We start from the raw sequence: 56926 nt of genomic DNA on the forward strand, positions 1-56926 counted from the left end.
ACGGATCGACGGCCGAGGCGGCGAGCAGCCCCAGGCGTTCCGGTACGTGGTTCGGTTGGGTGATCACGTGTCACTCTCGCGATTCATCTGTTCCAGACTACGGATGGCATAGGCGAGCGCCTTGGTGGCGTCGGCGCGGCGGACCGCCGCGTAGTGGATGCGCGTCTGGAGCTCCACCCATCCCGAGTCGCCGGTGCGCCGGCGATGGACCTGTCGAAGAGCCTCCTCGACATGAACGCCGGGAACGACGTCCGGGAGCATCTCGCGCAGCACCTCGCCCTGCCAGTCGGTCGGGAAGACCGGGCCGCCGCCGGGCTCCACCTCCAGATCACCGATGGCACCGTGGAACACCGCGGTCCAGACATCGGTGGCCATCTGAGCGACCAGAAGGTCACGCACCTTGCTCTCCACACCCGAGCCGTTGCTGTCCAACAGGCTGATGACACCCTCGACATCAGTGTTCACGAACACGGTGGGCACTCTGGCCGAGGCGTCCACGATCCATGGCGCGTCGGCGTAGGCCTGGAGCCATTCCCGGGAGCTCCTCTTGAACGACACTGTTTGGACGTCCAGTTGGAGTCCTCGGACCGGCTCGTCGGACACCGTGTCGATGATCCAGCTCCGGTCGGTCTCGGCGATCGACCGTCCGTGCACTCCGTCCACGCTCCCGACCGCGTACACAGCGAGGGAGGCCCGCCCCACATGGTCGTCGCGGAGCACTTCCACGGAGCCCGACCAGTCCCTGCCGTCCGCCGCGTCACGCGTCAGCTCGGCGGAGGTGTGGACATTGGTCTCGCCGTCCGTCAACACGGCAAGCACGTGCAGATCGGACCAGGCCGCGTCCGGGGCGTTCGCGCCGGGTGGCAGCGTCACGGAGACGCCGATCGTGGCGCTGACCCAGTCGGCGTGGCCCGCGATACCGAGGGCGACGGTCTGCTGCTGGGTCGAGTAGGCGGTGGTCTCCAGCTGGTCGCGGGTACCGTCGGAGAGCTTGAGGGAGACCGAGGTCACCCTGAGGGAAACCGGCCGGTTGAGTCTCTTGTAGGGGTAGAACTTCACGCGTCACTCCCCTTGCCGGCACGGAGTTCGACGACGAGGCGGGTGAGCATCGTCCTCACCGGGTGGCTGGTGACGTCGGTGGAACCTCGGAACTTCGCGCGCCGCGTGCCGGGCGGGAAGCGCAGGGTCCCGCCCTCCACCTCGCAGCCCTCGACGGCCACGAGCTCTGCCCAGTCCAGCTTCGGACGGCCTCCGGAACGCACGTCCAGTTGCGCGACCGGCACCATCGGGACGATCTCGTCGCCACGCGGAATGCTCACTTCGGCGGTGATCTGCCACTCTCCGTCGTCGCCGACTGTCGCATCCAACTTGTCCAGCACCGGAACCACGGGCCCGGCGGGCGCCTTGGCCTTTGGCCTCGTTCTCACGGTCAACGCCTTGCGCACAGCCTCACCGCCCTCGCCGCTGCTGCGCTTCGGCCGCGCCACGACTTCTCTGACCGCGCTGTTGACGTCGGCGGTCAGCGCATTGATCCGCCGGTACGCGGAAGGCGACCAGCGCAGGGTCAGCTCCTCCGTCTGCCCCCAGCGGTCGTGCTCGGGCGGTTCCGCCGCACGCAGGAATTCCTCGGCCTCTTTCGCGAAGGGGGCCGCTTCTCCGGCCGCCTCGCCCACCAGCAGAACGGCTTGGAAAGGGTTGGTGTTGAGCGGCAGCCTCGGGACCCCGGTCCTCTTCACGGTCATGCGGTTGCCGCGCAATGAGTGCACCTGGTTCTTCCCCCCGTCCCCGTCCTTGTCCCGCTCGGCCTCGGTGACGAGCAGAACCGCCTGATGCGTACCGAGCGTTCCATGGGCACCGCCGGAGAGCGGCAGCTTCAGCGGAACGCTCCGCGCCGCCACCTGCCCGGCCTCGGTGAGGCGATCCACCGTGGTGCCCTCGTAGTGCGCCCTCAGGGCACGAGTCCGGGCGGGCTGTTCGGCAGACGGGTCCACCTGCTTCTCCGGCACGACCTCCTTGCCGTTCTGCAAGGCACGGACAGAGACCTCCAGGAGGGGGAGCTTGCTGCCTCCGCCGGTCATCGCGGCCCAGAAGTCACGTCCCAGCGCCTCGACCAGACGGCCGTGCATCTTGCGGATGTCACGCGTGTCCTCGTCGTCGCTCTCCTCGATACCGACGAACTCGTCCTCGACGTCGGACTGCCCCTCAAGGCTGGCCACGTCGTGCGCACCGACGATGAGGAAGGAGGTACCGGGCTCGTCGCTCTCCCTGCTCAGCTGCAGGCGCGCCACAGTTTCCTCGTCCGCCCACCAGGAACGGGCGACCATGGCACCGGGCGAGTCGGGATCAGGGCGCCCGAACCATGCAGGGCCCGCGTACGGCTCACCGTCCACTTCACGCCAGGGCAGTTCCAGACGGCCGATGACCCGCCGCTCGGTACGTCCCTCGTGAGGCACGGACAGAGTGGAGTTGATGAGCACGAGTCCGAGCGCGCTGGTGGCCCACAGGGTCGCCTTGCCCAGGCCGTACGAACCACCCGCGCCGGGCCCGGACTTGAGACTCTCCAGTTGACGCCTGACCACGGCCGCGAACTTGCCGTCCGCGTAGTCGTCGCCGATGAGCCCGGAGGCGTTGTAATCGTCCACACGCAGCAGGACCAATCGGCCCTTCTCGTACATGTCGCGCACCCCGGCGTCCACGACCCGGCCGACCTTCTGGTTACCGGCGGTCTCCGAGACGGCGGAGTAGTGCGGGAAGAGATCGTTCCAGAGGATCACCTCACGAAAGGCGTCCAGGGCCTCTCCGGTGAGCTCATGGAGGGTGTAACGGACCCGGACCGGTCGACCGTTCTCCGCCAACCGCTCGTCGAGGCTGTTCTGGCAGGTCTCTCGGGCGAGGACCTGCACGTCGGCGTCGAACGCGAAGGCGGCGGCATTGCCCAGTTCACGGCCGCCGTCGGGGTAGCCGGGGCGGTGGTACCAGGTGACCGGGAGGCCGGCCTGGGTGTCTGTGGTACGAGTGTGCACCGTACCTACGTCCGTGCCGAGCGCCCTGGCGATGTCCGTCATGACGGTCGGGCGGGGAGTCGACCTGCCGGTGATCCAGGCGGACACAGCGGCCCTGGTCAGCTTGAGCTCGTCAGCCAGTTCAGCCTGCGTCTTGCCCGCGAGCTTGAGCTGTCGAGCCAACCAGGGCCCGAACTCCTCACCTGTCTCCACGCGTCGCCTACTCTTTCCTCGGTCCCATGCTGCTCGCATGTCGTGGACCACGAGGTTAATTTGACACGCATGGCGGCGTCAACCAACAGTTGATCGCGCTCGACCAACCAGTCGTTTCGACTCGGCGTCCAAGTTGTCTCGAATGATCAACTTTCACCCCCTATGCACCACTTCCTCAAACGGAGCGATCAACTCCCCTCGGACGAGCGGAAGTTGTGCTTGCGCATTCGGGGTGACGGTGGATACCGTTGTTGACGATGGGGATCCCATCTCGCTCACGAATCCCGAAACGGGAGGGCTGGGCGACAAGGGGAGAAGTGCGCCCAAAATTCAGCTACATCACCGCGGAAACCTTACGCCAAACCATCTTCCGAAAAGGACTGGCCATGCGGGACTCCACCCCCTAGCTTGATTCATCGGAAGGAAGTCACAATCAAAACTCCAACTTTATCCATTTCATTACACACGGGGGACGTGTGCCCGAATACACCCCTGTGCAACTGCAGGATGCGACTTTAGGGGTGGACCACTCGATGAATGAGCAGGACGACGACGAGTCGTTGGACTCGCAGCGGGACTCCAGTTCATTTTACTTGGACATGAAGATGGCAAGCAGCATGGCCGAGGTTCGGGGTATTCTTCACCGTTTCGACGTACCCGAAGAGGAATTCGCCAACCGGTTCCCGTCCTTGGCCAAGCTGGTTCAGGGAGTGCCGGACGAGACCGCTCCGCCGGCCTGATTCAGCACGTCACGGGCCTGAAGTATCAGTCTCGCAACAACCGACGCCTTCCCCGTGAGCCCACCGCTTCATGAAGGCACTGTGGAAATCACGCCCAGCGCCATGACGAACACGGGCCGGCCGACGACGCCGGCGGTCGGCCCGTCGTCCGATTATTCGCCCGGACCTTTGACACTCCAGGAGCGCAGTAGCAGTGCTGTCTTCGTCCTCACCGGTAATCCAAACCGTTCTCGAACAGTCCTCGCGTGTCCTGCAGACTTACGCCGTGGACCCCGGCCTCGTGGCCGAGCACGCCAATGGCGAGCGCCGTATCACCCAGGGCGGATACGGAGATCGCCAGCTTTTCGAGCTCGTTCAGAACGCGGCGGACGAGATGGCCGACGAGCAGGGTGGACGAGTTCATGTCGTCCTCACAGACACCCACTTGTACTGCGCGAACGAGGGAAATCCGGTGACCTCGGAAGGCGCCGAGACAATTCTTCGGATGAGTATGTCGAAGAAGCGTGGGGGCCAGATCGGGCGTTTCGGAGTGGGCGTCAAATCGGTTCTCGTGGTGACCGACGCACCGGAATTCTTCAGCAGCACCGGAAGTTTCGGATTCGATCGCGCCTGGTCGTACGAGCAGATCCAGGCCGTGCCCGGCGTAACGGCACGCTACGGCCCGGAGTTCGACGCCCCCGTGCTGCGGATGGCCCGACCCCTGGACGTAGAGACCGAGCGCGCCTCCGACCACGTCCTGAACGAGCTGCTGAGCTGGGCCACCACCGTCGTTCGTCTGCCCCTGCTCCTGAAGGCCGACGACCGGTTGGGCCGGGACATGCACGGCGGACGTGGCAAGGACCACGGCGAACCCCGCGAGGAGTTCCCGGCCGGCTTCCAACTCTTCTCGCCGCACGTCGCGAAGGTCGTGCTGGAGGACCGCCGGCCACGGCCCCTGGTCCGTCGGACACTGACCGCCCGACAGGCCGGCGACCTGCACACCGTGGTCGAGGAGCGGACCGGGAAGGCCGTCGCCACCGACCGGTGGCGCGTGTTCACCACCACCCACGAGCCCGGTCCCGTGGCCCGCGCCGACGCCGGAGAGCTGCACGACCGGCTCATGCTCGACCTCGCCTGGGGCGTCCCCTCGCTGGAGAAGGACCCGGAGAGCGGTCTGTACGTCAGGCCCTCGCAGTCGCGCGGACGCGGCAAGTTCTGGTCCTTCTTCCCGACCAAGTACGAGATGTCGCTGAGCGGCATCCTCAACGGCGCCTGGAAGACGAATGAGGACCGACAGAATCTCCTCGACTCCTCGCCCTTCAACCAGGAGATGATCCGCGCAGCGGCACAGCTGGTGGTCGAATCGCTCCCGGCCTTGGCAACCGTCGAGGACCCTGCCGCCTACCTTCCCCTGCTGCCCGGCCGTCTGAAGGAGGCGATCAGTTGGGCGGACGCGTTCCTGACCGAAGAGATCTGGATGCGTACCGCGGTGAACGCATCACTTCCTGACCAGGACGGCGTGCTGCGCGTGCCGACGGAGCTGCGTGTACATCCGCGCCCCAAGGACCCGCGGAAGGAATCGAAGTCTCTTCTGCGTTGGCTACGGTGGTGGCACGAGTGCCCGGACCGTCCGGCGAACTGGCTGCATCCGAGCGTCGAAGCGAATTCTCTGCGCTCCGGCAAAGTCGAGCACATCCTGGATGCAGCCAAACACCAACGATCGGACGTTCGCGACTGGTTGGAAGCCCTTGTCGAGAACGGCACCGCGCAGGCATCCGCAGCGGCAGTCCGCATCCTCGCCGACATGATCGAAGTGGGGTCGCCGTTCGTCGAGGAGGCCCGCAAAGCCCACATCGTCCTCACCGAGGAGCATGGTCTCGTCGCACCTGTGCACGGCAGGGTCTACCGCCGCACCGACCAGGACGGACTGCGCGAGTCCCTGGTGTACGTGGTCGACGAGCTCGCCCAGGACCCCTCGCTGGCGCACGCGCTTGACGTCCTGGGCATTCGGGAGGCCGACATCGAGGGTCGGTTCGACAGCGTTCTCGATCAGGGGTTTGATCACTACAGCCAGACGGACTGGGAGCGGTTCTGGGAGCTGTTCCGTCAGGCAGGCGTTCGTCGCCTGGCCCACAAGGTCCTGGAGCGAGTGCCCGCCGTGCGCTCGACGCTACGGGTGCGGACCGCCGACGGTCGGTTCCGACCGGTCGAGGACTGCATGCTGCCAGGTGTCGTGGTCGACGCGAAGCGGGACCCGAGCATCGCCGTCGACATGGCGTTCCACTCCGACGACACCCCCTTCTTCTCCCAGGTCGGTCTGCGGGAACGACCGTCCGGCGGTATCCGGCCCCAGGAGGGCGAGGCGTGGTACGACGAGTACCGCGAAGTCCTCCACACCTCCTACCTGCGCCGCCTGGACAGCAGCGCCCCGCGCCCCGCGCTGAACCGGATGAAGACCGACGGCGCCCCGATCGGCGGCCCGCTCCATCTCTTCCGCGCGCTCTCCGAGGAATCCCGCGCCGCCTTCCTGAAAGTGCTGCCCGACGACGCCGTGGTGGACAACTGGACGCGCCAGATCGGTACGCAGGCCAACACCCGGCAACCGGTCGCCTCACCGATCCGGTGGATGCTGTGGAAGTACGGGACGGCCCTCACCTCCCAGGGGATCAAGCCGCTGAAGGAAGCCGTCGGCCCTCAGCTCGCCGCCTACCGCGACGTATTGCCGGTGGCCGAGATCTCTCCGGAGAAGGCCCGTAAGTTGAGGCTCCCGACCACCGTCGACGAGGTCCCCACCGACCGCTGGAACGCACTCCTCGACGAGGTGACCCGCAGCGAGGACGACTCCTTCGTCGGCGCCACCTACGTGATGCTGACCCGGTTCGGCGCGGACTTCCCCGAGGACTCGCTGACCCGTTGCCGGACCGGTGACACTTGGGAAACGCGGCCTGACAGCGAGATCACCGTCGCCGTCGGGACCGCTCAGTACCAGGCGCTGCGCGCCGAACAGCTCCCGGCACTGCTCGTATCGACCGCCGACGACGCCGAGCTGATGATCGAGAAGTGGGGCATGCTCCGCTATGCCGACGTGATCAGCCTGGAGACCCGTGAAGTCACGGACGGCGACCCCGTTCCCCTGGTCGAGCTGTTCCCCGCCCTGCGGCAACGCCTGAACAGCGGGAACCGCAACAGCTTGGTGCAACGGTGCAGCGAACTGGAAGAGGTCACCCGCACACCCAACGGCACGCGCACCTCCCCTCTGGACGCCGTGCGCCAGGACAGCACCGTCAAGGTCCGTGTTCCTCTGGACCCCGAGCCGATGCTGCGCCTGATCGACCGCGAACTCGGCCTGGGCCTCGGTGCTGCCGGTTGCCGTGCAGTGCTGGAACAACAGGACCGTATGGCACGAGACAGCGAGCTCAAGGCGGCGCAGAAAGCGGTGCGTGAGGCCGAGGACGTCGTGGCCAAGATCGAGCTGCTGATCGGCGCGGACGCACTTCGGGCCGGCCTCCCCGAGGGGTTGATGGAGGCCGAGTTGCAGGCGACCGACGGAGTGGAGCCGTCCGGGCACCGGATCGCGCAGATGGCGTTCAACGCGCACGGTGACGGAGTGCTCCATCAGCATGCGCGGGACATCCAGGCACGGTTCCCCAACGCTCCCGTTGGCTACGGAGGTTCGTCGGCAGCCATCGCGTTCGTCTCGGAACTGAGGCTGCCTCTCGCGTTCGCCGGTTCGAGGACTCCCTCCCCGCCTCCGTTCGAGACCGTCGAAGGCCCCCGGGACTTCCCTGGACTTCACGAGTACCAGGAGGACCTGGTCCGGAACATCTCCACCATGCTCGACCGACTGGCCCCTCAGCGCGGCATGCTGTCGTTGCCCACGGGTGCCGGCAAGACCCGAGTCACCGCCGAGGCCGTGATCCGTTGGGTGAAACGGGTCGGAGACCTCAAGGGACCGCTGTTGTGGATCGCACAGACCGAAGAGTTGTGCGAACAAGCCTTCGAGAGTTGGAAGTTCGTCTGGAGCAAGGTCGGAGCGGAGCGTCCGCTCACCATCAGCCGTCTGTGGAACTCCTACGAGGTCGGAGAGGTCGACGACCATCCCCACCTGGTGATCGCCATTGATGCCAAGCTGGAGCGGTGTCTCGCCACCGATCAGTACGCCTGGCTGCGGCAGGCCGCGCTGGTGATCGTGGACGAGGCGCACACCGCGGCCTCCAAGCGATACACCCAGATCCTGGGCCAGTTGGGACTAACCCAGTACGAGACCGGCCGGCATCTGCTCGGCCTGACCGCCACCCCGTTCCGGAACCGCAACGAGGACGAGACCCGCCGTCTGGCCGGCCGCTTCGGCAATCGGCGACTCGACGAAGGAGTCTTCCCGTCGGGTGACCCGTATCGCGACCTCCAGGATTGGGGAATGCTCGCCCAGGTCGAGCACCGCACCCTTGAGGGCGGCCGTATCGAACTCACCAGGGACGAAAAGACACATGCCGATCGCATGGCCGTGCTCTCCCGTTCCGCCGAACAGCGGCTCGCCGACGACCACGCACGCAGTCTCCGCATCGTCGACTCTGTGGCCGAGCTGCCTGACGGCTGGCCGACGCTGCTCTTCGCCACGTCGGTCGACCATGCCAAGTACCTTGCGGCCATGCTCAACGACCGGGGCATCTCGTCCGCCGCCGTGGATTCGACGACCAGCACGCAGGATCGCCGCAATCGCATCGAGAACTTCCGAAACGGACGTCTCCAGGTCCTCACCAACTACGGTGTGCTCTCCCAGGGATTCGACGCTCCGGCCACTCGTGCCGTGGTCGTGGCCCGGCCGGTCTACAGCACCAACGTGTACCAGCAGATGATCGGTCGCGGACTGCGCGGGCCACGGAACGGCGGCAAGGACAGCTGCCTGATCCTCAACGTCAGCGACAACATCGCCAACTTCGACACCGACCTCGCCTTCACCGAGTTCGAGCACCTCTGGAGCCGGAAGTGACCGACGTCTACCAGGACAGTCCTCCACTCACCGACGAGCAACTGGCCGTGGTCGAACAACCGTGGGACGCTCGCGTCCTGGTCACCGCGGGCGCCGGTGCCGGAAAGACCCACACCCTGGTGCGCCGACTCGACGCGCTGTGCGGTCACGAGGACCCCGAACAGGTTCTGGAGGCGGCGGAGATCCTGGTGCTCACCTTTTCCCGCGCCGCCGCCCGGGAGTTGCGCGAGCGGATCTCACGGCACGGGGAACGAGCCCACCGGGTACGCGCCCGTACCTTCGACGCGTGGGCCTACGAGGTGCTCCTCCAGGCGCATCCGGACGGCGAATGGGGCGAGGCCGGCTTCGACGAGCGGATCGCCGCCGCGACCTGCGCTATCGAGAAGGGCGCGCTGGAGGTCGGCGACGCGGTCCCGCCTGCCCATGTCGTGATCGACGAGGTGCAGGACCTGCTAGGTGGGCGCCGCGAACTGGTGGAGACGCTTCTCGACCGGTACCAGGACAGCTGCGGCTTCACCGTCGTCGGCGACGCCGCCCAGTCCGTGTACGGCTTCCAGATCGAGGACTTGGCCGAACGCGTCGACGAGACCGGCCGGTTCTTCGACTGGCTGCGCTGCTCCTACCCCGACGACCTGGTGGAGCTGCACCTCACCCAGAACTTCCGGGCCACCACCACCGAGGCCAAGGTCGCCCTGGGCCTCGGCCCCCGGCTCCAACAGCTGAGCGATCCGGACGAGGCCGGAACGCTTTACGACGAACTGCGCGACCTCCTCCTGGATCCGGCGAACGGCATGAGCGGGCTGGACAACGAGTACACCCTGGACGGTCTGCGGTCTCTCTCCGACACATGTGCCGTCCTCACCCGCGACAACCAGCAGGCCCTCGTGGTCTCCGACCTGCTGCATGCCCACGGCATCGAGCACCGACTGCGCCGCCCCCTGGAGGAGCGCCCGGTGCCGTACTGGGTGGCCCAGTTGCTGCGCCGCACGGACGCGAACGCCCTCACCGAGGACCGGTTCCACACGCTCCTCGCGGACATCCCGCTTCCGTACGAACCCGACGCCACCGCCCTCTGGACGGTGTTGCTTCGGGCCGCGCGCGGAGCGGGACGCGGTGTGCTCGATCTGGACCGGCTGCGCCGGGCGGTCGCCCAGGGTCGATTCCCCGACGAGGCGGCAGACCCGGAGACGGCCCACGTCGTCGTCTCGACGGTGCACCGGGCCAAGGGCCTGGAGTTCGACCGGGTGATCGTCCTGACGCCACCGACCCTCGCCGAACTCCACAAGCGATATCAGGACGAGTTGGACGTGCCCGCCGAGGCCCGCGCCCTCTACGTGGCGATGACACGTGCCCGCCAGGACCTTTACCACGTGGCCCCTCCCGAACTACCGCTCTTCAGAAGGGCGGGGAGCCGGCACCACGGCCGGCGCTACCTCGGGTCGTGGCGGTCGTACGACAGGTACGGGATCGTCGCCGAGTCGGGTGACGTGAACCGTGACGACCCGCCCGGCCAGGAGACGGACCCGGTCATCACCCAGGTGTATCTCCTGGAACGGGTCCGTCCTGGTCAGGAGGTGCTGCTGCACAGGCGCCACGACCTGCCGATGGGCGAGACGGAGAGCCCGCCGTACGCCCTGGTGCACGAAGGGCGGGAGATCGGCGAGGCCTCGCGGAGGTTCCGCGAGGAGTTGTTCCAGGTGCAGAAGGTGAACCGCACCTGGGACCCCTGGTGGCCCGACGAGATCCACGGCCTGCGGATCGACACCCTGGAGACCGTGACAGGCAGCACCGCCGCCGGCGCCAACGCCGGACTCGGGGACCGAGGCGTGTGGATCGTCCCGCGGATCACCGGCATCGGCCGGTACCGAAAAGCCGACAACCACGAGGAGCAGCGCGCATGACGCAGGTGGCAGGCCGACACTCCGAGCACTACCGTGTCCGGGACGAGGAACTCCTGGTGGGGCTCCGCCGTGAACTCCTGGGCCCCGCCGAGAACTCCGTGCCGGACGACCGGGACGAGGTGCTCAGCCAGGACGCGCCGATCGACCGCTATCTGACGGGCGTGCTGTATCCGCGTGCCACGAAAGATCGGCGGGAGGAAGAGGCCGCCAAGCAGAACGGACCGGACGACACCCCCGTCAACACCCGCGGCGACCGCGAGGAATCCAGCACCCAACCGGAGGTCGGTGCCTCGGGAGACAGGCGGCCCTCCTCGATGGGTCTGACCTTCGCGGTCAAGTCGACCATAAACGACACGATCGTGGTCACAGCGCGCGCGGCCGTCTACGAGCCCACCGACGCCGACGGCAGACGGATCCCAGCCCGCCGTGCCGAGGCCCGCACCATCACCGACCAGCGTGAACGATGGCGTCGGAGGGAGCTCTCCTTCCCCGACAAACGCTTCGTCGTGACCGAGGCTGCTGGGAAAGACCTGCTCCCTCTCGGTGACGGAGCCTCACTGCACGTCAACATTCGTCCTCTTGATCGGACCACCGAAACGGTCACGATCACGGTCACGCTGATCAACACCCAGGAGATCGGCGAGTGGGATCTACAGGACGCGTTCTCCCTGTTCCAGTGCGGGCTGACGGTCCGGGCCGCCGACGGCTCCGACGCGTTCGTCGAACGCCCGGCTCCGGATGCCACGCATGACCCGGAGGTCGCCACGAGTCGGCTGCTGCACCGTCACGCCCCGACCTTCGCCGTCGGGCATGGCTGTGCCGCTGAATGGGACTGGAATCCATCGCCGGTCGGCGTGACCGACACGACCTGGGAGGCCGCCGTCGCCGAGGTGCGGAGCCAGTTCGTGCCGACGGTGGAGGTGCTGCTCACGGACTCCAACCCCGAGATCGACAGCTCGGCGTTGTCCATGTTGGGACTGGCCGAGAAGTCGAACGCCGAGGTCCTGGGAGCGCTGGAGGGACTCGCCGACGGGTACGAAAGCTGGATCGACCGCAAGGCGGTCGAGGCGGAGGACCTGACCGGCACACCACACGAAGAGCCCGCACGAGAGCAGGTCAAAACCTGCCGCGAAGCGCTCGATCGTATCCGCGAGGGCATCGAGCTGCTGCGGACCAAGCCAGATCTGATGAGGGCTTTCCGATTGGCCAACCGCGCCATGGCCGACCAGCGTGCCCGCAGTGCCTGGGTGAAGGGCGGTCGCGTCGGCGTCCCCGATCCGGCTGCCGGTCGCTGGCGTCCGTTCCAGGTGGCTTTCGTGCTGCTGTGCCTGGCCGGCATCGATGACCCCGAGCATCGTGATCGGAGGATCTCCGATCTGCTGTGGTTCCCCACCGGCGGTGGCAAGACGGAGGCCTACCTGGGGCTGATCGCCCTCACGTCGTTCCTGCGTCGTATCCGCAAGGGTGCGGACGGCGGTGGTGTCACCGTCCTCATGCGCTACACGCTGCGGCTCCTCACGCTCCAGCAGTTCGAACGCGCGGCGATCCTGCTCTGCGCCATGGAGCACATGCGCCGTCGCACACCCGAGTTGGGGCACGAGGAGTTCTCGGTCGGCATGTGGGTGGGACGTTCGGCCACCCCAAACACGCTGGCTGAGGCAGGTCTGAGGCTCGACGAGCTCCGCGCGAACCTCGACAAGCGCCTCGCCACCGAGAACCCCGTGCAACTGCATGCTTGCCCATGGTGCGGAACCCGTCTCGACGCACGAGACTACGAAGCCGACGAGGACACGAAACGGATGCACATCCGATGTCCCGGCGCGGGCTGCGACTTCGCCGACGGCCTGCCCGTGCACCTCATCGACGAGGCGGTGTACGCCGCGCGACCGACGCTCGTGATCGCCACCGTCGACAAGTTCGCCTCGATGCCGTGGCGTCCGGCGACCTCTGCGCTCTTCAACCGCGACGACGACCCGGACGGCGGCACCCCTCCCCCAGAACTGATCGTCCAGGACGAACTGCACCTGATCTCCGGCCCGTTGGGAACCCTCACCGGCCTCTACGAGACCGCGGTGGACGCTCTCGCCGACCGGCCCAAGGTGATCGCCTCCACTGCGACCATCCGTCGCGCTGCTGACCAGGGGCGCCACCTCTTCGCCCGTGCAGTGCGGCAGTTCCCGCCCGCCGGTCTCGACGCCCGCGACTCCTGGTTCGCCGTTGAGACCCCACGCGAGGAGAAGGCGAGCCGCCGCTACGTCGGTCTTCTGGCCCCGGGCACCAGCCAGGCCACCCTGCTGATCCGTACCTACGCGACGCTGCTGCACCGAGCCAAGCAGGCGAAGACCGAGGACGAAGTACGCGACGCGTACTGGAGTATCGTCGGCTACTTCAACAGCCTCCGGCTGCTGTCAGCGGCCGAACTCCAGGTACACGACGACGTGGTCGCCTACCTGGAGGTACTCGCCGAGCGCGAGGGGGTGGAGGTCCGCTCGGTCGCCAACTACTCGGAGCTGACGAGCCGTATCGACGCCAGCGAGATCCCCACCCGTCTCAAGGGCATCGAGAAGCGGCTGCCCGACGAGGACGCCGTGGACGTCCTCCTGGCCACCAACATGATCGCGGTAGGCATGGATGTGGACCGCCTCGGTCTCATGGCCGTGATGGGCCAGCCGCAGACAACTGCCGAGTACATCCAGGCCACCAGCCGGGTCGGCCGCGCACACCCCGGCCTGGTTGCGATCATGCTCAACTCGACTCGGTCTCGGGACCGTTCGCACTACGAGAGCTTCCAACATTTCCACTCGGCCCTGTACCGCGAGGTCGAGTCCACTTCCGTCACTCCGTTCTCCGTCCGCGCCCGCGGCCGGGGTCTGCATGCGGTGATCGTCGCCCTCGCCCGCATTCTGATCCCCGCCGCTCGACCCAACGATGGTGCCGGCAAGGTCGAGTCCTACGAACACGTGCTCCGGGTCCGCATCAAGACGATCCTCTTGGAACGTGTGGAGGCGGTCACCCCGGCGGAGGCCAGCAAGGTGTCCCATGCCTTCGACGAGTTCGTCGAGTGGTGGTGCAAAGAAGCCAGCAACCACAGTGGCTTGTTGTTCGAACCGAAACGGGGTAATCGTGCCCCCTCACTCCTGAGGGCTTACGACGACGAGTCCGAAGGCGCCCAGGCATGGCCCACATTGTGGAGCCTGCGCGATGTCGACTCCGAGACCGCCCTGTTCATGGAGGGAACCCGATGACCCCGCCCCCCGCCCGCCGTCGCCGGCCCGGTGCGAACGGCGCCGCCCCCGCCCACAATTTTCCGCGGCGTGGTGCGGTCCGCCGTGCCCAGGCGATCACCACGTACGGCGTCGGGTCTCTCATCGCCGTCGACCAGGAGTCCTTCATCATCTCGGGCCTCGACGAGGCCGAGCAGAGCTGGAGCCGTGACGAGTCCCCGCGGATCTACGAGCGGCGCCTGGCCCGGGTACTCGAAGTCGACTACTTCCGGTTGCCCCCCGCTTCTGACGACACAAGCAAGGACGGTCTCCGCGTCCGACGATTCCCCTTGATGCACTCCTGCCCCGAGTGCAACGACCTGCAACGGCACCGCGACTTCAACCCGCCTGCTGGTCGAAGCGTCTGCGGCATGTGTGAGGTCGACCTGGTCCCCTCCCGTTTCATCGTCGCCTGCGAGGCCGGGCACCTCGACGAGTTCCCGTACTGGCAGTGGGTCCACCGTTCCACAGACCGTGATGCTTCGGCGGTAGCCTGGTGCGGCGGGAAGCTCAAGATGCGTACGTCCGGGCGTACTTCTTCGCTCCGCTCCATCCTCGTCTCCTGCACCTGTGGGCAAGCTCCTGAGGTCTCGATGGAGGGCTCCTTCCGGAGGAGCGCGCTCAAGGACCTGGGCCTCAAGTGCCGAGGCTCCCGTCCGTGGCTCGGTACGTCCGCCGCGACGGACGGATGCGGACTTCCCCTGCGCACCCTGCAGCGCGGTTCGTCGGCAGTCTGGCAGCCAGTGCTGAAATCGGCGCTCTCCATCCCGCCATGGAGCGATGGTCGTTCGGATCCACTCGCCGAACACTGGGAGCAACTGCGCGAGCTGAACAGTCGGGCCGAGGTGGAAATGTGCCTCAAGTTCGTCTTCAAGGGCGAGAGCCCCGTTCCCATCGATGACGTCATGGCATTCCTCGACGCTGAGCGGGAGGAAGACCCCACCGGCGGTGAGGCGCCCTCCTTCGACCACCGCTACCGCGCCCTGCGTAACAAGGAGTACGAGCGTCTCCGCTCGGGCAACGAAGAGAGCGAGCACTCTCGCGACGAGGAGTTCGTCTGCGAGGGTCCGCTGGGCGACCAGAGCGTGCTCACCCCTCTCGGCCTCACCGGCCCGATGTTGGTCAAGAAGCTTCGCGAGGTGCGGGCCCTGAAGGCGTTCACCCGGCTCGTCGATGCCGAGTCGACGACCGACCCCAAGGAAATGCCGCTGTCCGAACGCTCCCTGCGTTGGCTCCCGGCCATGGAGGTTCGGGGCGAGGGAGTCTTTCTCCGTCTGGACGAGGAACGAATCGGCGCCTGGGAGAAGGCCACAGCGGTGGCAGCCCGGGTCGAGCGGATGCGTATCGCCCACCAGCGGGTGCTTGACCAGCGGGCCGACGGCCCGGGCCGGGCCGCCACTTCCCCCGCCACCCCTCGCATGGTGCTGCTGCACACGCTGGCCCATGTCCTCATCAACGAGTGGAGCTTGGAGGCGGGCTACCCGGCCGCTGCCCTGCGCGAGCGCCTGTACGCCGCCGACGACATGGCCGGGGTGCTCGTCTACACGGCGACGAGCGACTCGGCCGGCAGCCTGGGTGGTCTGGTTGCTCAAGGCGAACCAGATGTTCTCGCTCGTACGGTCCGTTCGGCCATGCGCCGAGCGGAGTGGTGCTCCTCGGACCCGCTCTGCATGGAGACCGAGGCGTCCGGCGCCGGCGGAACCAACCTGGCGGCCTGCCACGCCTGTGTGATGCTCCCGGAGACGAGCTGCGAGCACAACAACGTCCTCCTGGACCGCGCGCTGCTCGTCGGAACCCCCGACGATCCCGAAGTGGGCTTCTTCGCCGGTATGCGGATTCCCTGACGCCCGACTCGCCCCGGTGAAGGCGCCGACATGGTTCGGCGCCTTCACCATGTTTCGCGAGTCGAGTCCGCGAGCCTTCCGTCATCGTGCGAGTCGCCGCGTGTCCGCCTCGAACTGCATCTGGGCACGGTCCAGAGCATCGTCGGCGTCATGACCGTGAGCTCGAAGCCAGTGAAGAAGATCGGCGATGACGTCGATCGCGACTTCCTCCGCGGCGATGACGCTCAGTCTGCTCGATCCCTGCAGATGAGTCGGCAGCCCCGTGTTGTAGAGGTTGAGGCAGCTCGTGGCTCTGGAGACCCGGACTTCATTGATGTGTCCGTTCGCCTCTGTCAGCCCCGATGCAAGCTCGACCCACGTGATCTTGCGATCGGGCAGAAGCTGAACGCCCCAGCGCTCGGACATCGCGGCGACGAGGGCCATACCGCGCCCCGCCTCGGCATCGACGGTCGAGTCCATCAGACGCGGTAAGGCCCGAGTTTCGGGATCATGGACTTCGATACGCAGGTTCGTACCCCTCATGGAGACGGCGAGTGTCGTCGGGGTGCCGGGGCCCACGTGAGTGATCACGTTGGAGACGAGTTCGCTCAGGCAGAGCTGAGCCGCCCCCGTCAGATCTGCCAGTCCCCAGAGCCCGAGATGAATTCTCAACACGCGCCGCAGCGCCGCCACTTCCGCCGGCTCAGCTGCGAACGACAGATCCCAGGGTCGTCTCGGGGTACATCCACCGCAATCCATGTCCCAACTCCTTCGTCCGCCTGTCTGGTTGCGCTGCTCGTCAAGCAGTGGCCTGTCGCCCCGGCGCAGGCCACCACTCCCAGGGCAGGAGAGAACGGGGGGCATGCGCGATGCGCTTCTGCTCGTTGTGCTTGAGCGGCGCGATGTCCAAGCTAGAAGACGGCTTGGTAAATTTGCCACCATCTTCGGCAAATTAGCTCGATCGTGGCTCGCATGTGACTCCGCACGGCAGACTGCCGTTTGAGCGCGACACGGAAGGTATGGATCGACATGGCCCCGAGGGCAGTACCGACCCAACGTCAGAGGCGCCTCGGTCACGAGTTGCGCAGGATGCGGATGACCGCGGGCATGTCCGCGGAGCAGGCCGCGAACCTCCTCGGCGTCGACCGAGGGAAGATCTCCAACATGGAGTCCGGAGTCCGGAGCATCAGCGAGGAGCGGCTGCGCACCCTGGCCCACCACTGCCACTGCGACGACGAGAAGTACGTGGCGGCGTTGGTGGAAATGGCCTCAGCACGCACCTCGGGCTGGTGGGAGCAGTACCGAGGAGCTCTGCCTCAAGGACTACTGGACATCGCCGAGTTGGAGTGGCAGTCCGTTCGCATGCGCACCGCATGCACGGTTCACATCCCCGGCCTGCTCCAAACGACCGACCACGCCCTCGCGGTCTTCCGTGCCGTCCTTCCACATCTGCCCGAGCACGAGGTGGCGTTGAGAGCCGCCCACCGAAACCACCGTCAAGAGGTTTTCACTTCCGAGGCCGCTCCCTACTTCATCGGAATCGTGCACGAGGCCGCACTCCGAATGCAGTTCGGCGGGCCGAGGGTCGCCCGTGAGCAACTCCTCCACCTGCTGGACCAGTCCGAGCGGGACGGCCGAACGGTTCTGGTCGTCCCCTTCACCCGCGGAGCCTTCCCGGGGGCGGGACAGACCGTCCTGTACGCGGAAGGACCGACGGAACAACTGGACACCGTGCAGATCGACAACTCCCATGGCCCGGACTTTCTCTACGGCGAGGCAGAATTGACCAAGTACCGTGCTCACTTGGACCGGATGGAGGAGCTGGCGCTGTCCCCGGACGACTCAAGAGCCTTCATCCACGCCATCGCTCGCGAGCTCTAGGAGACGCCATGCCAGAGATCCAGTGGGAAGAGCCGTTCTGCGGGGAAGGCAACGCATGCTTCCGGCTGGGCGTGGACGGCTCCGGTAACGCGTACATAGCCGTACGCGGCCAGGAGGACCGTTTCATCACGGACAGCCGGGAGGCCCTCCGGAGCATGATCCTCGACATCAAGGCCGGCAAGGCGGACCACCTGCTGAGATGAGGCCCGTGGAGGGCGACATCAGACTTCGGAGAACCCATTCGCTGGGCTAAGTCTTGTCCCGTAAATGATCCCTGAGCTGCCGCATGACGTACCTCTCCCCGACTTACATCTATCCGGTGAGGGCCAGGTTGTGTAGGCGTGCGATGCCGAGCATGGCGTGGTGGACACCATCGCCTTTCAGGCGGCAGTCGCGAAGGATCTTCCAGCTCTTCATGCGGGCGAAGACGTGCTCGACGCGGGCTCGGACTTTGCGATGGGAAGCGTTGTGTTCCTCTTTCCAGGCTGGGAGTTCGGCCTGGCCTGGTTCGTGGCGGTGCGGGATGACCAGGCCGGTGCCCCGGTAACCGCCGTCCGCGATCACGGTGGTACGGCCGACGGAGGCCCTCACGCCGGACAATTCCCATGCTTTGCAGTCGTTGCGGTTGCCAGGCACCGGCCGTCCGACGACAACGACCATCCGTGTGTCTGCGTCGATGACGACCTGGTGGTTGGTGGAGTACCTGTAGTTCTTGGACTGCTCAGCGGCGCTGTGGTCACGGGTGGGCACGAGCGTGCCGTCGACGATGAGCACGGTGCCGGCGCGGAAGCGTTGCCGCTGCTTGAGCGCCAGCAACGGCCCAACGTGGTCGATGATGCGGTCTGCAGCTGACTTGGAGATGCCGAACAGCAGGGCAAGCTGGCGCAGTGTCAGGTTGGTTCGCCAGTACGCGGTGACCAGCAGCACCCGGTCTTCCAGCGGCAGTGACCAGGGGCGCCCCCGGCGAGCCGGCGCAGCAACTTCTCGGCGCAATGTTGCGATCAGCCTGCGGAAGTCCCGCGGTTGCAGCCCGCTGAACGGGGTTATCCACTGCGGTTCCGACGCCGTGATCACACCAGCCACGTGAAGAGATCGTTCCACACCTGTGGACCTCGGAAGCCGCGGCTCAGCCGCAGCGGCAATCCCGGTGTTCCGCGGAACCCACCTGTTCCATGCGCTGGATCTCGCGCTCTGCCGCTTCCAGGTGCCCGAGGTCGAGGGCCATCGCGGCACGCCCGGCAACGTAGAAGAGGTCCTGCCGGGTCCGGCAGTCCAACCCCGGTTGGCGGCAGAGGGCCAGGAACCGTACTTCGAGGCTGAGTTCGATGCGGCCCATCTCGTCCCGAACGCCGGCCGGGAGTGCGACGTGTCGGAGATCCTTGGCATAGTCACGCGTCTGCCGGTCGGCCTCGTCAGGCCGGGCTTCAACGGGACGATAGGGGTGATCGGCCCACTCCGTGTCAGCCCACCAGACGACTTCTTCCAGGTGCTCCAAGGCGATCATCAAATCCGGGGGCGAGGCGGAGAGAGCCGCATCAGCGCCGGCAACCAGCTGGGCGAGACGGCGTCGCGCGTCGTCGTCCCCCGCCACGCACATCGCGACGAAGCCCGACAACACGTCGAGCCGGCGCGACACCTCCGCCCGCTGCCAGATCTCGTACAGCCCCGCCATCCACCGTTCCCTCTCCGCCAACCGCGTCTCCGCGCCCCAAACCCTATGACGCGCCACCGCCAACGGGTCCAACGGTTTTCCCAGGCTCAGCGAGCGAACCTCATGCCGGCTACGTGCGACGCACGGTGTCCTTTCACAGCTCACCTGTCCGCGAACGCATGCTTCTTGATCATTGCGGGACAGCCCTTAGGCGGAGAACATCGCATTCCGGACCGCAGCGAACCTGGTCGCCCCTACAGTTGCGCCATGGAACTCAACTCGGGCGACTCGATCTGGGAACTGATGCTGGTGCAGCGTCCCTCCGACACACACCTCTCGCAGTCGAGCACTCCGGGTGGAAGGAGCCCGTTGGCGCGCAATGACGACAATGCGCTCGAGACACATGCCGTGCTCTTCGACGGGAACAAGGCGGCCATGGGGCTCGTCACGGCGGGCCTCGTGCTGGGGGTCGCTGCCGTGAAGGCCGCGCCGCACGTCAAGAGCGGGCTGATGAGCCTTAAGTCGAAGCTGAGTCGCCGGGCAGAGCAGACCGCCGACGCCGAGGTACCCATTCCCCTCACAGTAGTTGCGGAGGTCGAGCCGGAGCAGCCTGACACACCTCGACTTCGCGCTGTCTGACTGCCAGGCCAGGCGCTGGCGCGGATGGATCCGGAGATGGCTGTGCCGGCGGGTACGGCAGGCACGATTTTGGTGACCCTGTTGACGACCCAAGGGAACAACGTGCCAGGCAGCTACCAGTGCGGATCAGATTCCCTCGTACGGCTCGTTCGAGCCCGAGTAGAGGATCCTCTGCACAACTCCGGACACCGCGCCGGACGCCGTCAATTCGAGCGTCTCGACCTCTTCGAAGAGAACCGCCAGGGCGACGTCCAACGCGTCCGCTTCACCGGTCACCGTGCCGAAGCTGCTCATCCCTTTCCCGGTTGGGTTCTTGTCACGGGTGAGGGAGACCAGGACTCCCGGGCGGGTCAGGGTACCGCCCATTCCAAGTCTGGCGGCGACATATTCGTACGATCGCTCGCGTTCGCAGGTGATATGCAGAGCGCGCGACGCGTTTCGGAAAGCTTTCGTGTTGAAGGTAAGTTTGGCCGGGTTTCCGTCGATGCGGAGGCGGGCGTTTCTGAGAGTGGGTCGGCCCGGACCGACCGTCTGATAGACAATCTCCGGGATTCTGTCGCCGAGCACCTGCACTTCCAGCTGCTTGTGCCCGCTCTTCAGCCCGGGCTTTTTACGGACTGCCGTTACCGTCAACTCACCGAAAGCGGCGACCACGCCACGGCGACCACGTCGCTTCTTCTCGAAGAATGGGGTCAACTCAAACTGATATTCTGCCACGATCGCTCCCATAGGGGTGAACTCTCCCCGTCAATCAAACCAGTTCATGGGGTTGGCTGCCTTGGCGACGGCCCGGGCGCCGTGTGCGAGGCCCTCTCCGGCCTTCGAAGCCGCGTCGTCGGCCCACTCGACCGCCTGGCCTGTACCTGCCTTGATGTCGTCCCAGTGGTCGACGACCTCGGCTCCTGCGTAGATCAGGCCGGTGCCGATGGTCAGGCCCACCGTAACCGGGTTCGGTGCGATCATCGCCGCAGTCAGGGATGCATTGAAGCCGAGTTCCGCCACATCCGCGACGTATCCGGCGCCCTTCTTCTTGTACGCCTCCCGTGGATTTCCCTGGGCCCAGACGTTGGCAGCGCTGATACCTGTCGCGATGAGGCCTCCGCCGATGCCCGCATAGCGGATGAAGCCTCCGGCTCTGGCGGCTGCGCCGACTCCTTTGAGGAAGGGGGATGCTGTCTTTCCCGCTGCGATGACGGCGGGCCTTGCGTTGTTGAGTTTTTGGATATACGACGCCGAGCGGAAGACCCTCAAGAGGTTCACTTGCCCGGCACGGCTGACCAGTGCTTCGGAGTGGGTCACCCCGCCGTAGGCCATCGCCAGCTCATCGGATCCCACGAGGAAGTCGATTCCCTTGGCCACCATGGGGGAATTCACTACTGGGAGCGCGCGGAACCCGTTCCACGCCTGGCTGAGCAGATCGGCTCGTCGTCCCGCGGTGAAGGGGATCCTGCTGGCTCTCTGGTAGAGCGTGCTTCTGCTGAAGAGGTTGCCGAGTTGGCCGGGGAGCCAACTGCCCGGTGCGCTGAGAGAGCGCAGTTCACCGGCGGGGAGTTCACGAAGACTGGCGGCGGCCCAGTTGCGGGCTCTGCCTCCGTTCTCCCACCACTCGGAGTTCACGACTTCCCGAAGTACTCCGTTGTACCAGGAGTTCTTGAACAGGACCTGTGACATGCCGGCGCCCACCAACATGGTGGTGCCGCCGATCTTGATGACATTTGTGACGTCACCGACGTCGTTGAGGAACTCTTCGATGTCCTCTGCGGGGATTCGATCGAGGCCGGGCACCTTGGCCAGGTAGTGCGCCTCGATGCGGGCCAGCCAGTCACTGTACGTTTCCCGGTCACCGCGTTCGAAGAGTTGGTCCTCTCGGGCCACTGCCGCGCGCTTGCGGAGATCGGGCGCGGTCTCGGCAGCCCAGCTCCGCATCGGCCTGAGACGGGTCACCTTTTCGGAGACGCCGAGGGCGGCCGCCCGGGTGAAGGCCTCGTCGAGCTTGTCGACCACTCCGCCACGACCGTCGATCAGCTTGGCGAGCTGGTCGAGGTCATCGGGATTCACCATGCGCATGTGGTTGCCCATCGTCGGTCTCGGAGCCGCGGGTCCGGCGCTCTTCACGTTTCGCCGGTCAGCGGTTGACGGCCTGGATCTCCTGGACGACGACGTCCTGGTCGGCGCCGAACGTTCCGTTCGGAAGGTCGCCGCCCTGTCCTGTCGTGCTCGTCCAGCTGATCTTCCAGGTGATGGTCGCCTGGAGCTTGTACGAGCCGTTGCCGGAGGAACGTAGGTACTTCACCCCGCACGAGGGAGTCTCGCCGGCCTTGCCCTTGGCGTACGGCTCGCCGATCTTCCCGTCGTGGATCTCGCATTCACCGGAGGCCGGATAGGTGAGCGCGTCGCCCGTGCCCGGAGTGATCTTCAGCGAGACCGGCTCGGCAGTGGTCGTAGCGCTGAGACCGAGCAGCGGAACGGAAGCCGTGACGGACACCGGCTTGAACTTGGCCGTGTCCAGCCACGCCCAGGTCGGCAGGTTCACCTTCGTGGTGCCCGCCGGGGCGAGGTCGACCTTCGTCGACGGGACACGGATCTCGGCGTATGCGAGCTGGGCGAGCGTCTCAGCGGTGATGGCCTGTGGTACGTCGGCCGGGGGCGCGTCACCTGTGTCGACCCAGAAGGGTTCCTTGTCGCAGTCCTGGGCGTGCGGGTCCGCTTCCCGCCCCTCGGTGACATACGAGTCCCACCAATAGCCCTTGCCGGTCTTGTCCTTGTTGAAGTCCTTGTACGGGTCTCCATTGACGAAGTAGTTCTGGGAGGACACGATCCACTCGTTGCTGGGGGCGCTGCTCGACCACACCTGGCGCATCTGCGCCTCGATCTCCTTGGGCGTGTACTTCGGCGCGTAGTAGCAGGCGGGTGGCGTCCAGGTGGTGGATGAAGTCACTGCTCCGGCCGACTCGCCGCTGCCGTTCTTCGCACGGTCGAAGACGACCGCGCCGGAGACCGCTGCAGAGACGGTGTCTCCGTCGGCCTTGGCCGATGCGTCGGAGTCGGCTTCGGTCACGGACGGGGCAGGTCCCGTGATCGCCTCTGCGATATTCGGAGTGCCTGCCGCGGTCAGAGCCAGAAAGGCGATGATGCCCGTCCGAAGCGGTGTGATCAGCCCCCGCACTGCTCGTGTCCCCTCTTGGTGTACAGGCCGGTGGTCTGCCAGACGCCGTCGTCGTTCTTCACCAAGCGCGTGTTGTAAAGGGTGTACGGACTCTCGCCGGTCGAGGACTTGTCCACCTTGCCGGTCTTCCTGTCCTTGTTGAAGGCCTTGCTGTCGTCCGAGCAGTAGATGACGACGGCCGTCTTCTTGTCGCGAAGCGTCACCCGAGGATCGAAATAGCGGATGGTCCCCGCCCAGGAGATGTTGGCGTCAAGCCACGCCTGGACCCACTTGACTTCGCTGACGAGTGCATCGTCCTGGTAGTAGAAGGCGAGCGCCTTCGACTTCGTATCGCCTCGGGCGATGGCGTCGTCAACCGAGTTGAGTGCCTGCTCCGCGTCGGCCAGAGCGGCATCCTTCGTGGCGTCGCCGGTCTTCCAGTCCTCGAAGACCTTCTTCATGTCCGTGGGCAGCGTGACGGCCGGCCGGTCTGCGGAGTCCGTAGGATTCGCACTCTGCGAAGCCGAGGGCGATGATTCGTCACCGGCATCCGCCCCCGCGATCTCGTCATCGCCCTTGGAGCTGCCGTCGCCGCTCCCGCAGGCGGACAGCGTCAAGACCGCGACGGCGGTCAGCGCGGCGGCTGCAAGGATGGCGGGACGGCGGTTCACGGATGACTCCTGGTGGGGCGACGGTGGTCACAGGTCTACCAACGCTATCGGCGCACCCATGGCAACACCAGGCGGGTTTACGTCAAGCCCAGCAGACTGACGGCGACAAACCGTGGCAGAAGTGCACACCGTTCGGGACTCGGAGTGAATAGCGTTTCGGAACGCAACGCGGCCTGTGAACTTGGATCGCCGCAGCGGCCCTGCCCGCCTGGGCCGACAAGCTGCCGTTCCCGGTAGAGCCCAAGCTCTGATATCCGCGAGCCGGCCGGTGTCCGTCAGGCGGACCGGTACATGCCCTCGCTGTCGTCGCGGGCCCACGCCGCGTACTCCTCGAAGCCCAGGTTGCCGATGCTCAGGTTGGCGTGGACGTCGTGGACGCCTGCCGGTGTGGTGCGGAACTCGGTGCCGAACGCGGTCAGTTGCCCGTAGTCCTCGTCGTCCACGCACTCCTCGCGCGTGAGGGTGGTGATCGCGAGCAGCGGGTGGCTCACGGACCGCATGGTCGTCCGGTCGGCCAGGAACACCACGGCGAGGCTCTCGTCGGCGGAGACCGCGGGGAGTATCTCGTCGGCCGCCGCATCCGCCCAGGCCGGGTCGTCGACGAAGTGGACGCATGCCTCGTACGCGCCGTCTCCCCACGGCGCCAACAATGCCGCCCTCACGTCCTGCCACGCGCGGTCGTCATCGTAGGCGGTCCTGACGACCAAGGCGTCGAACTCGTTTCGGCCGGTGATGGCGGGCAACGTTCTCATAGTGCGCTTCTCTTCAGCTCTCTTCGGCAAAGCTCGGTGACAGTGCCCGACTGTCTCATGCCGGACAGGCCTGGCCGCCTGGTCCGGGAACTGGTCGTGCGGGTAGTGGCCGGCACCCTCGATCATCTTGAGGTAACCCAGGCCGGGCGGCAGGGCGTCGACGATCGCCGAGCCCTCGCTGTGCGGGTCGGCCCAGTGGGCGGGCTACACGCCGAGGTAGGCCACGTCGTGGTACGAACGCCAGAGCCGCGCGCTGCCGAACAGGCCCGTGCCGAGCAGCCGCAGCATGCCCTGCCGGAAGCGCTTGACCCGTAGGTCGCCGAAGCGCATCGACTGCTTGCGGGTGAACGGCGCCAGCTCGACGACGGCGGTGATCAGCGAGGGCTCCTGCGCCGCGGCGATGGTGGCGGCGCCGCCGGAAATGGAGTGGCCGACGGGTACGGCGGGGCGTGATGGTCAAGGGCGGGAAGAAGCAGAGTCGGGTTCGCGGCCGTCGGTCAGAAGGGTGCCCCCCGGCCGCCCGCTTCTTGGTCAGTGTCGTGCCTCCGTGAGCCGAGTAAAGGGCGCTCCCGCTCCGCTGCGCTCCGCGTCCGCGTCGGCTGGCGCCGATCGGCCTTCGGCCGACCCTTGACTCGGCTCACTCCGGCACGGGGAAGAAGCGAGCGGGCGGCCGGGAAGGGTGGGGTGGGGCTTGCGTGGGATGGCCCTCAGGTGGGTTGTGAGGGGGCCCTTGGCCGGGGAGGGCGCGGGATGGTGGGGGCCCAGCTTGCAGTTCGGGGGCTGCCCGAAGGCTGCGGGGGTGCGCCCCGGCGATGTTCGTCGACGTCGGCCGTGTCCGGGGTGGACGAGTCGTCCCGGGCGGGTGCGGGTGGCGAGTGAGGGAGCCTCTCCCTTGCCAGTGCTCGTTCCCGCTCGGGGGAGGGGCGTGAGGGTCAGGGTCGGTCGGAGGCTCGGGAGGTGACGTGCTGGACGGCGTGGGCGACGAGGTCGGGCTGGGCGACGTAGATGTAGTGGTCGCTCTTGGTGGCGACGCTCAGGCTGCTGTTGGTGGAGAGGGCGAGCCAGGCGCGCTCGCCGTCGGCCCAGGCGCGTTCCAGGGCCGGTCCGTAGGTGGGGATGGACTGCGCCAGGTACGGGACCCCGTGCCGGATGACCTCCACCGGGATGTCACCGGCCGGGCGCACCCTTGCGTCGGCGAAGGAGAGCATCTCCGGGTTCTGTCCCTGGCTGACGGCGAGGTACCCGTCGCGCGCCTCGGCACCGGGGCCGGTCGCGGACGCGGGGACGATGCGGGTGAGGTCGGCGGCCATGGTCGACGGGGTGGCGTCGAGCAGGACCAGGCCCCTGACACGGTCCTGGTGTTCGGGGGCGTAGCGGGCGGCGATCAGCCCGCCCAGGGAGTGCCCGACCAGGACGACGGGCTGGTGGCCGGCTACCCGGTCGAGAACGGCGGTCAGCACCTTTCCGGTGCTGTCGATGGTCTGCGGGCTTGCCGGTGCGTCGCTCGCGCCCTCGCCAAGGCGGTCGTAGGAGCAGACCCGGCCCTTCGTGCTGAGCGTCTTCTGTATGCCGCTCAGGCTGTCCAGACCGTCGCCCAGGCCGGCCATCAGTACGACGACCGGTCGATGCGGTGCCGGGCTGCCCGTGCACGACACGTTCACCGAGCGGTCGCCGACCTTGATCTTCGCGGTACCGGTGAACAGGCTGCCGCTGCGTTTCGCGACCGTGGCCGCGGCGGCCGGTTCCGGGCTGCCCGAACGGCTCTGCTGCACCATGGCCGCAGCGGAGGACGCCTGGGGAAGGCCGGTGAGAGCGGCGCCCGTCACGGCGCAGAGCAGGGCGGTCGTGGCGGTGGCGGTCCTTGTTGTGCGGAACACGGGGCTCTCCAGGAGATCGGGGGAACGGCATCGGATGCCAGCAGCCACAAGACGCTTGAGGCGAAGGGTTTCTGGCGATGCGTCAGAGACTAGGTACGACGCCCAGGACCGCGCCAACAGGCTGACTCCAGTCCGCCCCGGGGGAAAGCCCCACCCTCCGACAGGGCTTTAGCACGACCTACTTGGCAGCATCGGGCAGTCGGCTGGCACTGGTCCCGTGCTCTGAAGTGGTGTCAGGACGTGGACTCGTCCCGCAGGAACCGGGAGACCTCGGTGAAGTCGGCCATGGGCAGGCCTTCGGCGGCGAGTAGGCCGACCTGGATCAACACCGCGGCCTGGTCCCAGTGGATCCGTTCGCTCGCCATCAGGCCGTCGCGGAATTTGACCACCACGACCAGCGGCACTTCGACGGCCCGTCCGGTCGGGGCGAGTCCGGGCAGCAGGAACGGGACCTCCTGGTCATGAGTCATCCGCATGATGATCTCCTCGACAAGGAAGTCGCCGCCCACGGACCGGTCCACCGTCTCAGTGACGGTGTTCTGCGGAATGCCCGGAATGAAGACGTCGCGGTAGTAACCCCGCAGGTATTCCTTGCCGACACCGCCGCTCATCGTCGGCAGATGCATCACGCTGGCGTCCTCGACCATGGTGGTCACCGCCAGGTCGGCGTCCTTGACGACGAACTCGTACGCCGTGTGCTGCTCCCACAAGGCGACCATTTCCTCTTGGTTCACGATGTCTCCTTCAAGGATCCGTCCCATCGGCGGGGCTCCTCGCTGATCAGCCCCAGCCGGGCAACGAACACCTCCACGGACAGGATGCGGTCCCGGTGGCCGGGCCGCCGCATGCCACTCGATCGACACGTGGTGACTCGGCTTGTCGAAGAGGAGCCCGCGGGGAACAACGGGGACCGGCTCGGGAGCGTTTCTCGGTGGCTGCGGGGGTGCGCCCGGGAGGGGGTCGTCGTGGTGTGTGGTTCTCCTCGGTTCGTTCAAGTGGCGTTTGAAGTGGGGAAGTTGACTCGGCTTCGAGCAGAGGAGGATCATCCGCTTCCGGGCGCCGACGGGTGGAGCCCCGCGTAGGGCGCGGGGCCGTGCGCGGAGCGGTGCGGGCGATGAACCGATGTCCCGTCGTACGCATCCTCCATTCCGCCATTTGATCCTCCGAGGTTCGGGGACTTTTTCATGAGTACAGGGAATTCCAGACGTCCGGTCCTGCTGACGGCCGTCGCCGCGCTCGCTGTCGCGGGTGGGGTGGCCGTGCCGGTGCCGGCGCTGGCCGACGGTGGGGCCGGGGACGCGACGGCCACGTTGCAGCAGGAGTTCGCGGCTGCCGCCGACGCGTACCACGTGCCGCGTCAGGTGCTGCTGGCGGTGGCGTACCAGGAGTCGGCCTGGGACACGCACGCCGGGGAGTACAGCACGGACGGCGGCTACGGGCCGATGCATCTGACGGACGTCACCCCGGCGATGATGGCCGGCGGCGACGCGGGTGCGGCGGGGCGTGCGGATCTGGGGAAGCTGGCCGCCGATCCGGCGCTGCACACCCTGCGGGCGGCGGCGAAGCTGACCGGGCTGTCGGCCGAGGAGCTGCGCGAGGATCCGTCGGCCAACATCCGTGGCGGTGCGGCGCTGCTCGCGTCGTATCAGAAGGATGTCATCGGGTCCGTCTCCGCTGATCCGGGCAACTGGTATGCGGCGGTGGCCCGTTACAGCCAGGCGGACGATCGGCAGGGCGCGGCGGCCTTCGCCGGGCGGGTGTTCGCGACCATCGAGAAGGGGGTCGGCCGTACGACGGCCGAGGGCGAGCACGTACGGCTGGCGGCCGACAGCGATGTCGAGCCGGTCACCGGTCAGTTGAAGGCCCTGGACCTGAAGTCGGCGGACACGACGGAGACCGAGTGCCCGGCGACCGTCGCGTGCACCTTCGTGCCGGCGGCCGCGTCCAACGGGCAGGTGTCCAACCGGCCCGCCAACGGCATCCGGATCGACAGCATCGTCATCCATGACACGGAGACGTCGTACGACACCGCCGTCAGCCTCTTCCAGCAGGCGGGCGGCTCGGCCGCGCACTACGTCATGCGGTCCTCCGACGGCGCGGTGACGCAGATGGTGCCCACGAAGGACCTCGCCTTCCACGCGGGCAACTACTCCACCAACATGCACTCGATCGGCATCGAGCACGAGGGGTACGCCGCGCACGGCGGCACCTGGTACACGGAGGCGCAGTACGAGGCCACGGCCGACCTGGTGAAGTACCTGGCCGGGCGGTTCGGCATACCGCTGGACCGGCAGCACATCATCGGGCACGACAACGTCGCCGGGCCGAAGTCGTCCCTCGTGTCCGGCATGCACTGGGACCCGGGTCCGTCCTGGGACTGGAACCACCTGATGAGCCTGCTCGGCGTGCACACCGGGCGGCACGGGGTCGGACCCGTCGGCTCGGTGGTCACCATCGCCCCGCGGTTCGCCGACAACACGCAGACCGTGCAGATCTGCCCGTCCGACGACCCGACCGGCGCCACCACCGCGTGCACCGAGACCCCGCAGCCGTCGAACTTCGTCTACCTGCGCACCGAACCCAGCGACACCGCGCCCCTCTTCGGGGACCAGGCGCTGCACCCCGGCGCGGCCGGCACCGACCGGATCAACGACTGGGGCAGCACGGCGGCGGCCGGACAGCAGTTCGTCGTCGCCGGGCAGGACGGTGACTGGACGGCCGTCTGGTACGGCGGGTCGAAGGTGTGGTTCTTCAACCCGCACGGGTGCAACACCGCGCCCGCCCACGGGGTGAAGGTGATCTCGGCCGCCGGGACCTCCCCGGTCGCGGTGTACGGCTCCAGCTACCCGGACGCCGCCGAGTACCCGGCGGGTCTCTCGCCCTCGACGCAGGCGCCGCTCAGCATGTACACCGTCCCGGCCGGGCAGGCCTACGTGGCCACCGTGGCGCCGTCCCTCACGGACGACTTCTTCCCCTCCAGCGGTACGGTCGTCACCGGCGCCAAGGCGATGTACACCATCCAGTACAACCACCGCGTCGCCCTCGTGTACGCCTCGGACGTCACGGCCACGGACGTCACGGACTCCACGGACGTCACGGGCTCATGATGTTCAGCCGCTGATCGTGTGGTGCCCAGGGGGTCCAGGCCCCCTGGGCACACTTGTATCCCGGGGCCGGGGCGGCCCGCCCTACTTGAACGCCGCCGCGTTCCGCCCGGCCCACCCCCCGAAGCCCCCCGCAGGCCGCCCCAGCACCGCCTCCACGTCCCCGCTCACCTTCGACTCGGCGGCCAGCGGCTCCCCCAGGACGTCCAGCGTCCCCGTGACCGCCTCCTCCGGCATGAACCGGGTCATCGCGGCGTGGGCCTCCTCGCGGGACAGTTCGACGAGGGTCACCTCCTCGGCCAGCGCCTCCCCGATGGCCCGGACCTGCTCGCGCGGGCTGATCAGCGCGGGGCCGGTGAGCTCGTACGCCCGTCCCCCGTGGCCGTCCTCGCGGAGGGCCGCCGCCGCGACCGCCGCGATGTCCGCCGGGTCCACGACGGGGAGGGCGGTGCCGGCGAAGGGGGCGAAGGCCGTGCGCCGGGTGCGGATGGTCTCGGCCCAGGCGAAGGCGTTGGAGGCGAAGCCGCCGGGGCGCAGGATGGTGAAGTCCAGGCCCGACGCTCGTACCGCCGCCTCGAACGCGCGCAGGCGGGCGTGCGAGGGCGCGTCCGGGCGGGTGGCGCTGACCTGGGAGGAGACCAGGACGACTCGCTCGACGCCGGCGGACACGGCCGTGTCGAGGAGGAGGGTGGGGCTCTCGCCGTGGGCGTTGAGTTCGCCGCCGAGGACGAGGAAGAGGGCGCGTGCCCCGGTGAGTGCCGGACGCATGCTCTCCGCGTTCCCGACATCCGCCCGGATCCAGCGGACGCCGGGCGCGGCGGGCACATCGCGCACGGCGGGCGCATCGGGTGTCGCCGGGCGGTCGCGGCGGGACACCGCCACCACCTCCTCCTCGCCCTCCTGCGCCAGCAGATCCACCAGTGTCCGGCCGATGTTGCCGGTCGCGCCTGTGACGGTGATCATCGTTCCCCCTGAGCAAGCATTAGTAAGTTAGTTGGCTGACTTAGAACTTCGGGACAGAAGCTAGCACGCCCGCCCCCTGCCCTGTCTATAGTTAGTTGGGTGACCAACTCAGTGGATCGGCGGGTGCGGGCCTCGCAGAAGCGGCGGCGGCTGATGGCGGCGGCGGCGCGGGTGCTGCACGAGCAGGGTGTGGAACGGACGACGCTCGCCGACATCGCGCGGGAGGCCGAGGTCCCGGTCGGGAACGTCTACTACTACTTCAAGACCAAGGACGAGCTGGTCCGGGCCGCGCTCACCGAGCACACCGCGCATCTCGACGAACTCACAGGGCGGCTGGACGAGTTGGCGGATCCCCGGGACCGGCTCAAGGGGCTGATCGCGGCCTGGGTCGAGCAGCGTGACGTCGCCGCCCGCTTCGGCTGCCCCACCGGCACCCTGGCCGCCGAGCTCGGCAAGCGGGCCGACGGGACGCTGGACGCGGAGGCCGGCGCGGTGATCCGGCGGCTGCTGGAGTGGGCCGCGCGCCAATTCCGTGAGCTGGGACTCTCGGGCCCGGACACCGAGCCGGACGACCTGGCCCTCACCCTCGTCGCCGGGTACCAGGGCATGTCGCTGCTCGCCCACGCCCTGCGCGACCCGGACGTGACGACCCGCGAGGGCGCCCGGCTGCTGCGCTGGCTCGACGGGCTCAACTGACCGTCACCACGCCCGAATTGCCGGAGGAAACAGGCACCCGGCTGCCAGGATGGCGGGCATGACGACGATCCACGGTGAAGTGGCCGACGGGTTCGAGGGCGTGCGTGAGGCGTTCGCCGCCAACTTCGACGAGCGGGGGGACATCGGGGCCGCCGTGTGCGTGTACCGGGACGGGCGGCCGGTGGTGGATCTGTGGGGCGGGGTCGCCGATCCGGACACCGGGCGGGAGTGGGAGCGGGACACGCTGCAACTCGTGTACTCCGCGACGAAGGGCGTGACGGCCACCGCCGTTCATCTGCTCGCCCAGCGCGGGGAGTTGGACCTGGACGCGCCGGTGGCGGCGTACTGGCCGGAGTTCGGGGTGAACGGCAAGGCGCAGATCCCGGTGCGGTGGTTGCTGTCGCATCGGGCGGGGGTGGTCGGGGTCGAGCCGCCGGTGCCGGTGGACGCGGCGCTGGGCTGGGATCCGATCGTGGACGCGGTCGCCGCGCAGCCGCCGGCGTGGGTGCCGGGGAGTGCGCACGGGTATCACGGGCGGACCTTCGGATGGCTGGTCGGGGAGGTGATCCGGCGGGTGTCGGGGCGTACGCCGGGGCGGTTCGTCGCCGAGGAGATCGCCGGCCCGTTGGGGATCGACTTCTTCATCGGGCTGCCGGACGGTGAGCGGGGGCGGGTGAGCCGGATGGTGTACCAGGAGCCGGCGGTCGATCTCGGCGCCATTCCGCTGGAGGCGATCCCGCCGGAGTTCCGGGAACTCGTCGCCGCCATGCGCGATCCGCGGTCGCTGTACAGCAGGGCCTTCGCCGTGACCGAGCCCGCGGCGATCGACTTCAACTCCCCCGAGGTACAGGCCGCGGAGCTGCCCTCGTCCAACGGGATCGGCACCGCCCGGGGGCTGGCACGGATGTACGCCTCGCTGATCGGGGAGGTGGACGGCGTACGGCTGTTCACCCCGGAGACGGCGGAGTCGGCGGCGGCCGAGCAGGCGGCGGGGATCGACCGGGTGCTGCTGATCCCCAGCCGGTTCGGGACCGGGTACATGCTGCCCACCGAGACCGACCGGATGACCGGCCCGCGCGCCTTCGGCCACCCCGGCCGCGGCGGCTCGCTCGCGTTCGCCGACCCGGAGCACGGGATCGCCTTCGCGTACGTGATGAACCACATCGTCGAGGGCCCGGAGGACACCCGCGCGGCCTCGCTCGTCGACGCCGTAGGGGAGGCGTCGGCACGGGCAGCGCAGGGCTGAGGAAACCGAGCGGGCCGACGGGACGACGGGACGACCGGGTGAACGAGGGGGCACGGGGGTGGGCAAGGCCCGTACCCGGTCCGGATACTGGCCCGCATGGGGGCCATCTACGACGGACTCGGGGTGGGGTACGGGCTGACCCGGCGGCCCGACCCGCGGATCGGGGCACGGGTGCGGGCCGCGCTCGACGGCATGGCGGACGTGGTCAACGTCGGGGCGGGGACGGGGTCGTACGAGCCGGAGCGGACCGTGCTCGCGGTCGAGCCGAGCCTGGTCATGATCGAGCAGCGGCCGCCGGGGGCCGCGCCCGCCGTACGGGGGATCGCCGAGCGGCTTCCGCTGCGGGACGGCGCGGTGGACGCCGTGATGGCCCTGCTCACCGTGCACCACTGGGGTGATCCGGCCGCCGGGATCGCGGAGTTGCGGCGGGTCGCGCGGCGCCGGGTCGTGGTGCTGACCTGGGACCAGCGGATGTTCCGGGAGCGGTTCTGGCTGGTGCGGGACTATCTGCCGGAGGCGGCGGAGTTCGACGACGGCCGGGCGGTCGCCATCACGCGGCTGGCCGAACTGCTCGGCGGGACGGTACGGGTCGAGGTGGTGCCGGTGCCGTACGACTGCGTGGACGGGTTCGGGGCCGCCTTCTGGCGGCGGCCCGAGGCCTATCTCGATCCCCGGGTCCGGGCCGGCATCTCCCTGTTCGCGCAGACCGGTGCGGCCGTTCTCACGCCCGGGCTGCGGCGGCTCGCCGAGGACCTGCAGAGCGGGCGGTGGGCGCGGCGGTACGGCGAACTGCTCGGGCTCGACTCCCTCGACGTGGGGTACCGGCTGCTCGTCGCCGACCTGGCAGGCGGCGGGGCGGGGCCCGGGCGGGGGCGGGGGGGCGGGGGCAATGAGCCTGCCCTGAGAATCCTTTGAAACATTTTCCCCGGCCCACCGCATCAATGAGGTGAGCGGCAGCGCGCCGGGGGCGGGAACGGGGACGGGGAGCTTGGGGATGACTCAGGGGCCGGTGGAGGACTACGCCGAGTTCGCGGCGGCGCGGGCCGGGCACATGTACCGGTCCGCCTGTCTGCTGACCGCCGGGGACACCCACCTCGCGGAGGACCTGGTGCAGGAGGCCCTCGGGCGGATCTACGTCCGCTGGGGGCGGGTCTCCCGGGTCGGCAACCCCGCCGGGTACGCGCAGACGGTCCTCACCCGGACCTTTCTCGCGCACCGGCGGCGGTTCAGCAACCGGGAGCGGATCAGGGACTCGTTTCCCGAGGCGGCCGACGCCGACGCCGATCCCTCGCTGCGGCTGACCCTCCTCGACGCCCTCGCGCAGCTGCCCGCCAAGGACCGGGCCGTCGTCGTCCTGCGGTACTGGGAGGACCGGTCGATCCACGAGACCGCGGACGCGCTCAACGTGAGTTCGGCCGCCGTCCGCACGCGGTGCGTACGGGCCCTGGCCCGGCTGCGTGAACTCCTGGGCGAGGACCTCGCCGAGTACGCCCGTTCCTGACCTCAACCTTGTGGAAACGGTGGTTCGTCATGCCCGTCGAGCAGCAGCACAGCGACAACGACAGCACCGGTGACAGCGACCCGTTCGAACGCGAGCTGGCCGCCGCCCTGCGGCACGCCGGCGGCGCCTTCGAGACCGACCGGGTCACGCTCGCCGCCGCCGGGGCGGCCCGGGGGCGGCGGTTGCGGCTGCGGCGCCGGACCGCCGTACTGGGCGGCGCCGCGGGTGTCGCGCTCGCCGGCGTGGGCGGTGCGCTGGCGGTGTCCTGGGGCGGCTCGTCGTCCGTCGCACGGCCGCCGGCCTCCGTGAGTACGACCCCGCGCCCCACGTCCTCCCCCGGCGACCGGGCCGTCACCTCCGACGAGATGATCAGCACGCTGGAAAGGCTGCTGCCCGCAGGGAAGTTCGGCAAGGCCGAGGGCCGCGGGGCCGACCGGAGCGAGCCGCACTCGGTGCCGTACGCGCAGGTCGTGTACGACGACGGGCACGGCGCCGCCGCCATCAGCGTCGTCGTACAGAAGGTGCAACCCGGCGGGGACGACGCCCGGCAGGCCGTCCGGTGCCCCGACAAGGTCTATACGCCGTACGACAGTTGCACGACCAGCCATCTGCCCGACTCGTCCGTCGTCGCGGTGGTCAAGGGGTACGAGTACCCGGACCGGCGCGTGGAGACCAAGCTCTGGACCGCGAACCTCATCACCCCGGACGGCCACCAGGTGTCGGTGAGCGAGTGGAACGCCGCCGCCGAGAAGGGCGCGCCGATCACCCGGGACGAACCGCCCTTGTCCGCCGGGCAGTTGACGGTACTCGCGGCGGCGCGGGACTGGCGGGGGATCGCCGACGCCCTGCCGGACGACCCGACGCGGACCGGGTCCCCGACGGAGGAGCCGACCCCGGCCCAGGGCGACGGCAAGGCGATCCGGCAGACCCTCGCCTCGCTGGTCCCGAAGGGGCTGAAGGTCGTGGCGCACGGGAGTGACGACAGCGACCAGTTCACGTACGTCGTCGTCGACGACGGCAGGGGCCGGAGTCTCGTACAGATCAATGTGCAGCCGGACATGGGCGATGTGGCCGGTGACCTGTTCGGCAGCGGGAGCGAGACGCTCGCCGACGGGACGCGGGTCGCCGAGCGGCAGGCGCCCGGGGAGAAGGGCGGCGCCGGGGTCGTCATGTGGACCGTGGACACCCTGCGCACCGACGGTTTCCGGGTGGTCGTCAGCGCCTTCAACTCGGGCTCCCAGCAGACCGCCGCCACCCGCACCGCCCCGGCCCTGACCATGAAGCAGCTGCGCGCCATCGCCCTCAGCCCGAAGTGGCGGCCGTAGCGCCGCCCTGCGGAACCTCCCGGGCGGGGCGGGAGTTAGCCTCGGGGGATCACGGCAGACCAGCAGGAGGCAGACATGGCGAGGGTTCCCAGTTCGGTGATCGCCGCGAGCGGGCTCGTCGGCGGGTACGGGGTGGCCCGGTGGACGAAGAAGCGGCCGCTGGGCGGAGCCGTGCTGGCCGTCGCCGGTGCCGCCGCCGCGCAGCAGTGGCGGCAGCAGGCGGGCGGCAAGGCCGCCGGGGCCCTGTCCGCCGCATACCTCGCCGCCTTCGCCGGCTCCCACCCACTGGCCAAGAAGGTCGGCGCCTGGCCCTCCGTCCTCGGCGTGGCCGGCGCGGTGGCCCTGGCCTCCTGGGCCGTCGCGGACCGCCACGCCTGACCCTGTAACGCGCCAGCCCCTGTAACGCGTCACGCGCCAGGGTCACGCATCACGCGTCCGCGCCACGGAATGCCCTCCGATACGCCTGCGGGCTGGTCCCGACCACTCGGCGGAAGCGTTCGCGGAAGGCGGTCGGGGAGCCGAAGCCGGATTGGGTGGCGATGCGTTCGACGGGGTGGCCGGTGGTTTCCAGGAGGTGCTGGGCCCGGCGGACGCGGGCGCGGTGCAGCCACTGCAGGGGCGTCGAGCCGGTCTGGTCGCGGAAGCGGCGGTTGAGGGTGCGGGTGCTCATGCCGGCCCGTGCCGCGACCTCGTCCAGGGTGAGGTCGCGGTCGCAGTTGTCCTCCAGCCAGGCCAGGAGCGGCTCCAGGGTGGCGCCGGCGGGGGCCGGCGGCTGGTCGTGGACGATGAACTGGGCCTGGCCGCCCTCCCGTTCCAGTGGCATGACCGACATCCGGGCGGTGTGCGCGGCGACCGCCGAGCCGTAGTCCGTGCGGACCATGTGCAGGCACATGTCCATGGCCGCCGCCGCGCCCGCCGAGGTCAGGAACTGGCCGTTGTCGACGTAGAGGACGTTCGGGTCGACGTCGATGTCCGGGTGCAGCGCGGCGAGGGTGTCGGCCGCGACCCAGTGGGTGGTGGCGCGCAGCCCGTCGAGGAGGCCGGTGGCCGCGAGGACGAACGCGCCGACGCAGACCGACGCGATCCGGGTGCCGTTCGCCGCCGCCGCGCGCAGGGCGTCGGCGACCTCGGCCGGGAGGACGAACGCGGTATCCGCGACGCCCGGCACGATGATCGTGTCCGCCTCGGCCAGCGCCTCCAGCCCGTACGGCGCCTTGATCGTGAACGCGCCGCCCGCCGCGGTCACCTCCTCCGCCGGCCCGCACACCCGCACCCGGTAGGCGTCCCGGCCGTCGGGCAGCCGGGCCCAGCCGAAGGTGTCGATCGGCACGGTGAAGTCGGAGGGGATGACCTGGTCCAGGACGAGTACGGCGACGGTGTGCATGGCAGGAACGTAGTCGGTCGACGGGTTGGCGCCAATCGTAGGGGGGTGTTCCTGGCCGGTCACGGGGGCGGCTGGCGAGAATCCGTCGGACCGTGGCAGTATCGCCGCTTCTGGGAGATCTTCCCGCCGCCTACGGTCGAGGCCGTGACCAAGTTCCTTCTCGCCGTCCATGTCCTCGCGGCGATCGTCGCCGTCGGCCCCGTCACCGTGGCCGCCAGCATGTTCCCGCCGGCCGCCCGCCGTGTCATCGAGGCACCGGACGACGTCCGGGCCGCCGAGACCCTTCGGCTGCTGCACCGGATATGCCAGGTGTACGCCGTGGTCGGCGTCGCCGTCCCGGTGTTCGGGTTCGCCACGGCGAGCAACATGCACGTGCTGGGCAGCGCCTGGCTGATCGTGTCGATCGCGCTCACCGCCCTCGCGGCCGCCGTCCTCGCCGTACTGGTGCTGCCCCGGCAGAGCGCCCTGGTGGAGGGCGGCACGGACGGCCGTACCCGGCAGGCCACCGTCCGACTCGCGATGTTCACCGGGGTGTTCAACCTGCTCTGGGCCACCGTGACGATCCTGATGATCGTCCGGCCGGGGTCGACGACCGGCGCCTGAACCGGCCCCCGCCCCACCTCCTGCCCCGCCCGCGGTTTCTGTTATCGGGGCCGTGCCCGGCCGTCTCCCTGGGCATGCACGTGACTCGACAGATCAGCCGCCGGAGCATGCTGAAGGCCTCGGGAGCCGCGGTGGCGGCCACCGCGGGGCTCGTCGCGGCGGGCCGTCCCGCCGCTGCGGCCGACGGGGCCTTCGCCCATCCCGGCCTGCTGCACACCCGTACCGATCTCGACCGCATGGCCGCCAAGGTGAAGGCGGGCGCCGCCCCCTACACGGCCGGGTTCGCCAGGCTGACCGCCAACCGGCACGCGCAGAGCGGCTGGCAGCCGCGGCCGCAGGCCGTCGTCTACCGGGGCTCGGGCAGCCCGGAGAACTACACGATCCTCTACAACGACATCCACGCCGCCTACCAGAACGCCCTGCGCTTCCACGTCACCGGCGAGAGCGCGTACGCCGACACGGCCGTCGCGATCCTCAACGCCTGGTCCTCCACGCTCACGGCCGTGAACGGCTCCGCCGACCGGTTCCTGGCCGCCGGGCTGTACGGCTACCAGTTCGCCAACGCCGCCGAACTCGTCCGCGACCACGGCGACTTCGAGCTCGCCCGCTTCCAGGAGATGCTGAGCGAGAAGTTCGGTGCGATGAGCGACGACTTCCTCGTCCGGCACAACAACGCCGTCGTCTCCAACTACTGGACCAACTGGGACCTCGCCAACATGGCCTGCGTCCTCGCCACCGGGATCCTCTGCGACGACCGCGCCCAAGTCGCCCGCGCGGTCGACTACTTCAAGAACGGCGCCGGACTCGGCTCGATCAGGAACGCGATTCCGGTCGTGTACGACGACGGGGCGGACGCCGGGCTGGCCGAGTGGCTGGAGGCGGGCCGCGACCAGGGGCACGCGCTGCTCGGGGTCGGCCTGATGGGCACGTTCTGCGAGATGGCCTGGAACCAGGGCGTCGACCTGTACGGCTACGACGACAGCCGGTTCCTCAAGGGCGCGCAGTACGTCGCCAAGTGGAGCCTGGGCGGCCAGGTGCCGTTCACCGCGAACACCCGGCGCAAGGGCGCGATCGGAGGGTGGTCCGGGAGTGAGACGGTGACGGCCGCCGCGGGGGTGGACCCGGCCATGACGCGGCCCATCTGGGCGATGATCGCCAACCACTACACCCGGCGCCGGGGGCTGTCGGCGCCGTACCTCACCCGGATCGCGGCGAAGGCGGCACCGGAGGGCGGCGGCGGGGACTACGGCCCGAACAGCGGCGGATTCGACCAACTGGGCTTCGGGACACTGACGTTCACCCGGGACCGGGCGAGTACGGCGGGTACGTCCGCGTCGCCGGGTCCGGCGGCGTCGGCGTCGGCGTCGACAGCCGCGTCCGCCTCCGCTTCCGCCTCGGCACCGGTGTCCGCCTCCCCCGCGCCCTCTGCCCAGGGCGGGCGTGGTGACCTCGCCGCCACCGGGTCCGGGGACGTCGTCGGGTGGACGGCGGCCACCGGGATCACCGCGCTGGCGGGCGGGCTGCTGTTGCTGCGCAGGCGGGGGCGCCGGGCGGGCTAGGCCACCCGTGGGTCCTGGCCGCCCGATCGGCCGTATGCGGGCGGCTCGGGGCGTCGCTCCCCCGTCGTGAGCGGCCAGGATGGCCGGAGAGTCACGCCCTGGTGCGGGTGAACCGCGAGCGTCTGGAGACACACACAGGTGACCGTTCTCAACGACCCCGAGCACGCGGACGTCCCGCACTACGACAGCGAGGTCCCGCTGCGCGGCCGGCAGCCCGGCAATGTCGTGGTGAAGTGGCTGACGACCACCGACCACAAGACGATCGGCACGCTGTATCTGACGACGTCGTTCGCGTTCTTCCTGATCGGTGGCGTGATGGCGCTGCTGATGCGCGCCGAACTGGCCCGCCCGGGGCTGCAGATCGTCTCGAACGAGCAGTTCAACCAGGCGTTCACGATGCACGGCACGGTGATGCTGCTGATGTTCGCGACGCCGCTGTTCGCGGGCTTCACGAACTGGATCATGCCCCTGCAGATCGGCGCGCCGGACGTCGCGTTCCCCCGGCTGAACATGTTCGCCTACTGGCTGTACCTGTTCGGCTCGTCCATCGCCGTCGGCGGTTTCCTCACCCCGCAGGGCGCGGCGGACTTCGGCTGGTTCGCCTACTCGCCGCTGTCGGACATCGTGCGCTCGCCGGAGCTGGGCGCCGACATGTGGATCATGGGGCTGGCCTTCTCCGGCTTCGGCACCATCCTCGGCGCGGTCAACTTCATCACCACGATCATCTGCATGCGCGCCCCCGGAATGACCATGTTCCGGATGCCGATCTTCGTGTGGAACGTACTGCTGACGGCCGTACTGGTCCTGTTCGCCTTCCCGGTCCTCGCCGCCGCGCTGTTCGCGCTGGAGGCGGACCGGAAGTTCGGTGCCCATGTCTTCGACTCGGCGAACGGCGGGGCGCTGCTCTGGCAGCACCTGTTCTGGTTCTTCGGCCACCCGGAGGTGTACATCATCGCGCTGCCGTTCTTCGGCATCGTGACCGAGGTGATCCCGGTCTTCTCCCGCAAGCCGATCTTCGGCTACATGGGTCTGGTGGCGGCGACCATCTCGATCGCCGGGCTGTCCGTCACCGTGTGGGCGCACCACATGTACGTCACCGGCGGGGTGCTGCTCCCCTTCTTCTCCTTCATGACGTTCCTGATCGCGGTCCCGACGGGCGTGAAGTTCTTCAACTGGATCGGCACCATGTGGAAGGGCTCGGTGTCGTTCGAGACACCGATGCTGTGGGCGACGGGCTTCCTCGTGACGTTCCTCTTCGGCGGTCTGACCGGCGTCATCCTGGCCTCGCCGCCGATGGACTTCCACGTCTCCGACTCGTACTTCGTCGTCGCCCACTTCCACTATGTGGTGTTCGGTACGGTCGTCTTCGCCATGTTCTCCGGCTTCCACTTCTGGTGGCCGAAGATGACGGGCAAGATGCTCGACGAGCGGCTCGGGAAGATCACCTTCTGGACGCTGTTCATCGGCTTCCACGGCACCTTCCTGGTCCAGCACTGGCTGGGCGCCGAGGGCATGCCCCGCCGCTACGCCGACTACCTCGCGAGCGACGGCTTCACCACCCTCAACACCATCTCGTCGATCGGTTCGTTCCTGCTCGGCCTGTCGATCCTGCCGTTCCTCTACAACGTGTGGAAGACGGCCCGGTACGGCAAGCAGGTCGTCGTCGACGACCCGTGGGGCTACGGCCGTTCGCTGGAGTGGGCGACCTCCTGCCCGCCGCCGCGCCACAACTTCGTCACCCTGCCGCGGATCCGCAGCGAGTCCCCGGCGTTCGACCTGCACCACCCCGACATCGCGATCGCCGAGGCCGAGGCCCACGGCGTCCACTCATGACCGACGCGGGACACCGAGTGGGCGACAGGCCACGGCGGGGAGCCGGCGGGGACCTCGGCAACGAGGCCGAGGGGTACCTGCTGTGGCGGGCCAGGATCGCGGAGGCCGAGCAGCGGGCGCGGGAGTTCACCGGCACCATGGACTGGCTGACCACGTCCCAGCGCGACGAGATCGAACGCCACTACGTCGAGGACAGCCTGCGGCGCGCCCGGCAGGACCTCGAACGGGTCGCCGCCCGGTGCGTGTCCCTGCGGGGCGAGTACGAGCGGCGGTACCGCGGGCTGCGGGTGCGCTGTGTGGGCTGGGCGCTGGCGGCGGGCGGGGGCGTCGCCCTCGTGGCGACCGCGGCGGCGGTGTCGGTGTCGGTGTCGCTGGGCCGTTGAGCCGGCTGGGCCGCCGCTGGTCCCTAGACCTGGGTGGACTCCGGTGCGGCGGCCGTCAGCGGGCGGGCGATCTCCTCCAGCGGCCGGCGCTCCGCGTTCACCGCCAGCGCGGCCGCCACCAGGCCCGCCGCGCACATCAGTCCCGCGCCGATCTGGAACGCCAGCACGGTGTCGCTCACCTTGCCCGTCCCGGTCAGGTCGGCGAAGAGCAGCGGGCCGCTGATGCCGCCGGCCGCCGTGCCGAGGGCGTAGAAGAAGGCGATCGACATCGCCCTGGTCTCCATCGGGAAGATCTCGGAGACCGTCAGATAGGCGCTGGACGCTCCCGCCGACGCGAAGAAGAGGACCGCGCACCAGCACGCCGTCAGCGTTCCCGCCGTCAGCACACCCCGGCCGAACAGCCAGGCCGTGCCGAACAGCAGCAGGCCCGAGAGCAGGTACGTCGAGGAGATCATCACCCGGCGGCCGACCGTGTCGAACAGCTTGCCCAGGAGCAGCGGGCCGAGGAAGTTGCCGACGGCGATGACGACGAAGTAGTAGCCGGTGTCGCCCGTCGGCACGTCGAAGAACCTGGTCAGGATCGCGCCGAAGCCGAAGGTGATCGCGTTGTAGAGGAACGCCTGGCCGATGAAGAGGGAGAAGCCGAGGACGGCCCGGCGGCGGTAGTCGTGGAAGACCGTGCGGGCGATCTCGGCGAAGGTGACGCTCTTACGCTGGTGGATCACCAGTTCGCCGGCCGGTTCGGGGAGCGGGGCCGCCTTCTCGGCCGCGACCCGGCGTTCGACGGCGGAGACGATCTCCTCGGCCTCCCGCTCCCTGCCGTGGATCAGCAGCCAGCGCGGGCTCTCCGGGACGTTCCGCCGTACCAGCAGGATGACCAGGCCGAGGACGACGCCCAGCGCGAAGGTCAGCCGCCAGCCGACGTCCATGGGCAGGAGGTCCGTGTTCAGCGCCACGATCGAGAGCAGTGAGCCGCCGATCGCGCCCACCCAGAAGCTGCCGTTGATGACGAGGTCGACGCGGCCCCGGTAGTAGGCCGGGATCAGCTCGTCGATCGCCGAGTTGATCGCCGCGTACTCGCCGCCGATGCCGAAGCCGGTCAGGAAGCGGAAGGTGAAGAACCACCAGGGGGCGAAGGAGAGGGAGGTCAGGGCGGTGGCGGCCAGATAGACCGCCAGGGTGATCATGAAGAGCTTCTTGCGGCCGTGGCGGTCGGTCAGCCGCCCCCAGAAGAGGGCGCCGACGCAGGCACCGGCCACATAGAGGGCGGCGGCCGTGCCGGTGACCTGGCCGGAGGAGATCGGAAGTCCGCTGCCCGGTTCGGAGAGGCGGCCCGCGATGTTGCCGACGACCGTGACCTCCAGGCCGTCCAGGATCCAGACGGTGCCCAGGCCGATGACGATCGTCCAGTGCCAGCGGGACCAGGGGAGCCGGTCCAGGCGGGCCGGGATGCGGGTGGTGATCGTACGGCCGCCGCCACCCGCCACGCCGGTGCCCGCGCCCGCGTCCGCTCCCGCACCCATCGCGCCTCCTCGACCGGGAAAGGACCCGAAACCCCGGCCGGGTGCCCCGCGGCGGGCGCGCTATGCGCCCAGCGCCCGCGACACCGTGAAGATCAGCACTCCGGCCAGCGACCCCACCACCGTGCCATTGATCCGGATGAACTGCAGGTCGCGGCCGATGTGCGCCTCGATCTTCCGGGTGGTGTGCTCCGCGTCCCAGCCGGCCACCGTGTCGGTGATCAGCGAGGTGATCTCCTTGCGGTACGTCGTCACGACGTGCACGGCCGCGCCCTCGACCCAGCTGTCGACCTTGTCCTGGATCTTGGGCTCGGTGGCCATCCGGGCGCCCAGCGACATCAGCGAGGCGCGCACCCGCAGCCGCAGTTCGCTGCGCTCGTCCTCGGCGGCCGAGACGATCATGGAGCGTACGGCCGTCCAGGCGGACGCGATCAGGTCCTGCACCTCGCCGCGGCCCAGGACCTCGCCCTTGAGCCGTTCGACGCGGGCGCGGGTGTCGGTGTCGGACTGGAGGTCGTTGGCGAAGTCCGTGAGGAAGCGGTCGAGGGCGCCGCGCGCCGGGTGGGACGGCATGTCGCGCATCTCGGCGCAGAAGCGGAGCAGCTCCTTGTAGACCCGCTCGCCCACCTTGCGGTCGACGAACCGGGGGGTCCAGCCGGGGGCGCCGCCCTGGACGGCGTCCATCACGGAGTCGGCGTGCAGCACCAGCCAGTCGTGCGCGCGGGTGACGACCAGGTCCACGACCCGGTTGTGGCCGCCGTCGGCGACGACCCGCTCCAGCATCTTGCCGATGCCGGGGGCGATCTCCTGGGCGTCGGCCCGGCGGGTGATCGCCTCGCCGACGACGGCCTGCACGTCGGAGTCGCGCAGCACGGTGAGCGCGCCGCGGAGCGCTGTCGCGAGCTCGGCCGTGACCCGGTCGGCGTTCTTCGGCTCCGCGAGCCAGGCGCCGAGGCGGCTGCCGATGCCCACGGCGCGCAGCCGCTGCCGTACGACGTCCTGGGAGAGGAAGTTCTCGCCGACGAACTCGCCGAGCGAGACGCCCAGCTGGTCCTTCTTCGTGGGGATGATCGCGGTGTGCGGGATCGGCAGGCCGAGGGGGTGGCGGAAGAGGGCGGTCACCGCGAACCAGTCGGCCAGCGCGCCGACCATGCCGGCCTCGGCGGCCGCGGCCACGTAGTCCGCCCAGGAGCCGGCGCCGGCGCTCGACGCCCACTTCGCCAGGACGTACACGAGCGCGACGAGCAGGAGCAGGCCGGTCGCGGTGCGCTTCATCCGGCGTACGCCGCGTTGACGCTCCTCGTCGGCGGGTGTGAAGGCGTTCATGGACTTGTAGGACGGGGTGGCGGCCGCCCGCCGCTCCCCCTCCACCGTCTCCGTACGTTCCGCCATCCGCTCCACCCGTTCGCAGCCGGTCACCCCTCGCGGTGACCCCGCACATATTGTCCCTTCCTCACCTACTCCCGGGACGGCGGGAGAGTTCCCGGCGGGGGGCCGGATCCGCTCCGCTCTCTTGACCCCTCTCAGACATGAGGATTCAATCAACTTTGACTTAACACTCACAGAAGGGAGTGCTTCACCATGCGCCATGACACGACCGCGCACCCCTACACGCCACTGCCCGCACGTATCCGGGACGGCCTGAACGAGGCGGCCGTCCGGCTGTCCGGCGTCGACGCGGCGGTGGCCGCGCTGCCGGACACCCCGCCCCGCGCGCCCGACGCGGACGGCGACGAGGAGAAGCTGGGCGCCGTCACCGTCACCCACCGGTTCGCCGACGCTCCCGGCGACGGCGGGAGCGTGCGCTGGCACTATGTCGAGTGCGGCCCCGCCGACGCTCCCGTGGTCGTGTTCCTGCACGGCGTACCCGACTCCTGGTGGCAGTGGCACCACGCCCTGGAGGCCCTCGGCTCCGACCACCGCTGCCTGGCCGTCGACCTGAAGGGCTACGGCCAGTCGGAGAAGGGCACGGGCGACTTCCGCCAGGAGGGGGTCGCCATCCAGCTGGAGGCCCTGCTGGACCAGCTGGGGGCGGAGCGGTTCAGCCTGGTCACGCACGACCGGGGGACCCCGGTCGGGGACCATCTCGTCGCCCGGCTCGGCGACCGCGTCCTGCGCTACGGCCGGGGGCAGCAGCACCTCTGGCACCTGCATCCCGACCTGCACCCGCAGGAGGCGATGTTCGTCTCGCCCGACGCCCCCGCCATGCTGGCCGACGCCCGCCGGCTCGTGGTCACCGCGTACACCCTGCTCACGGAACGCGGCGTGCCGACGTCCGACCTCGTCCGGACCGTGCAGGAGTTCGGCTACGAGGGGATCAGCACCGCCGTCCCCCGTTACTTCCACTCGTCGTCGTTCCGTCAGGAATGGATCGAGCGGCGCACCCGGCTCGTCCCGCGGTGGACGTGTCCCGTCCTGCTGCTGCAAGGGGCCGACGACCCCGTCCAGCCGCGCGAGTTCTACACCGATCCCGAGGTGCTCGCGCAGCTGCCGCCCGGAAGCGGTGTGCACCTCTTCGACTCCGGCCACTTCTGGCCGTTCGAGGCACCCGAGGAGACGGCCGCCGTGCTCCGCGACTTCCTCGGCCGGTCCTGACTAGCGGTCGCCGTGCCGGCGACGCTCCCGGCGCTCCCGGCGCCACTCCTCCCGCTGTTCGCGGCGCTCCCGGTGCCAGTCGTCCCGGGCCGCGTGCAGTTCGTGGCGGGCCGACCTGCGGTCGAGTTCGTCCTGGCGGCGTTCTTCCTTGAGGCGCCGGCTCTCGGCTTTGGTGACCTTGTGCTGGACCTCGACGCCGCCCCAGAAGGCGAAGCCGGTGACGATCACGCGGGGGGCGCCCGGGTCGGGGGACGCGTCGTGGTCGCGTTCGTCGAAGCCGCCCATGATGCCGATGCCGCGCATCACGACCTCGACGCCCGGCGGCACGATCACGCTCATCCCGCCCATGATCGCTATGCAGTTGATCACGACCTCGCCGTCCGCGAAGTTCGCCTCGCGCAGGTCGATCTCGCCGCCGCCCCAGAACGCGAAGCTGGTGAACCGCTTCGGCACCGTCCAGCGGCCCTTGCGCTGGAAGCCGGACATCACCGCGACCGCCCAGGAGGAGGAACCCTCGCCGCCGACGATCCGGCCCGCCCAACTCCCGCTCACCGCGGGGGGCTTGTTCAGCGACACGACCGGCGGGGCGCCCGGCGCGGGCAGATCACGCGTGATCGGCGTCAGCTCGCCGTAGGTACGGGCCTTGTACGTCGCCTCCAGCCGCTCCTCGAACTCCTCCATGTCGAGCCGGCCCTCCGCGAGGGCGTCCCTGAGGACCTCGGCGACTCGTTCACGATCGGCGTCGGAGGCGCGCAGCTCCGGGGCATCGTCGGTCATAGAGAGCAGCGTACGAGTTCCCGGCGGCGAGGACCATGACGGGGGCTACGCGGTGGTGCGGTCCGCGTACATCTTCGCGATCACCGTCTCGATGTCCGGCTCGCGGACCGACAGGTCGGCCAGTGGGTACTCCGCCGCGATCCGGGCCACCAGCGGCGCCGCCGAGTCCGTGGCCGGGAAGGCCAGCCACTGCCGGGGGCCCTCCACCCTCACCACCCGCGCCGACGGGCCCGCGTCGATGGGCGGGAGCTCCCGTTCCAGGTCGACCACCAGGGTGCGTTCGCTCTCGCCCGCCTCGTGCAGGCCGGCGAGCGGGCCGTCGTACATCAGCCGGCCGTGGTCGATGACCATGACCCGGGAGCACAGCTGCTCGATGTCCTGGAGGTCGTGGGTGGTGAGCAGGACCGTGGTGCCGCGTTCGGTGTTCAGCTCCCGGAGGAAGTCGCGGACCTTCGCCTTGGAGATGACGTCCAGGCCGATCGTCGGCTCGTCCAGGTAGAGCACGTCCGGGTCGTGCAGGAGCGCCGCCACGATGTCGCCGCGCATCCGCTGGCCGAGGGAGAGCTGTCGTACCGGGACGTCCAACAACGCCTCCAGGTCGAGCAGTTCGACCAGGCGGTCGAGGTTCTCGCGGTAACGGGCTTCGGGGATGCGGTACATGCGGTGCATCAGACGGTAGGAGTCGATCAGCGGGAGGTCCCACCAGAGGGTGGTGCGCTGGCCGAAGACGACCCCTATGCGGTGAGCCAGCCTGGTGCGTTCGCGGGACGGGTCGATGCCGGCCACCCGCAGACGGCCACCGCTCGGCGTCAGGATCCCGGTCAGCATCTTGATGGTGGTGGACTTCCCGGCGCCGTTCGGGCCGATGTAGCCGACCATCTCGCCGCGCGCCACCGTGAAGGAGAGCACGTCGACCGCCCGGACCTGGCGGCGCTCGCGTTTCAGGAATCCGGTCTTCTTGCGGACCTCGAAGACCTTCTCGACCTGGTCGACCTCGATGAACACACTCGACACGCTCAACTCCCGGTACTCCGATACGACCTGAGACCCGCCCGCCAGGCCATCCCGGCCAGCGCGCAGCACACCAGCGCCACCAGCGGCGGCGCGAACGCCGTCCACTCCGGGAGCCGCAGCGGGTACGGCCGCCCCAGGACGTAGGCGGCCGGCACCCAGTTGACGAAGGCCAGCGGCAGCATGAACGTCACCCCGCGCACGAAGTCCCTGCCGAACACCGTCGGCGGGTACTGGAGCAGCGTCGTACCGCCGTAGGTGAACGCGTTCTGCACCTCGGCCGCGTCCTGGGCCAGGAACTGGAAGGCCGCGCCCGCCACGAACAGCGCGCAGAAGATCGCCGCGCCGGCGGCCAGGGCGAGCGGGATCAGCAGTGCCTTCGCCGGGGTCCAGTCGACGTCGACGGAGAGCAGCGCCCAGGCCAGGACCACCGAGCCCTGGCTGATCCGGCCCAGGCGGCGCAGCGCGAAGCGGTCGGCGCCGATCTGCGCGAGCACCGGGGCCGGTCGGACCAGCAGGGTGTCGAAGGAGCCGTCGCGGATCCGGCCGCCCAGTACGTCCATCGAGCCGAGCACCAGGTCGGCGACGCCGAACGAGGTCGCGGACAGGCCGTACAGGAGGGCGACCTCGGGCAGCGACCAGCCGCCGAGCGAGTCGACCCGCGTGAACATCAGCAGGATCGTCGCGAAGTCCAGGCCGGTCAGCAGCAGGTTCCCGGCCATCGTGAGGGCGAAGGAGGCGCGGTAGGTCATCGTGGAGCGGATCCACATCGCGGCGATCAGCCGGTACGCCCGCAGCCCGTCCCGGGCACGCTCACCCACCCTGCACCACCACCCGCCGGGTCGCCGCCGTCTGCAGCAGCCGGCCGGCCGCCAGCAGCGCCACCGCCCACGCGCCCTGGAAGGCGTAGGCCCCCAGCGGGGCGGTCTCGCCCATCAGCACGTCCGCGGGCAGCTGGATCAGCGCCGCCCACGGCAGGACCCGTACGACCTCGCCGAGGCCGCCCGGGAAGACGTTCAGTGGCAGGGTCATGCCGGAGAAGAAGATCCCCGTGATCGCCAGGACCTGGCTGACGCCCATGCCGTCCATGAGCCAGAACACACTCAGCGCGACCAGGTAGCGGATGCCGAAGCTGACCAGCGTCGCCAGGAGCAGCGCGACCAGGAAGGCGGCCCAGGCGGCGGGGTCCGTCGGCAGGGCCATCGGGAAGAACACCGCGCCGAACACGAACGGGATCACGCCCCGTCCCAGCATCTGGAACAGCGACCGGCCCAAGTCGATCGACAGCCACCACAGTTGAAGATCGGCCGGACGGTACAGGTCGATCGCGATCTCGCCCGTGCGGATACGCTCCATCAGGTCTTTTTCCGCGCCCCCGCCCTGGATCGCGAGCGTCGCGTAGAGGCACTGTCCGAGCCACACATAGGTGACCGCCTGTGCCTGGTCATAGCCTCCGAGGTGCGGTTTCTCGTCCCACAGCGCCAAGTACGTGTAGACGAGGATGATCCCGAAGGCCGTGTTGGTGAACACTCCGGCCGCGGTGGCCGCCCGGTACGTCGCGTACCGTCGGAAACCCCCCGCTGCGACGGCCGTGTACAACCGTCCCCCGCCCACGCCAACCGACCTCCCGGACCGCCCGACACCGAAGCGCAGGAGCCTACTGCGCCGGCGACATCGCAGGCCACGCAATTTCCGTGACCGAAGCGTGCCGGAATCCGGGAACGGAACGCGTGGTGCGAGAGTCTTCAACAGGGGGCGCAGAAGCGTACGAGGTCGTACGGGAACGAACGTACGACGCGAAACAGGAGTCCGTGCACGACATGAGCGACGAGCCGCAGCCGCAACAGCCGAACCAGGGCGGCGGAGGCCCGACGGAGCCGCCGGCCGCGGCCGTGGCCGAGGAGAAGCAGACCCCACCGCAGCCGGTGGCCGAGGCGAAGGAGCCGGAGGAGGCGAAGGAACCGCAGGAGCCGAAGCCCTCCGCGGCGGGTGGGAAGACGATCGCACCGCCCCGGGCGGCGGCCGAGGACGCCCAGACCCGGCAGCTCACGGCGATCACGGTGCCGAAGGCCCGGTCGGCGGACGAGGGGCGGGACCCGGAGGACAGACGGGACGCGCAGGACAGGCAGGACACGCAGACACGGCAACTCGCGGCTGTCAGGGCGCCGAAGACACCGGCGCCCGCCGCCGCGGTCACGGCGTCCGCGGCGGAGCCCTCCCCGGTGGAGCCGCCCGCGGCCGGCGTGGAGACCAAGGGGGGCGAGAAGAAGATGAAGCGGCCCAAGCGGACCGGATGGCGGCGGATCATCCCGACCTGGCGGATGGTGCTCGGCACCTTCTTCATCGGGACACTGCTGCTGATCGGCCTGTTCTTCCTCGGCTACTCGATGGTCAAGATCCCGGCGGCCAACGCGTTCGCCACCAAGCAGTCCAACGTGTACCTGTACGCCGACGGCTCCCAGCTCGCCCGCGACGGCGAGGTCAACCGGGAGAACGTGACCCTCGCCCAGGTCTCCAAGGACGCCCAGCACGCCGTGCTGGCCGCCGAGGACCGCGAGTTCTACACCGAGTCCGCCGTCGACCCCAAGGCGATGCTGCGGGCCGGCTGGAACACCGCGACCGGCAAGGGCACCCAGTCCGGCTCGACGATCACCCAGCAGTACGTGAAGAACTACTACCTGGCGCAGGAGCAGACCGTCACCCGCAAGGTGAAGGAGTTCTTCATCGCGATCAAGCTGGACCGCACGGAGTCCAAGGACCAGATCCTGGAGGGCTACCTCAACACCAGCTACTTCGGCCGCAACGCCTACGGCATCCAGGCCGCCGCCCAGGCCTACTACGGCAAGGACGCCGCCGACCTGGACCCGGCCCGCGCCGCCTACCTCGCCGCGCTGGTCAACGCGCCGAGCGAGTACGACGTCGTCGCGCACCCGGAGAACAAGGCGGCGGCCGTCGCCCGCTGGAACTACGTCCTGGACGGCATGGTCAAGAAGGGCTGGCTCGACGTCTCCAAGCGGCAGGGCATGACGTTCCCGATGCCCAAGGAGCAGACCGTCTCCACCGGGATGTCGGGGCAGCGCGGCTACCTCGTCGAGGCCGTCAAGAGCTACCTGATCAAGAACAAGATCGTCGACGCCGACTCGCTGGAGGCCGGCGGCTACCGCATCACCACCACCATCGAGAAGAGCAAGCAGGACGCCTTCGTGAAGGCGGTCGACGACAAGCTGATGTCCAAGCTGGACAAGAAGAACAACAAGGCCGACAACTACGTGCGCGCCGGTGGCGCCTCGGTCGACCCGAAGACCGGCAAGGTCGTCGCCATGTACGGCGGCATCGACTACGTGAAGCAGTACACCAACGGCGCGACCCGCGGTGACTTCCAGGTCGGCTCCACTTTCAAGCCGTTCGTCTTCGCCTCCGCCGTCGACAACGACTCCACCACCCAGTCCGGCCGGACCATCACCCCGAACACCTACTACGACGGCACCAACAAGCGGGCCGTGCAGGGCTGGTCCGGCGGCGGCTACGCGCCGGAGAACGAGGACGAGAAGTCGTACGGCCAGATCACCGTCCGCAAGGCCACCGACCTGTCGGTGAACTCGGTGTACGCGCAGATGGCGGTCGACGTCGGCCCGTCCAAGGTCAAGCAGACCGCGGTCGACCTGGGCCTGCCCTCCGACACCCCGGACCTGCAGCCGTACCCGTCGATCGCCCTCGGTACCGCGACCGCCAGCGTCCTGGACATGGCGGAGGCGTACGCCACGCTCGCCAACCACGGCAAGCACGGCACGTACACGCTGGTCGACAAGGTCACCAAGGACGGCACGCAGGAGATCAAGCTCCCGGAGTCCACTGTCAAGCAGGCGGTGAGCCGGCAGGCCGCGGACACCACCACCTCGATCCTGCAGAGCGTGGTGGAGAACGGCACCGCCACCGCCGCGCAGGCCGCGGGCCGGCCGGCGGCCGGCAAGACCGGCACCGCCGAGGAGGACACCGCCGCCTGGTTCGCGGGCTACACCCCCGACCTGGCCACCGTGGTCTCCGTGATGGGCCAGGACCCGGTCACGGCGAAGCACATGCCGCTGTACGGCGCGCTCGGTCTCGCCCGTATCAACGGCGGCGGGGCCCCGACCGAGATCTGGTCGCAGTACACCAAGGACGCCCTGGAGGGCACCTCGGCCTCGACCTTCGACCTGGACCTCCAGGCGGGTGCCGAGACCGAGGCCCCGGCCACCCAGGCCCCGGTCACCCCGGGCACCGGCGGCCAGGACAACGGCGGCACCACCGGCGGGAACCAGGACAACGGCGGCACCACCGACGGCGGCCAGGACAACGGGGGCACCACCGACGGCTCCACGACGGACGGCTCCACCACCGACGGTTCCACCACGTCCGGTACGACGACCTCCGGCACCGACTCCGGTACGACGAGTTCGGGCACCACGAGCGGGACGACCAGTTCGGGCACCGATTCGGGCACGTCCACCGGCACCACCACCGACGGCACCAGTACGGGTACGACGAGCGGGACCTCCGACGCCGGGACCACGACCGGGACGACAGCAGGGGACAACGGAGGATTCGGATTCCAGTAGCGCCGGTGGCTCCGGTCAGTGGCCGCTGGTCGCCTTGAGGCCCACCACGGCGACCAGCAGCAGGCAGACGAAGAAGATCCGGGCGGCGGTGGCCGGCTCCCCGAGCACCGCCATTCCGTACACCGCCGCCCCGGCCGCCCCGATCCCCACCCACACGCCGTAGGCGGTACCGATGGGGAGGGTCTTCGCGGCGTAGGACAGCAGCAGCATGCTGGCGACGATCCCGCCGCCGGTGAGCAGGCTGGGGACGAGCCGGGTGAAACCGTCGGTGTACTTCATCCCCACCGACCAGCCGACCTCCAGCAGACCGGCGACGACCAGCAGAACCCAGGCAACCATGACGAGCACCTCCGAGAGACTCACGGAACGGGGGTGCGTCGTCTTTGCCTTCACGGTCCCGGTACGGCGCGTCTCGTCGGGCTGGCTCCTTCGAAGGTAGCAAAGAAAACACAAAAAGGCCTGGTGACCGCAGTCACCAGGCCCTTCTCAGCCTCTGAATCAGAGATACAGGCCGGTCGAGTCCTCCGAGCCCTCGAACCGGTCGGCGGCCACCGCGTGCAGATCGCGCTCCCGCATCAGCACATACGCCACCCCCCGCACCTCGACCTCGGCACGGTCCTCCGGGTCGTACAGCACCCGGTCGCCGGGCTCCACCGTCCGCACGTTCTGCCCGACCGCGACCACCTCGGCCCAGGCCAGCCGCCGGCCGACCGCCGCCGTGGCCGGGATCAGGATCCCGCCGCCGGAACGCCGCTCGCCCTCACCGGTGTCCTGCTTGACCAGGACCCGGTCGTGCAACATGCGGATGGGCAGCTTGTCGTGTTGGGTGTCGTTTCTGTTGGCGCTCACGCCTGTGAACCTACCCTGCCTCTGGTCAGCTCTTACGCCGCCGGGTGCCGCTGAAGACCAGCAGCCCGACCACGCCCACGGCGACGAGGGCGACCGGCACCACACGCTCCAGCCGCGGCGCGCCCTCCTCGTCCACGAACTGCGCCCTCACGTCACTCACGACCCGGTTGACCTGGACATAGGCTCTCCCGAGCGTGTGATCGACGTTGGCCGCGACCTTGGCCTTCGCATCGCCGACGATGGTCTTCGGGTGCACCCGCACCCCGATCTCGTCCAGCGTCTCGGCCAGCACGTCGCGGCGGCGCTTGATGTCCGCCTCGATCTGCGCCGGGGTTCTGGTGTCCGACGTCTCCGCCACCGTAGGCCCTCCGAAGTCTGCCGTACTGCCTGTTCTGGACAGTCTGTCAGTTCTTGCCACCGCCGCCATGCCAGGACCCCCCGTTACGCTAGACCGATGAGCGAGCGACTCCAGCCCGGGGACGTGGCCCCCGACTTCACCCTCTCCGACGCCGACGGCAACGAGGTGTCCCTCTCCGCCCACAAGGGCCGGAAGGTCATCGTCTACTTCTACCCGGCCGCCCTCACGCCGGGCTGCACGAAGCAGGCGTGCGACTTCACGGACAACCTCGACCTGCTGGCGGGTGCGGGCTACGACGTCATCGGCATCTCCCCCGACGCCCCCGAGAAACTGGGCAAGTTCCGCGAGAAGGAGCACCTCAGGGTCACCCTGCTCGCGGACCCCGACAAGAAGGTCCTGGACGCGTACGGCGCGTTCGGCGAGAAGATGAACTACGGCAAGACCTACCTGGGCGTGATCCGCTCCACGGTCGTCGTGGACGAGGACGGCAAGGTGGAGCGCGCCCTCTACAACGTCCGCGCCACCGGCCACGTGGCCAAGATCATCAAGGATCTGGGCATCTGACCCGACTGCCCGGCCGCTAGCATGGCCGGGCAGCACCGCGCGGCCGTGGTGGAATTGGCAGTCACGCTGGGTTTAGGTCCCAGTGGGGTAACTCCCGTGAGGGTTCGAGTCCCTCCGGCCGCACCACTCTCCGGGCGCCCGGCCCTCTAGGCGCCCAGCAGCTCGCGCACCACCGGCACCAGCGCCCGGAACGCCTTGCCCCGGTGGCTGATCGCGTTCTTCTCGGCCGGGGTCAGCTCGGCGCAGGTCCGGCTCTCCCCCTCCGGCTGGAGGATCGGGTCGTAGCCGAAGCCGTTCGTGCCGGACGGGGTGTGCCGCAGGACGCCCCGCAGTTGGCCCTCCACCACGCGCTCGGTGCCGTCGGGCAGCGCCAGGGCCGCCGCGCAGGCGAAGTGGGCGGCGCGGTGTCCGTCGGCGATGTCGGAGAGCTGGGCGAGGAGCAGGTCCAGGTTGGCCCGGTCGTCGCCGTGGCGGCCGGCCCAGCGGGCGGAGAAGATGCCGGGGGCGCCGCCCAGGACGTCCACGCAGAGGCCCGAGTCGTCGGCGACCGCCGGGAGGCCGGTGGCCTGTGCGAGGGCGTGGGCCTTGAGGAGCGCGTTCTCGGCGAAGGTGACGCCCGTTTCCTTGACGTCGGGGACATCGGGATAGGCGTCCGCGCCGACCAGTTCATGGGGCAGCCCGGCCCCGGCGAGGATCGCGTGCAGTTCGGTGATCTTCCCGGCGTTGCGGGTGGCGAGGATCAGGCGGGTCATGGGGACCAGTATCCCGGCCGTGCCGGGGCCCCGCGCCGGGCCCCCGCCCCGGGTCCCGCCGGTGCGGGGGCCGGCACCGGAGCTACGGCTTGCAGACCTTCGTCAGTTCCCCGGCCGCGTCCGTGACCCCGCTGATGTCGGGGGTGTCGTCGCCGTTCCGGACGGCGGTCCGCACGTTGGTCAGCGCCTCGCGCATGTCCTGGGTCGCCTTGTCCAGGTCGGCGTTGTCCGTCCTGTTGTCGATCCTGTCGAGGTCGTTCCCGATGGACGTGATGGCGTCGTCGATCTGCGTCGGGTCGTTCGACGCGTTCTCCACGGCCTGCTGGAGGCGGGTGACGCTGTCGGCGATGGTGTCGGCGGTCTGGACGCAGTCCAGTGCCTTGTTCACGGCGTCGCAGCCGCCGAGCAGGACCGCGGTGAGTGCGGTGGTCGCGGCCACGGCGGCGATGGCGGTGTGACGACGGCCTCGGCGTCGGCTGGCGGCCATGATGGTGTTCCTCCCCGTTGTCGGACTGGCCGGGCGCACGGTTGTACACGCCGTGCGCCCGTACCCATACGGACGCGGGGCCGGCCGCCCGGGTTGCCTCGGCTTTTTTGGTTCCCTTTACTTTTCCGCGGTGGCGGTCTCCAGGGCCGCGCGCTGGATGGCGGCGAGGTCGGTGCAGCCGTTCACCGCGAGGTCGAGCAGGGCGTTGAGTTCGGCGCGGGCGAAGGGCTCGGCCTCGGCGGTGCCCTGGACCTCGACGAAGCGGCCGTCGCCGGTGCAGACGACGTTCATGTCGGTGTCCGCCTTGACGTCCTCCTCGTAGCAGAGGTCGAGCAGCGGGACGCCGCCCACGATGCCGACGGAGACGGCGGAGACGGTGCCGGTCAGGGGCTGGCGGCCGGCCCGGATGAGCTTGCGTTCCTTCGCCCAGGTGACGGCGTCGGCGAGCGCGACGTACGCGCCGGTGATGGCGGCGGTGCGGGTGCCGCCGTCGGCCTGGAGGACGTCGCAGTCGAGGACGATGGTGTTCTCGCCGAGGGCCTTGTAGTCGATGACGGCGCGCAGCGAGCGGCCGATCAGGCGGGAGATCTCGTGGGTGCGGCCGCCGATCCTGCCCTTGACGGACTCGCGGTCGCCGCGGGTGTTGGTGGCGCGGGGAAGCATGGAGTACTCGGCGGTGACCCAGCCCTCGCCGCTGCCCTTGCGCCAGCGGGGGACGCCTTCGGTGACGGAGGCGGTGCAGAAGACCTTGGTGTCGCCGAAGGAGACGAGGACGGAGCCCTCGGCGTGCTTGCTCCAGCCGCGTTCGATGGTGACCGGGCGGAGTTGTTCAGGGGTGCGGCCGTCGATTCGAGACATGGCCATGAGCCTATCGGGAGCGACGGAAGGGGCTCCTCCCGAGGCGGGAGGAGCCCCTTTCGCGGGTGTGCCCGAGGGCTCACATCATGTCTTCGATCTCCGCGGCGATCGGGTCGGCGTCGGTGCCGATGACGACCTGGATGGCGGTGCCCATCTTGACGACGCCGTGGGCGCCGGCGGCCTTCAGGGCGGCGTCGTCGACCAGCGAGGCGTCGTGCACCTCGGTGCGCAGCCGGGTGATGCAGCCCTCGATCTCGTCGATGTTGTCGATTCCGCCGAGGCCGGCGACGATCTTCTCAGCCTTGCTGGCCATGTTCCTTCTCCCTGATCCGAACCGCTTTGTCGCAGTAACCCACAGTTGGCCCAACTTTGCGAGCGGTCGTGCCGCGTGTGCCGAATGATGGCGAGCACCGCGGCGGAACCGTCTGCCGACTGGTCTACACCAGCTGGCGGGCGGTCGACAAACCCCCGCGGCCGACCCCGTGGTGGAGCCGAGCGGCCCGGAGGACGCGCCCATGAGTGCCGAGAGCGCCGACAGCACGGTCAGTCCCGGGCGGGAGCGGTGGCACACCCTGTTCCAGGGGCTGCAGAAGATGGGCCGGAGCCTGCAGCTGCCGATCGCGGTGCTGCCGGCGGCGGGGATCCTCAACCGGCTGGGCCAGCCCGACGTCTTCGGCGACCAGGGGCTCGGCTGGACGGATGTCTCCCAGGTGATGAAGGGCGCGGGCGGTGCCCTGCTCGACGGTTCGATCGGGCTGCCGCTGCTGTTCTGCGTCGGGGTCGCGATCGGGATGGCGAAGAAGGCGGACGGTTCGACGGCGCTGGCGGCGGTGGCGGGGTTCCTCGTCTACTACGGGGTGCTGCACCAGTTCCCGCAGGACTGTCCGGGCGGGTCGAAGACCCTGCCGGGGATCGGCTGCCAGGTGCGCGACGGGTCGGTGTCGACGTTCACGTTCCAGAACCCCGGGGTCTTCGGCGGGATCGCGCTGGGGCTGCTGACGGCCTACTTCTGGGCGCGGTTCCACCGCACCCGGCTGGTCGACTGGCTCGGCTTCTTCAACGGCCGCCGGCTCGTCCCGATCATCATGTCGTTCGTCGCGATCGTCTTCGCGGTGCTGTGCCTGTGGGTGTGGCCGCCGGTCGGGAACGGACTGGAGAGTTTCAGCCACTGGCTGCGGGATGCGGGCGCATGGGGTGCCGGGGTGTTCGGGGTCGCGAACCGGGCGCTGCTGGTCATCGGGCTGCACCAGTTCCTGAACGTGCCCATCTGGTTCCAGTTCGGCAGCTACACCACGCCCGAGGGCCAGACCGTGCACGGCGACATCAACATGTTCCTGGCGGGCGACCCGGACGCCGGCCAGTTCACCTCGGGCTTCTTCCCGATCATGATGTTCGCGCTGCCGGCCGCGGCGCTGGCCATCACGCACTGCGCCAAG

Annotated in this window: 51 protein-coding genes, 1 tRNA gene, 1 pseudogene and 1 riboswitch (2 of these 54 only partly in view); of the genes and pseudogenes, 24 read left to right on the forward strand and 29 right to left on the reverse strand. The window is 69.1% G+C overall.

Annotation, left to right across the window (positions count from 1 at the left end; genetic code table 11):
• The 3 genes in view from ACGFZS_RS35275 to ACGFZS_RS35285 are tightly spaced (each overlapping or abutting the next) and all read right to left on the reverse strand, a layout consistent with a single transcriptional unit that may run on beyond the window.
• Positions 1–67: the 5' end (the start) of a DUF6339 family protein gene (locus ACGFZS_RS35275; protein WP_393798506.1), read on the reverse strand. Its footprint begins 812 nt before the window's first position; the window shows 67 of its 879 coding nt (coding positions 1–67); it begins with the start codon at positions 65–67; its stop codon lies off the left edge, out of view.
• Positions 64–1059 carry a hypothetical protein gene (locus ACGFZS_RS35280; RefSeq protein ID WP_393798507.1) on the reverse strand — a complete coding sequence of 332 codons (996 nt, stop codon included), beginning with the start codon at positions 1057–1059 and terminating at the stop codon, positions 64–66. Before ACGFZS_RS35280 ends, ACGFZS_RS35275 begins: the two co-directional genes overlap by 4 nt.
• Positions 1056–3215 (reverse strand): helix-turn-helix transcriptional regulator, encoded by a 2160-nt coding sequence (locus tag ACGFZS_RS35285; RefSeq protein ID WP_393798508.1) that lies wholly within the window; start codon positions 3213–3215, stop codon positions 1056–1058. Before ACGFZS_RS35285 ends, ACGFZS_RS35280 begins: the two co-directional genes overlap by 4 nt.
• 476 nt (positions 3216–3691) lie before the next feature.
• Here ACGFZS_RS35285 and ACGFZS_RS35290 point away from each other — a divergent pair, with 476 nt between their 5' ends.
• The 5 genes from ACGFZS_RS35290 (at position 3692) to drmB (ending at position 15932) form a co-directional block, all read left to right on the forward strand.
• Positions 3692–3955: a hypothetical protein gene (locus ACGFZS_RS35290; RefSeq protein ID WP_393798509.1), complete on the forward strand. Its 264-nt coding sequence runs from the start codon at positions 3692–3694 to the stop codon at positions 3953–3955.
• Between the two features lie 193 nt (positions 3956–4148).
• On the forward strand, positions 4149–8924 hold the full coding sequence (locus tag ACGFZS_RS35295) for a DEAD/DEAH box helicase (RefSeq protein WP_393798510.1): 4776 nt from the start codon (positions 4149–4151) through the stop codon (positions 8922–8924).
• Positions 8921–10825: a UvrD-helicase domain-containing protein gene (locus ACGFZS_RS35300; protein ID WP_393798511.1), complete on the forward strand. Its 1905-nt coding sequence runs from the start codon at positions 8921–8923 to the stop codon at positions 10823–10825. The genes ACGFZS_RS35295 and ACGFZS_RS35300 overlap by 4 nt, the downstream gene beginning before the upstream one ends.
• Positions 10822–14070, forward strand: a complete 3249-nt coding sequence (locus tag ACGFZS_RS35305; protein WP_393798512.1) for a helicase-related protein — start codon at positions 10822–10824, stop codon at positions 14068–14070. Before ACGFZS_RS35300 ends, ACGFZS_RS35305 begins: the two co-directional genes overlap by 4 nt.
• Positions 14067–15932, forward strand: coding sequence for a DrmB family protein (gene drmB, locus ACGFZS_RS35310; RefSeq protein WP_393798513.1), 1866 nt, complete (start codon positions 14067–14069; stop codon positions 15930–15932). The genes ACGFZS_RS35305 and drmB overlap by 4 nt, the downstream gene beginning before the upstream one ends.
• Positions 15933–16013: 81 nt before the next feature.
• On the opposite strand, the gene ACGFZS_RS35315 is transcribed toward drmB, so the two are convergent.
• Complete coding sequence (locus tag ACGFZS_RS35315; RefSeq protein WP_393798514.1) at positions 16014–16670, reverse strand: ATP-binding protein; 657 nt, start codon at positions 16668–16670, stop codon at positions 16014–16016.
• Positions 16671–16940: 270 nt separating this feature from the next.
• On the opposite strand from ACGFZS_RS35315, the gene ACGFZS_RS35320 reads away from it, so the two are divergent.
• Both ACGFZS_RS35320 and ACGFZS_RS35325 read left to right on the forward strand, forming a co-directional pair.
• Positions 16941–17792 carry a helix-turn-helix domain-containing protein gene (locus ACGFZS_RS35320; protein WP_393798648.1) on the forward strand — a complete coding sequence of 284 codons (852 nt, stop codon included), beginning with the start codon at positions 16941–16943 and terminating at the stop codon, positions 17790–17792.
• 8 nt (positions 17793–17800) lie between these two features.
• Positions 17801–17995, forward strand: a complete 195-nt coding sequence (locus ACGFZS_RS35325; RefSeq protein WP_393798515.1) for a hypothetical protein — start codon at positions 17801–17803, stop codon at positions 17993–17995.
• 109 nt (positions 17996–18104) lie between these two features.
• On the opposite strand, the gene ACGFZS_RS35330 is transcribed toward ACGFZS_RS35325, so the two are convergent.
• Entirely contained in the window at positions 18105–18875 is a 771-nt protein-coding gene (locus tag ACGFZS_RS35330) for a transposase (RefSeq protein ID WP_393798516.1), read from the reverse strand.
• 43 nt (positions 18876–18918) lie between these two features.
• The gene (locus ACGFZS_RS35335; protein ID WP_393798517.1) at positions 18919–19464 is read right to left on the reverse strand and encodes a hypothetical protein; all 546 of its coding nucleotides are present in this window, start codon (positions 19462–19464) and stop codon (positions 18919–18921) included.
• A 246-nt stretch (positions 19465–19710) separates the two neighbouring features.
• Between ACGFZS_RS35335 and ACGFZS_RS35340 the strand changes: the two genes are divergently transcribed.
• Positions 19711–20082: a hypothetical protein gene (locus ACGFZS_RS35340; protein ID WP_393798518.1), complete on the forward strand. Its 372-nt coding sequence runs from the start codon at positions 19711–19713 to the stop codon at positions 20080–20082.
• A 126-nt stretch (positions 20083–20208) separates the two neighbouring features.
• Here ACGFZS_RS35340 and ACGFZS_RS35345 read toward each other — a convergent pair whose 3' ends face one another.
• The 8 genes and pseudogenes from ACGFZS_RS35345 to ACGFZS_RS35380 all read right to left on the reverse strand — a co-directional run bounded on the left by ACGFZS_RS35345 (position 20209) and on the right by ACGFZS_RS35380 (position 27261).
• Positions 20209–20799 carry a hypothetical protein gene (locus tag ACGFZS_RS35345; protein ID WP_393798519.1) on the reverse strand — a complete coding sequence of 197 codons (591 nt, stop codon included), beginning with the start codon at positions 20797–20799 and terminating at the stop codon, positions 20209–20211.
• Between the two features lie 30 nt (positions 20800–20829).
• On the reverse strand, positions 20830–22161 hold the full coding sequence (locus ACGFZS_RS35350) for a PE-PGRS family protein (protein WP_393798520.1): 1332 nt from the start codon (positions 22159–22161) through the stop codon (positions 20830–20832).
• 46 nt (positions 22162–22207) lie between these two features.
• Positions 22208–23140, reverse strand: coding sequence for a hypothetical protein (locus ACGFZS_RS35355; protein WP_393798521.1), 933 nt, complete (start codon positions 23138–23140; stop codon positions 22208–22210).
• A gap of 95 nt (positions 23141–23235) precedes the next feature.
• Positions 23236–23898: a hypothetical protein gene (locus tag ACGFZS_RS35360; protein ID WP_393798522.1), complete on the reverse strand. Its 663-nt coding sequence runs from the start codon at positions 23896–23898 to the stop codon at positions 23236–23238.
• Between the two features lie 275 nt (positions 23899–24173).
• Entirely contained in the window at positions 24174–24650 is a 477-nt protein-coding gene (locus ACGFZS_RS35365) for a DUF6924 domain-containing protein (RefSeq protein WP_393798649.1), read from the reverse strand.
• 72 nt (positions 24651–24722) lie between these two features.
• Positions 24723–25097, reverse strand: a pseudogene (locus tag ACGFZS_RS35370) (alpha/beta fold hydrolase); the annotation flags it as partial.
• A gap of 485 nt (positions 25098–25582) precedes the next feature.
• Positions 25583–26527 carry an alpha/beta fold hydrolase gene (locus tag ACGFZS_RS35375; protein WP_393798523.1) on the reverse strand — a complete coding sequence of 315 codons (945 nt, stop codon included), beginning with the start codon at positions 26525–26527 and terminating at the stop codon, positions 25583–25585.
• Between the two features lie 233 nt (positions 26528–26760).
• Complete coding sequence (locus ACGFZS_RS35380; protein WP_393798524.1) at positions 26761–27261, reverse strand: nuclear transport factor 2 family protein; 501 nt, start codon at positions 27259–27261, stop codon at positions 26761–26763.
• A gap of 450 nt (positions 27262–27711) precedes the next feature.
• Between ACGFZS_RS35380 and ACGFZS_RS35385 the strand changes: the two genes are divergently transcribed.
• A complete protein-coding gene (locus ACGFZS_RS35385; protein WP_393798525.1) occupies positions 27712–29634 on the forward strand; it encodes an N-acetylmuramoyl-L-alanine amidase in 1923 nt (640 codons plus the stop codon).
• Between the two features lie 81 nt (positions 29635–29715).
• Here the strand turns inward: ACGFZS_RS35385 and ACGFZS_RS35390 are convergent, their stop codons facing one another.
• Positions 29716–30594 carry an SDR family oxidoreductase gene (locus ACGFZS_RS35390; protein ID WP_393798526.1) on the reverse strand — a complete coding sequence of 293 codons (879 nt, stop codon included), beginning with the start codon at positions 30592–30594 and terminating at the stop codon, positions 29716–29718.
• A gap of 153 nt (positions 30595–30747) precedes the next feature.
• On the opposite strand from ACGFZS_RS35390, the gene ACGFZS_RS35395 reads away from it, so the two are divergent.
• The 6 genes from ACGFZS_RS35395 to ACGFZS_RS35420 all read left to right on the forward strand — a co-directional run bounded on the left by ACGFZS_RS35395 (position 30748) and on the right by ACGFZS_RS35420 (position 35740).
• A complete protein-coding gene (locus ACGFZS_RS35395) occupies positions 30748–31290 on the forward strand; it encodes a TetR/AcrR family transcriptional regulator (protein ID WP_393798650.1) in 543 nt (180 codons plus the stop codon).
• Positions 31291–31348: 58 nt separating this feature from the next.
• A complete protein-coding gene (locus tag ACGFZS_RS35400) occupies positions 31349–32536 on the forward strand; it encodes a serine hydrolase domain-containing protein (RefSeq protein WP_393798527.1) in 1188 nt (395 codons plus the stop codon).
• Positions 32537–32632: 96 nt separating this feature from the next.
• Positions 32633–33451 carry a class I SAM-dependent methyltransferase gene (locus tag ACGFZS_RS35405; protein ID WP_393798528.1) on the forward strand — a complete coding sequence of 273 codons (819 nt, stop codon included), beginning with the start codon at positions 32633–32635 and terminating at the stop codon, positions 33449–33451.
• Between the two features lie 79 nt (positions 33452–33530).
• Positions 33531–34037 (forward strand): SigE family RNA polymerase sigma factor, encoded by a 507-nt coding sequence (locus tag ACGFZS_RS35410; RefSeq protein WP_393798529.1) that lies wholly within the window; start codon positions 33531–33533, stop codon positions 34035–34037.
• A 29-nt stretch (positions 34038–34066) separates the two neighbouring features.
• On the forward strand, positions 34067–35362 hold the full coding sequence (locus ACGFZS_RS35415; protein WP_393798530.1) for a hypothetical protein: 1296 nt from the start codon (positions 34067–34069) through the stop codon (positions 35360–35362).
• A 75-nt stretch (positions 35363–35437) separates the two neighbouring features.
• Entirely contained in the window at positions 35438–35740 is a 303-nt protein-coding gene (locus ACGFZS_RS35420) for a hypothetical protein (protein ID WP_393660567.1), read from the forward strand.
• Between the two features lie 49 nt (positions 35741–35789).
• On the opposite strand, the gene ACGFZS_RS35425 is transcribed toward ACGFZS_RS35420, so the two are convergent.
• The gene (locus tag ACGFZS_RS35425) at positions 35790–36746 is read right to left on the reverse strand and encodes a GlxA family transcriptional regulator (protein WP_393798531.1); all 957 of its coding nucleotides are present in this window, start codon (positions 36744–36746) and stop codon (positions 35790–35792) included.
• A gap of 144 nt (positions 36747–36890) precedes the next feature.
• Here ACGFZS_RS35425 and ACGFZS_RS35430 point away from each other — a divergent pair, with 144 nt between their 5' ends.
• The 4 genes from ACGFZS_RS35430 (at position 36891) to ACGFZS_RS35445 (ending at position 41124) form a co-directional block, all read left to right on the forward strand.
• Positions 36891–37349 (forward strand): hypothetical protein, encoded by a 459-nt coding sequence (locus ACGFZS_RS35430; protein ID WP_393798532.1) that lies wholly within the window; start codon positions 36891–36893, stop codon positions 37347–37349.
• 74 nt (positions 37350–37423) lie between these two features.
• Positions 37424–38908 (forward strand): alginate lyase family protein, encoded by a 1485-nt coding sequence (locus tag ACGFZS_RS35435; RefSeq protein ID WP_393798533.1) that lies wholly within the window; start codon positions 37424–37426, stop codon positions 38906–38908.
• A gap of 138 nt (positions 38909–39046) precedes the next feature.
• Positions 39047–40741, forward strand: a complete 1695-nt coding sequence (gene ctaD / locus ACGFZS_RS35440; RefSeq protein WP_365692984.1) for a cytochrome c oxidase subunit I — start codon at positions 39047–39049, stop codon at positions 40739–40741.
• Positions 40738–41124 carry a cytochrome C oxidase subunit I gene (locus ACGFZS_RS35445; protein WP_393798534.1) on the forward strand — a complete coding sequence of 129 codons (387 nt, stop codon included), beginning with the start codon at positions 40738–40740 and terminating at the stop codon, positions 41122–41124. The genes ctaD and ACGFZS_RS35445 overlap by 4 nt, the downstream gene beginning before the upstream one ends.
• A 23-nt stretch (positions 41125–41147) precedes the next feature.
• Here ACGFZS_RS35445 and ACGFZS_RS35450 read toward each other — a convergent pair whose 3' ends face one another.
• Both ACGFZS_RS35450 and ACGFZS_RS35455 read right to left on the reverse strand, forming a co-directional pair.
• Complete coding sequence (locus tag ACGFZS_RS35450) at positions 41148–42647, reverse strand: MFS transporter (protein WP_393798535.1); 1500 nt, start codon at positions 42645–42647, stop codon at positions 41148–41150.
• Between the two features lie 60 nt (positions 42648–42707).
• Entirely contained in the window at positions 42708–43970 is a 1263-nt protein-coding gene (locus ACGFZS_RS35455) for a DUF445 domain-containing protein (RefSeq protein ID WP_393798651.1), read from the reverse strand.
• 255 nt (positions 43971–44225) lie between these two features.
• On the opposite strand from ACGFZS_RS35455, the gene ACGFZS_RS35460 reads away from it, so the two are divergent.
• Positions 44226–45239, forward strand: a complete 1014-nt coding sequence (locus ACGFZS_RS35460; RefSeq protein WP_393798536.1) for an alpha/beta fold hydrolase — start codon at positions 44226–44228, stop codon at positions 45237–45239.
• On the opposite strand, the gene ACGFZS_RS35465 is transcribed toward ACGFZS_RS35460, so the two are convergent.
• From ACGFZS_RS35465 to ACGFZS_RS35480, 4 genes are read right to left on the reverse strand one after another with little or no spacing between them, the layout of a single operon-like run.
• Positions 45240–46016 carry a DUF1707 domain-containing protein gene (locus ACGFZS_RS35465; protein WP_393798537.1) on the reverse strand — a complete coding sequence of 259 codons (777 nt, stop codon included), beginning with the start codon at positions 46014–46016 and terminating at the stop codon, positions 45240–45242.
• A 45-nt stretch (positions 46017–46061) separates the two neighbouring features.
• Positions 46062–47075 (reverse strand): ATP-binding cassette domain-containing protein, encoded by a 1014-nt coding sequence (locus ACGFZS_RS35470; protein WP_393798652.1) that lies wholly within the window; start codon positions 47073–47075, stop codon positions 46062–46064.
• Positions 47033–47797, reverse strand: a complete 765-nt coding sequence (locus tag ACGFZS_RS35475; RefSeq protein ID WP_393798653.1) for an ABC transporter permease — start codon at positions 47795–47797, stop codon at positions 47033–47035. Before ACGFZS_RS35475 ends, ACGFZS_RS35470 begins: the two co-directional genes overlap by 43 nt.
• A gap of 43 nt (positions 47798–47840) precedes the next feature.
• Positions 47841–48641: an ABC transporter permease gene (locus ACGFZS_RS35480; protein WP_393798538.1), complete on the reverse strand. Its 801-nt coding sequence runs from the start codon at positions 48639–48641 to the stop codon at positions 47841–47843.
• A gap of 656 nt (positions 48642–49297) precedes the next feature.
• Between ACGFZS_RS35480 and ACGFZS_RS35485 the strand changes: the two genes are divergently transcribed.
• Entirely contained in the window at positions 49298–51622 is a 2325-nt protein-coding gene (locus tag ACGFZS_RS35485; RefSeq protein WP_393798654.1) for a transglycosylase domain-containing protein, read from the forward strand.
• Between the two features lie 15 nt (positions 51623–51637).
• On the opposite strand, the gene ACGFZS_RS35490 is transcribed toward ACGFZS_RS35485, so the two are convergent.
• The 3 genes from ACGFZS_RS35490 to ACGFZS_RS35500 form a co-directional block, all read right to left on the reverse strand.
• Positions 51638–51961, reverse strand: a complete 324-nt coding sequence (locus ACGFZS_RS35490) for an SMR family transporter (RefSeq protein ID WP_365692970.1) — start codon at positions 51959–51961, stop codon at positions 51638–51640.
• A 32-nt stretch (positions 51962–51993) separates the two neighbouring features.
• Positions 51994–52067, reverse strand: a riboswitch (guanidine-III (ykkC-III) riboswitch).
• Between the two features lie 53 nt (positions 52068–52120).
• Positions 52121–52423 carry a co-chaperone GroES gene (locus tag ACGFZS_RS35495; protein ID WP_076089203.1) on the reverse strand — a complete coding sequence of 101 codons (303 nt, stop codon included), beginning with the start codon at positions 52421–52423 and terminating at the stop codon, positions 52121–52123.
• 73 nt (positions 52424–52496) lie between these two features.
• On the reverse strand, positions 52497–52829 hold the full coding sequence (locus tag ACGFZS_RS35500; protein WP_355711312.1) for a DUF3618 domain-containing protein: 333 nt from the start codon (positions 52827–52829) through the stop codon (positions 52497–52499).
• Between the two features lie 96 nt (positions 52830–52925).
• On the opposite strand from ACGFZS_RS35500, the gene bcp reads away from it, so the two are divergent.
• Positions 52926–53393, forward strand: a complete 468-nt coding sequence (bcp, locus tag ACGFZS_RS35505; RefSeq protein ID WP_393798539.1) for a thioredoxin-dependent thiol peroxidase — start codon at positions 52926–52928, stop codon at positions 53391–53393.
• Positions 53394–53432: 39 nt separating this feature from the next.
• Positions 53433–53519, forward strand: a tRNA-Leu gene (locus tag ACGFZS_RS35510).
• Positions 53520–53539: 20 nt separating this feature from the next.
• Here ACGFZS_RS35510 and rdgB read toward each other — a convergent pair.
• The 4 genes from rdgB to ACGFZS_RS35530 form a co-directional block, all read right to left on the reverse strand.
• On the reverse strand, positions 53540–54145 hold the full coding sequence (gene rdgB / locus ACGFZS_RS35515) for an RdgB/HAM1 family non-canonical purine NTP pyrophosphatase (protein WP_393798540.1): 606 nt from the start codon (positions 54143–54145) through the stop codon (positions 53540–53542).
• Between the two features lie 82 nt (positions 54146–54227).
• Positions 54228–54632: a hypothetical protein gene (locus ACGFZS_RS35520; RefSeq protein ID WP_393798541.1), complete on the reverse strand. Its 405-nt coding sequence runs from the start codon at positions 54630–54632 to the stop codon at positions 54228–54230.
• A gap of 117 nt (positions 54633–54749) precedes the next feature.
• Positions 54750–55490, reverse strand: coding sequence for a ribonuclease PH (gene rph / locus ACGFZS_RS35525; protein ID WP_393798542.1), 741 nt, complete (start codon positions 55488–55490; stop codon positions 54750–54752).
• 79 nt (positions 55491–55569) lie between these two features.
• Positions 55570–55803, reverse strand: a complete 234-nt coding sequence (locus ACGFZS_RS35530; protein ID WP_046730543.1) for a glucose PTS transporter subunit EIIB — start codon at positions 55801–55803, stop codon at positions 55570–55572.
• A 202-nt stretch (positions 55804–56005) separates the two neighbouring features.
• Between ACGFZS_RS35530 and ACGFZS_RS35535 the strand changes: the two genes are divergently transcribed.
• Positions 56006–56926, forward strand: the 5' portion of a protein-coding gene (locus ACGFZS_RS35535; RefSeq protein WP_365692960.1) for a PTS transporter subunit EIIC. It continues 378 nt past the right edge of the window; the window shows 921 of its 1299 coding nt (coding positions 1–921); its start codon is at positions 56006–56008; the stop codon falls past the right edge of the window.

Source organism: Streptomyces sp. NPDC048288, from assembly GCF_043201555.1.
In the GTDB taxonomy this organism is placed as follows: Bacteria; Actinomycetota; Actinomycetes; order Streptomycetales; family Streptomycetaceae; genus Streptomyces.

Bases quoted from the DNA above. Each gene is read 5' to 3' on its own strand.
- ACGFZS_RS35305 (WP_393798512.1), top strand. From the start codon at position 10,822: ATGACGCAGGTGGCAGGCCGACACTCCGAGCACTACCGTGTCCGGGAC.
- drmB (WP_393798513.1), top strand. From the start codon at position 14,067: ATGACCCCGCCCCCCGCCCGCCGTCGCCGGCCCGGTGCGAACGGCGCC.
- ACGFZS_RS35315 (WP_393798514.1), bottom strand. From the start codon at position 16,670: ATGGATTGCGGTGGATGTACCCCGAGACGACCCTGGGATCTGTCGTTC.
- ACGFZS_RS35320 (WP_393798648.1), top strand. From the start codon at position 16,941: ATGGCCCCGAGGGCAGTACCGACCCAACGTCAGAGGCGCCTCGGTCAC.
- ACGFZS_RS35325 (WP_393798515.1), top strand. From the start codon at position 17,801: ATGCCAGAGATCCAGTGGGAAGAGCCGTTCTGCGGGGAAGGCAACGCA.
- ACGFZS_RS35335 (WP_393798517.1), bottom strand. From the start codon at position 19,464: ATGGCGGGGCTGTACGAGATCTGGCAGCGGGCGGAGGTGTCGCGCCGG.
- ACGFZS_RS35340 (WP_393798518.1), top strand. From the start codon at position 19,711: ATGGAACTCAACTCGGGCGACTCGATCTGGGAACTGATGCTGGTGCAG.
- ACGFZS_RS35350 (WP_393798520.1), bottom strand. From the start codon at position 22,161: ATGGGCAACCACATGCGCATGGTGAATCCCGATGACCTCGACCAGCTC.
- ACGFZS_RS35365 (WP_393798649.1), bottom strand. From the start codon at position 24,650: ATGAGAACGTTGCCCGCCATCACCGGCCGAAACGAGTTCGACGCCTTG.
- ACGFZS_RS35385 (WP_393798525.1), top strand. From the start codon at position 27,712: ATGAGTACAGGGAATTCCAGACGTCCGGTCCTGCTGACGGCCGTCGCC.
- ACGFZS_RS35390 (WP_393798526.1), bottom strand. From the start codon at position 30,594: ATGATCACCGTCACAGGCGCGACCGGCAACATCGGCCGGACACTGGTG.
- ACGFZS_RS35395 (WP_393798650.1), top strand. From the start codon at position 30,748: ATGGCGGCGGCGGCGCGGGTGCTGCACGAGCAGGGTGTGGAACGGACG.
- ACGFZS_RS35400 (WP_393798527.1), top strand. From the start codon at position 31,349: ATGACGACGATCCACGGTGAAGTGGCCGACGGGTTCGAGGGCGTGCGT.
- ACGFZS_RS35405 (WP_393798528.1), top strand. From the start codon at position 32,633: ATGGGGGCCATCTACGACGGACTCGGGGTGGGGTACGGGCTGACCCGG.
- ACGFZS_RS35410 (WP_393798529.1), top strand. From the start codon at position 33,531: ATGACTCAGGGGCCGGTGGAGGACTACGCCGAGTTCGCGGCGGCGCGG.
- ACGFZS_RS35415 (WP_393798530.1), top strand. From the start codon at position 34,067: ATGCCCGTCGAGCAGCAGCACAGCGACAACGACAGCACCGGTGACAGC.
- ACGFZS_RS35420 (WP_393660567.1), top strand. From the start codon at position 35,438: ATGGCGAGGGTTCCCAGTTCGGTGATCGCCGCGAGCGGGCTCGTCGGC.
- ACGFZS_RS35425 (WP_393798531.1), bottom strand. From the start codon at position 36,746: ATGCACACCGTCGCCGTACTCGTCCTGGACCAGGTCATCCCCTCCGAC.
- ACGFZS_RS35435 (WP_393798533.1), top strand. From the start codon at position 37,424: ATGCACGTGACTCGACAGATCAGCCGCCGGAGCATGCTGAAGGCCTCG.
- ACGFZS_RS35445 (WP_393798534.1), top strand. From the start codon at position 40,738: ATGACCGACGCGGGACACCGAGTGGGCGACAGGCCACGGCGGGGAGCC.
- ACGFZS_RS35450 (WP_393798535.1), bottom strand. From the start codon at position 42,647: ATGGGTGCGGGAGCGGACGCGGGCGCGGGCACCGGCGTGGCGGGTGGC.
- ACGFZS_RS35455 (WP_393798651.1), bottom strand. From the start codon at position 43,970: ATGAACGCCTTCACACCCGCCGACGAGGAGCGTCAACGCGGCGTACGC.
- ACGFZS_RS35460 (WP_393798536.1), top strand. From the start codon at position 44,226: ATGCGCCATGACACGACCGCGCACCCCTACACGCCACTGCCCGCACGT.
- ACGFZS_RS35465 (WP_393798537.1), bottom strand. From the start codon at position 46,016: ATGACCGACGATGCCCCGGAGCTGCGCGCCTCCGACGCCGATCGTGAA.
- ACGFZS_RS35475 (WP_393798653.1), bottom strand. From the start codon at position 47,797: ATGTGGATCCGCTCCACGATGACCTACCGCGCCTCCTTCGCCCTCACG.
- ACGFZS_RS35485 (WP_393798654.1), top strand. From the start codon at position 49,298: ATGAAGCGGCCCAAGCGGACCGGATGGCGGCGGATCATCCCGACCTGG.
- ACGFZS_RS35490 (WP_365692970.1), bottom strand. From the start codon at position 51,961: ATGGTTGCCTGGGTTCTGCTGGTCGTCGCCGGTCTGCTGGAGGTCGGC.
- ACGFZS_RS35495 (WP_076089203.1), bottom strand. From the start codon at position 52,423: ATGTTGCACGACCGGGTCCTGGTCAAGCAGGACACCGGTGAGGGCGAG.
- bcp (WP_393798539.1), top strand. From the start codon at position 52,926: ATGAGCGAGCGACTCCAGCCCGGGGACGTGGCCCCCGACTTCACCCTC.
- rdgB (WP_393798540.1), bottom strand. From the start codon at position 54,145: ATGACCCGCCTGATCCTCGCCACCCGCAACGCCGGGAAGATCACCGAA.
- ACGFZS_RS35520 (WP_393798541.1), bottom strand. From the start codon at position 54,632: ATGGCCGCCAGCCGACGCCGAGGCCGTCGTCACACCGCCATCGCCGCC.
- rph (WP_393798542.1), bottom strand. From the start codon at position 55,490: ATGTCTCGAATCGACGGCCGCACCCCTGAACAACTCCGCCCGGTCACC.
- ACGFZS_RS35530 (WP_046730543.1), bottom strand. From the start codon at position 55,803: ATGGCCAGCAAGGCTGAGAAGATCGTCGCCGGCCTCGGCGGAATCGAC.